Source organism: Achromobacter sp. GD03932 (assembly GCF_029839485.1).
Lineage (GTDB): Bacteria > Pseudomonadota > Gammaproteobacteria > Burkholderiales > Burkholderiaceae_B > Achromobacter > Achromobacter bronchisepticus_A.
Window position 1 is genome coordinate 54187 of record NZ_JAOCAT010000018.1, and the last position, 55249, is coordinate 109435.

The 55249-nt window shown below is 65.7% G+C and carries 54 protein-coding genes and 2 tRNA genes (2 of these 56 running past the window's edge); 25 read left to right on the forward strand and 31 right to left on the reverse strand.

The annotated features are described in order from the left end of the window. On the reverse strand, positions 1-87 hold the 5' portion of the coding sequence (locus N5C88_RS17710; protein WP_059372958.1) for a glycosyltransferase family 2 protein. Its footprint begins 966 nt before the window's first position; 87 of the gene's 1053 nt are visible here — the first part of the coding sequence; it begins with the start codon at positions 85-87; its stop codon lies off the left edge, out of view. A gap of 259 nt (positions 88-346) precedes the next feature. Here N5C88_RS17710 and N5C88_RS17715 point away from each other — a divergent pair, with 259 nt between their 5' ends. The 5 genes from N5C88_RS17715 to N5C88_RS17735 all read left to right on the forward strand — a co-directional run bounded on the left by N5C88_RS17715 (position 347) and on the right by N5C88_RS17735 (position 4532). Next, positions 347-844 (forward strand): N-acetyltransferase, encoded by a 498-nt coding sequence (locus N5C88_RS17715; protein ID WP_059372956.1) that lies wholly within the window; start codon positions 347-349, stop codon positions 842-844. Positions 845-1028: 184 nt separating this feature from the next. Beyond that, on the forward strand, positions 1029-2237 hold the full coding sequence (gltS, locus tag N5C88_RS17720; protein ID WP_118932575.1) for a sodium/glutamate symporter: 1209 nt from the start codon (positions 1029-1031) through the stop codon (positions 2235-2237). After that, complete coding sequence (locus N5C88_RS17725; protein WP_280015898.1) at positions 2234-3739, forward strand: TAXI family TRAP transporter solute-binding subunit; 1506 nt, start codon at positions 2234-2236, stop codon at positions 3737-3739. Before gltS ends, N5C88_RS17725 begins: the two co-directional genes overlap by 4 nt. 42 nt (positions 3740-3781) lie before the next feature. Next, complete coding sequence (locus tag N5C88_RS17730; RefSeq protein ID WP_054458453.1) at positions 3782-4048, forward strand: hypothetical protein; 267 nt, start codon at positions 3782-3784, stop codon at positions 4046-4048. A 4-nt stretch (positions 4049-4052) separates the two neighbouring features. Further along, positions 4053-4532 (forward strand): YaiI/YqxD family protein, encoded by a 480-nt coding sequence (locus N5C88_RS17735; protein WP_059372950.1) that lies wholly within the window; start codon positions 4053-4055, stop codon positions 4530-4532. Here the strand turns inward: N5C88_RS17735 and N5C88_RS17740 are convergent. From N5C88_RS17740 to N5C88_RS17770, 7 genes are all read right to left on the reverse strand, one after another. After that, positions 4526-4693, reverse strand: a complete 168-nt coding sequence (locus N5C88_RS17740; RefSeq protein ID WP_118932573.1) for a hypothetical protein — start codon at positions 4691-4693, stop codon at positions 4526-4528. The genes N5C88_RS17735 and N5C88_RS17740 overlap by 7 nt on opposite strands. Positions 4694-5013: 320 nt before the next feature. Beyond that, positions 5014-5088, reverse strand: a tRNA-Val gene (locus N5C88_RS17745). Between the two features lie 60 nt (positions 5089-5148). Then, on the reverse strand, positions 5149-5871 hold the full coding sequence (gene dnaQ, locus N5C88_RS17750; protein WP_059372948.1) for a DNA polymerase III subunit epsilon: 723 nt from the start codon (positions 5869-5871) through the stop codon (positions 5149-5151). Positions 5872-5874: 3 nt separating this feature from the next. Further along, positions 5875-8991, reverse strand: a complete 3117-nt coding sequence (locus tag N5C88_RS17755) for an efflux RND transporter permease subunit (RefSeq protein ID WP_118932571.1) — start codon at positions 8989-8991, stop codon at positions 5875-5877. A 33-nt stretch (positions 8992-9024) separates the two neighbouring features. Beyond that, positions 9025-10113, reverse strand: a complete 1089-nt coding sequence (locus tag N5C88_RS17760) for an efflux RND transporter periplasmic adaptor subunit (RefSeq protein ID WP_280015899.1) — start codon at positions 10111-10113, stop codon at positions 9025-9027. 180 nt (positions 10114-10293) lie between these two features. Continuing rightward, complete coding sequence (rnhA, locus tag N5C88_RS17765) at positions 10294-10755, reverse strand: ribonuclease HI (RefSeq protein ID WP_059372942.1); 462 nt, start codon at positions 10753-10755, stop codon at positions 10294-10296. A 57-nt stretch (positions 10756-10812) separates the two neighbouring features. Beyond that, positions 10813-11586: a class I SAM-dependent methyltransferase gene (locus N5C88_RS17770; RefSeq protein WP_118932570.1), complete on the reverse strand. Its 774-nt coding sequence runs from the start codon at positions 11584-11586 to the stop codon at positions 10813-10815. 20 nt (positions 11587-11606) lie between these two features. Here N5C88_RS17770 and gloB point away from each other — a divergent pair, with 20 nt between their 5' ends. The 4 genes from gloB (at position 11607) to N5C88_RS31440 (ending at position 15340) form a co-directional block, all read left to right on the forward strand. Continuing rightward, entirely contained in the window at positions 11607-12428 is an 822-nt protein-coding gene (gloB, locus tag N5C88_RS17775; RefSeq protein WP_059372934.1) for a hydroxyacylglutathione hydrolase, read from the forward strand. A 7-nt stretch (positions 12429-12435) separates the two neighbouring features. Beyond that, positions 12436-13854, forward strand: a complete 1419-nt coding sequence (locus N5C88_RS17780) for a transglycosylase SLT domain-containing protein (RefSeq protein WP_059372931.1) — start codon at positions 12436-12438, stop codon at positions 13852-13854. Positions 13855-14146: 292 nt separating this feature from the next. Continuing rightward, positions 14147-14779: an ATP-binding protein gene (locus N5C88_RS31435; protein WP_347881402.1), complete on the forward strand. Its 633-nt coding sequence runs from the start codon at positions 14147-14149 to the stop codon at positions 14777-14779. Between the two features lie 12 nt (positions 14780-14791). Next, complete coding sequence (locus tag N5C88_RS31440) at positions 14792-15340, forward strand: hypothetical protein (protein ID WP_347881403.1); 549 nt, start codon at positions 14792-14794, stop codon at positions 15338-15340. 68 nt (positions 15341-15408) lie between these two features. Here N5C88_RS31440 and N5C88_RS17790 read toward each other — a convergent pair whose 3' ends face one another. Both N5C88_RS17790 and N5C88_RS17795 read right to left on the reverse strand, forming a co-directional pair. Then, positions 15409-16341, reverse strand: coding sequence for a pyridoxal-phosphate dependent enzyme (locus tag N5C88_RS17790; protein ID WP_280015900.1), 933 nt, complete (start codon positions 16339-16341; stop codon positions 15409-15411). A 25-nt stretch (positions 16342-16366) separates the two neighbouring features. Further along, a complete protein-coding gene (locus N5C88_RS17795; RefSeq protein WP_280015901.1) occupies positions 16367-17440 on the reverse strand; it encodes a succinylglutamate desuccinylase/aspartoacylase family protein in 1074 nt (357 codons plus the stop codon). Between the two features lie 107 nt (positions 17441-17547). On the opposite strand from N5C88_RS17795, the gene N5C88_RS17800 reads away from it, so the two are divergent. Further along, positions 17548-18444 carry a LysR family transcriptional regulator gene (locus N5C88_RS17800; protein ID WP_280015902.1) on the forward strand — a complete coding sequence of 299 codons (897 nt, stop codon included), beginning with the start codon at positions 17548-17550 and terminating at the stop codon, positions 18442-18444. Between the two features lie 104 nt (positions 18445-18548). After that, positions 18549-19334, forward strand: coding sequence for an enoyl-ACP reductase FabI (gene fabI, locus N5C88_RS17805; RefSeq protein WP_013391441.1), 786 nt, complete (start codon positions 18549-18551; stop codon positions 19332-19334). A 48-nt stretch (positions 19335-19382) separates the two neighbouring features. Here the strand turns inward: fabI and N5C88_RS17810 are convergent, their stop codons facing one another. Then, positions 19383-19781, reverse strand: coding sequence for an OsmC family protein (locus tag N5C88_RS17810; protein WP_059372921.1), 399 nt, complete (start codon positions 19779-19781; stop codon positions 19383-19385). Positions 19782-19970: 189 nt separating this feature from the next. Here N5C88_RS17810 and N5C88_RS17815 point away from each other — a divergent pair, with 189 nt between their 5' ends. Then, positions 19971-20651 (forward strand): tellurite resistance TerB family protein, encoded by a 681-nt coding sequence (locus tag N5C88_RS17815; RefSeq protein WP_280015903.1) that lies wholly within the window; start codon positions 19971-19973, stop codon positions 20649-20651. 22 nt (positions 20652-20673) lie between these two features. Here the strand turns inward: N5C88_RS17815 and N5C88_RS17820 are convergent, their stop codons facing one another. Together N5C88_RS17820 and nadC are read right to left on the reverse strand one after the other, a co-directional pair. Next, entirely contained in the window at positions 20674-21660 is a 987-nt protein-coding gene (locus N5C88_RS17820; RefSeq protein ID WP_118932566.1) for a tripartite tricarboxylate transporter substrate binding protein, read from the reverse strand. A 78-nt stretch (positions 21661-21738) separates the two neighbouring features. After that, entirely contained in the window at positions 21739-22623 is an 885-nt protein-coding gene (gene nadC, locus N5C88_RS17825; RefSeq protein WP_251877984.1) for a carboxylating nicotinate-nucleotide diphosphorylase, read from the reverse strand. 247 nt (positions 22624-22870) lie between these two features. Between nadC and N5C88_RS17830 the strand changes: the two genes are divergently transcribed. After that, positions 22871-23137 carry a ribbon-helix-helix domain-containing protein gene (locus N5C88_RS17830; RefSeq protein ID WP_118932565.1) on the forward strand — a complete coding sequence of 89 codons (267 nt, stop codon included), beginning with the start codon at positions 22871-22873 and terminating at the stop codon, positions 23135-23137. Continuing rightward, on the forward strand, positions 23137-23412 hold the full coding sequence (locus N5C88_RS17835) for a type II toxin-antitoxin system RelE/ParE family toxin (protein ID WP_118932564.1): 276 nt from the start codon (positions 23137-23139) through the stop codon (positions 23410-23412). Before N5C88_RS17830 ends, N5C88_RS17835 begins: the two co-directional genes overlap by 1 nt. Before the next feature lie 44 nt (positions 23413-23456). On the opposite strand, the gene N5C88_RS17840 is transcribed toward N5C88_RS17835, so the two are convergent. Then, positions 23457-24386: a hypothetical protein gene (locus N5C88_RS17840; RefSeq protein ID WP_280015904.1), complete on the reverse strand. Its 930-nt coding sequence runs from the start codon at positions 24384-24386 to the stop codon at positions 23457-23459. A gap of 199 nt (positions 24387-24585) precedes the next feature. Here N5C88_RS17840 and N5C88_RS17845 point away from each other — a divergent pair, with 199 nt between their 5' ends. Continuing rightward, positions 24586-24813: a hypothetical protein gene (locus N5C88_RS17845; RefSeq protein WP_059372911.1), complete on the forward strand. Its 228-nt coding sequence runs from the start codon at positions 24586-24588 to the stop codon at positions 24811-24813. A 51-nt stretch (positions 24814-24864) separates the two neighbouring features. Here N5C88_RS17845 and N5C88_RS17850 read toward each other — a convergent pair whose 3' ends face one another. Continuing rightward, the gene (locus tag N5C88_RS17850) at positions 24865-25770 is read right to left on the reverse strand and encodes a LysR substrate-binding domain-containing protein (RefSeq protein WP_280015905.1); all 906 of its coding nucleotides are present in this window, start codon (positions 25768-25770) and stop codon (positions 24865-24867) included. 141 nt (positions 25771-25911) lie between these two features. On the opposite strand from N5C88_RS17850, the gene N5C88_RS17855 reads away from it, so the two are divergent. The 3 genes from N5C88_RS17855 to N5C88_RS17865 all read left to right on the forward strand — a co-directional run bounded on the left by N5C88_RS17855 (position 25912) and on the right by N5C88_RS17865 (position 30304). After that, positions 25912-26901 carry a tripartite tricarboxylate transporter substrate binding protein gene (locus N5C88_RS17855; protein ID WP_280015906.1) on the forward strand — a complete coding sequence of 330 codons (990 nt, stop codon included), beginning with the start codon at positions 25912-25914 and terminating at the stop codon, positions 26899-26901. A 63-nt stretch (positions 26902-26964) separates the two neighbouring features. Beyond that, positions 26965-28245, forward strand: a complete 1281-nt coding sequence (locus N5C88_RS17860) for a hypothetical protein (RefSeq protein ID WP_280015907.1) — start codon at positions 26965-26967, stop codon at positions 28243-28245. Positions 28246-28426: 181 nt separating this feature from the next. Then, positions 28427-30304, forward strand: a complete 1878-nt coding sequence (locus N5C88_RS17865) for a PhoX family phosphatase (protein WP_280015908.1) — start codon at positions 28427-28429, stop codon at positions 30302-30304. 133 nt (positions 30305-30437) lie between these two features. On the opposite strand, the gene N5C88_RS17870 is transcribed toward N5C88_RS17865, so the two are convergent. The 4 genes from N5C88_RS17870 to N5C88_RS17885 all read right to left on the reverse strand — a co-directional run bounded on the left by N5C88_RS17870 (position 30438) and on the right by N5C88_RS17885 (position 35412). Then, positions 30438-30528: transfer RNA gene (locus N5C88_RS17870), tRNA-Ser, on the reverse strand. Positions 30529-30661: 133 nt separating this feature from the next. Continuing rightward, positions 30662-32218 (reverse strand): SpoVR family protein, encoded by a 1557-nt coding sequence (locus tag N5C88_RS17875; protein ID WP_118932560.1) that lies wholly within the window; start codon positions 32216-32218, stop codon positions 30662-30664. Further along, positions 32215-33474 carry a YeaH/YhbH family protein gene (locus N5C88_RS17880; protein WP_059372901.1) on the reverse strand — a complete coding sequence of 420 codons (1260 nt, stop codon included), beginning with the start codon at positions 33472-33474 and terminating at the stop codon, positions 32215-32217. The genes N5C88_RS17875 and N5C88_RS17880 overlap by 4 nt, the downstream gene beginning before the upstream one ends. A gap of 12 nt (positions 33475-33486) precedes the next feature. Next, on the reverse strand, positions 33487-35412 hold the full coding sequence (locus N5C88_RS17885; protein WP_059372899.1) for a PrkA family serine protein kinase: 1926 nt from the start codon (positions 35410-35412) through the stop codon (positions 33487-33489). An 861-nt stretch (positions 35413-36273) separates the two neighbouring features. Between N5C88_RS17885 and N5C88_RS17890 the strand changes: the two genes are divergently transcribed. Both N5C88_RS17890 and N5C88_RS17895 read left to right on the forward strand, forming a co-directional pair. Next, complete coding sequence (locus tag N5C88_RS17890; RefSeq protein ID WP_280015909.1) at positions 36274-37479, forward strand: DUF3142 domain-containing protein; 1206 nt, start codon at positions 36274-36276, stop codon at positions 37477-37479. Beyond that, a complete protein-coding gene (locus tag N5C88_RS17895; protein ID WP_280015910.1) occupies positions 37466-39943 on the forward strand; it encodes a hypothetical protein in 2478 nt (825 codons plus the stop codon). The genes N5C88_RS17890 and N5C88_RS17895 overlap by 14 nt, the downstream gene beginning before the upstream one ends. Here the strand turns inward: N5C88_RS17895 and ribD are convergent. Beyond that, positions 39940-41091, reverse strand: a complete 1152-nt coding sequence (gene ribD / locus N5C88_RS17900) for a bifunctional diaminohydroxyphosphoribosylaminopyrimidine deaminase/5-amino-6-(5-phosphoribosylamino)uracil reductase RibD (RefSeq protein ID WP_347881404.1) — start codon at positions 41089-41091, stop codon at positions 39940-39942. The genes N5C88_RS17895 and ribD overlap by 4 nt on opposite strands. Before the next feature lie 178 nt (positions 41092-41269). Here ribD and N5C88_RS17905 point away from each other — a divergent pair, with 178 nt between their 5' ends. Next, a complete protein-coding gene (locus tag N5C88_RS17905) occupies positions 41270-41833 on the forward strand; it encodes an isochorismatase family protein (protein WP_118932557.1) in 564 nt (187 codons plus the stop codon). Between the two features lie 17 nt (positions 41834-41850). After that, complete coding sequence (locus tag N5C88_RS17910; protein ID WP_280015911.1) at positions 41851-42816, forward strand: helix-turn-helix domain-containing protein; 966 nt, start codon at positions 41851-41853, stop codon at positions 42814-42816. Positions 42817-42865: 49 nt separating this feature from the next. Here N5C88_RS17910 and nrdR read toward each other — a convergent pair whose 3' ends face one another. Next, positions 42866-43345: a transcriptional regulator NrdR gene (nrdR, locus tag N5C88_RS17915; protein ID WP_013391422.1), complete on the reverse strand. Its 480-nt coding sequence runs from the start codon at positions 43343-43345 to the stop codon at positions 42866-42868. A 205-nt stretch (positions 43346-43550) separates the two neighbouring features. Continuing rightward, positions 43551-44801 (reverse strand): serine hydroxymethyltransferase, encoded by a 1251-nt coding sequence (glyA, locus tag N5C88_RS17920; RefSeq protein WP_059372890.1) that lies wholly within the window; start codon positions 44799-44801, stop codon positions 43551-43553. A gap of 205 nt (positions 44802-45006) precedes the next feature. Between glyA and N5C88_RS17925 the strand changes: the two genes are divergently transcribed. Continuing rightward, on the forward strand, positions 45007-45642 hold the full coding sequence (locus N5C88_RS17925; protein WP_280015912.1) for a LysE family translocator: 636 nt from the start codon (positions 45007-45009) through the stop codon (positions 45640-45642). Between the two features lie 55 nt (positions 45643-45697). Here the strand turns inward: N5C88_RS17925 and N5C88_RS17930 are convergent, their stop codons facing one another. After that, a complete protein-coding gene (locus N5C88_RS17930) occupies positions 45698-46351 on the reverse strand; it encodes a YbhB/YbcL family Raf kinase inhibitor-like protein (protein ID WP_059372885.1) in 654 nt (217 codons plus the stop codon). A gap of 72 nt (positions 46352-46423) precedes the next feature. After that, positions 46424-47653 carry a tyrosine--tRNA ligase gene (gene tyrS, locus N5C88_RS17935; RefSeq protein ID WP_059372882.1) on the reverse strand — a complete coding sequence of 410 codons (1230 nt, stop codon included), beginning with the start codon at positions 47651-47653 and terminating at the stop codon, positions 46424-46426. A 255-nt stretch (positions 47654-47908) separates the two neighbouring features. Here tyrS and N5C88_RS17940 point away from each other — a divergent pair, with 255 nt between their 5' ends. After that, positions 47909-49318 carry a M23 family metallopeptidase gene (locus tag N5C88_RS17940; RefSeq protein ID WP_059372880.1) on the forward strand — a complete coding sequence of 470 codons (1410 nt, stop codon included), beginning with the start codon at positions 47909-47911 and terminating at the stop codon, positions 49316-49318. 76 nt (positions 49319-49394) lie between these two features. Further along, positions 49395-50516, forward strand: a complete 1122-nt coding sequence (locus N5C88_RS17945; RefSeq protein WP_280015913.1) for an anhydro-N-acetylmuramic acid kinase — start codon at positions 49395-49397, stop codon at positions 50514-50516. A 69-nt stretch (positions 50517-50585) separates the two neighbouring features. Here the strand turns inward: N5C88_RS17945 and erpA are convergent, their stop codons facing one another. The 7 genes from erpA to N5C88_RS17980 form a co-directional block, all read right to left on the reverse strand. Beyond that, the gene (gene erpA, locus N5C88_RS17950) at positions 50586-50957 is read right to left on the reverse strand and encodes an iron-sulfur cluster insertion protein ErpA (RefSeq protein ID WP_013391415.1); all 372 of its coding nucleotides are present in this window, start codon (positions 50955-50957) and stop codon (positions 50586-50588) included. Positions 50958-51043: 86 nt separating this feature from the next. Beyond that, positions 51044-51790, reverse strand: a complete 747-nt coding sequence (locus N5C88_RS17955) for a DUF6776 family protein (RefSeq protein WP_280015915.1) — start codon at positions 51788-51790, stop codon at positions 51044-51046. A 44-nt stretch (positions 51791-51834) separates the two neighbouring features. Next, entirely contained in the window at positions 51835-52899 is a 1065-nt protein-coding gene (gene argC, locus N5C88_RS17960; protein WP_280015916.1) for an N-acetyl-gamma-glutamyl-phosphate reductase, read from the reverse strand. A 215-nt stretch (positions 52900-53114) separates the two neighbouring features. Then, positions 53115-53507 carry a 30S ribosomal protein S9 gene (gene rpsI, locus N5C88_RS17965; protein ID WP_006217310.1) on the reverse strand — a complete coding sequence of 131 codons (393 nt, stop codon included), beginning with the start codon at positions 53505-53507 and terminating at the stop codon, positions 53115-53117. Positions 53508-53516: 9 nt separating this feature from the next. Then, entirely contained in the window at positions 53517-53945 is a 429-nt protein-coding gene (gene rplM / locus N5C88_RS17970) for a 50S ribosomal protein L13 (protein ID WP_013391412.1), read from the reverse strand. A gap of 298 nt (positions 53946-54243) precedes the next feature. Then, positions 54244-54954, reverse strand: a complete 711-nt coding sequence (locus N5C88_RS17975; protein WP_054458384.1) for an ABC transporter ATP-binding protein — start codon at positions 54952-54954, stop codon at positions 54244-54246. 55 nt (positions 54955-55009) lie between these two features. Then, a protein-coding gene (locus N5C88_RS17980; protein ID WP_059372876.1) for an ABC transporter ATP-binding protein crosses the window boundary here: on the reverse strand, positions 55010-55249 show its 3' end. The gene runs 549 nt beyond the window's last position; the window shows 240 of its 789 coding nt (coding positions 550-789); its start codon lies off the right edge, out of view; its stop codon occupies positions 55010-55012.

Consider the following 55249-nt stretch of genomic DNA (forward strand, 5'->3'; position numbering starts at 1 on the left):
CTCGGCCGCCGGCCAAACCGTTTCCAGCGGATACGATTTGGTCAGCACTTGCGGGACAGCGGATTCGGACCGGAACTGAATGTGCATGGCTCTAGACTCGGAATGCAGGACTATGCCGAGCAGTATGCGTAGGGATCTGTCGAATTTTCATGAAATGCGCAATTGCCTGCAGCGCCCGAGAAATCCAGATGAATTCTAGGGAGCGTCCCCCGGAAAACAATAAAGTGGCGTAAACCTGTGTCCCCAATTTGTGAAGCCCTGTAAAGCCGGACTGCGCCCGCGCATCGGTAAAATGCGCCCGAGTTTTTTGTTTTCGCAGGTTGTCATGCAATATCAAGTCCGGCTCATGCAGGCCAGCGACGTGGACGCCATCCTGGCCCTCCAGACCCTGGCCTACCCCGGTTTCCTGCTGGAAAGCGCGGGATTCTTCCAGAACCGCCTGGCGCTCGCCCCCTCGCACTGCTGGGTAGCGCAGGCTGGGGCCAGCCCGGATGCGCTGCTGGGCTACCTGATTTCCTATCCCTGGGACGCGGGACTGCCGCCCGCCCTGGATGTGGCGCTCGCGGCGCTGCCGGCCGCGGCCGACCACTGGTTCCTGCACGACTGCGCCGTGGCGCCCTCGGCGCAGGGGTTGGGCGTGGGCCAGGCGCTGCTGCGCGCCGCCGCCGACAGCGCGCATGAAGGCGGCTTGCGCCGCGCCAGCCTGGTGTCCCTGGAATCCGCCGTGGGTTACTGGCAGCGCCACGGCTACCTGCCGGTCAGCGCAGACAGCGCCGACCTGACCGAAAAACTGGCTGGCTACGGGCCGCGCGCGCAATACATGTCGCGCGCATTTCCACTCTAGCCGCCCCGGCCGCGGCGACCTCCGCCGCGGCTTTCCGCCCGCCCGGCCCCGCGCCGCGCGCCGCCTCCCTGCCCCATGTACATCGCCCGCGCGGCGGACGTAACATAAGCCTCAGTCCGTGTGAGGCGGCAGGGTTCAAACAGCCAGAAAGTTCACCGTGCCCGGACAGGGCGCAAAGGCACCTATGATCTCGCTTACGCCCGTTCAATCACTGCTGGCATGCTGCCTCGTCCTGGTCATCGGACGCGTGCTCACCACCAAGATCGGCGTCCTCGCCCGCTACAGCATTCCGGACCCCATCGTCGGCGGCCTCCTGTTCGCCGTACTGGCCTACCTGCTGGCGACCTGGGGCGGCATCTCCGTCTCGCTGGAAACCAGCATCAAGCCGACCTTGCTGCTGCTGTTCTTCGGCAGCATCGGCCTGACCGCCAACCTCAAGCTGCTGGCCAAGGGCGGCCCCAGGCTGATTGCCTTCCTGCTGGCCCTGATCCCGTTCCTGGTGCTGCAGAACGCCGTCGGGCTGGGCATGGCCTGGCTCCTGGACATGCATCCGCTGATGGGCCTCTTGGGCGGCACCATCACGCTGGTGGGCGGTCACGGCACGGGCGCGGCCTACGCCACGCGCTTCGCCGACTTCAACAACATCCAGGACGTGATGGCGCTGGCGATGACCGCCGCCACCCTGGGGCTGGTGCTGGGCGGCGTGGTGGGCGGGCCGGTGGCCGAATGGCTGATGCGGCGCCACAAGCTGGCCGGCAGCCTCGACCACGCGCCCGGCGACGGCCACGAGCCTGCGGACCTGATGGAAAACGCGCCCGCGTCCTCCGCCGGCTCCTACATCGTGTCCCTGACCGCCGCCCTGGTCTGCCTGGTGGTCGGCGGCTACCTGGCGGCCTTGGTTGAGGACGCCCCGGTCAGCCTGCCGAACTTCCTGTGGTGCCTGGCCACGGGCGTACTGATCCGCAACGGCGGCGAAAAGCTGGGCCTGAAGCTGGACGACCGCGCCACCGAAATCATCGGCACCATCTCCCTGTCGCTGTTCCTGGGCATGACGATGATGACGCTGGACCTGTCCAGCGTGGCGCGCCTGGCCGGCCCGCTGGCCCTGATGCTGGCGGTGCAGACCCTGGTATGCGCGCTGTATGCCGCCTGGGTCGTGTTCCGCATGCTCAAGCGCGACTACGAAGCAGCCATCATGTCGGCCGCGTTCTGCGGCTTCGCGCTGGGCGCGACCGCCACCGCCATCGCCAATATGCAGGCGCTGACGCGGCGCCATGGCCCGGCGCCGGAAGCGTTCATCGTCGTGCCGGTCACCGGCGCCTTCCTGGTCGACATCCTGAACGTGATCGTGCTGACCTCGCTGATCTCCTTGCCGTTCGTGGGAGGCATGTGATCATGTTCAAACGCCTTGTCATTCTGAGCTTCTGCCTGCTGCTGGCGGCCTGCGGCCGCGCGCCCGATACCGACGCCCTGCGCGCCGACGTGGAACGCAGCCTGGCCACCGCCTACGGCGCGGACCTGTTCCGTATCGCCGGGATCAAGCGCATGGGATCGGCCTCGGACAGCAGCGCCCCGGCGGGCGAAACCCGCCGCGTGGTCTATTACGACGTCGAACTGGACCTGGCGCGCAACATCACCCTGGGCGCCTGGGACCAGCCCGGCGCCGCCGCGCTGGTCACGCTGCTGGGCGCCGGCCCGCGCAGCATCAGCGGCGTGAAATCCGGCGGCAACCAGGCGGGCGACCGCATCGTCGCGCACGCCAGCGCCATCTACCGCAAGGAAGGCGACGCCTGGAAGCTGGTCACCCCGGCCGGCTTCAAGGCGGCCGAGGCGCCCAATCTGGACACCGGCGCGCCGCCGCCCGTCACGCGCCAGCTGCTGGACACGCTGGACCAGATCACCCATTCGGTTTCCTACAGCGCCTCCAGCACCGCGCAGCACGTAGTGCAACAGGAACTGGAACGCTCCGTGGCGCGCATCAACGGCCGGCTGGCCCGCATGCAACAGGGCTACCCGCTGGCCGGCGGCCCGGACCGCGGCGAGTATGTGGCGTTTGCGCGCGCCCTGAGCGACGTCGCGCGCAAGCAGCAGATCCGGGTCTCGCCGCTGATCACGGGCGGCGGCGCCGAGAACATCGCGCTGCTGCGCAGCGGCGACGCGGTGGTGGGACTGGCCCAGGCCGACACGGCGCGGCTCGCCTATGACGGCAAGGGGCCATTCGCGGGCCAGGGTCCCTTCACCGGCCTGCGCGCCCTGGGCAGCCTGTATCCGGAACTGGTCCATATCGTGGTCCGCGACGACGCCGCCCTGCGCGGCGTACGCGATCTCAAGGGCAAGACCATCGCCCTGGGGCCGGAAGGCTCGGCGGTGCGCGCCACGCTGGAAACCGTGCTCGCCGCCCATGGCCTGCAGGCCGGCCGCGACTACACCGTGGCCGACACGCCCTTCACCGAGTCCTTGCCGGCGCTGAACTCCGGCAAGGTCGACGCCGCCGCCCAGGTCATCGGCGTGCCCGCCACGCCCTTGCGCGATGCGCTGACCCAGGCGCGACTGAAGCTGCTGCCGCTGGACCCCGCCGCCATCAAGGCGCTGACCGGGGCCGAGGACAACGCGCTGATGCCGCTGGACATCGCCGCCGGCACCTACCCCAACCAGATGGAGCCGATCCCCACGGTGGGCATGGCGGCGCTGCTGCTCACCACCGCGGACCTGACCCGGGACGAGGCCCTGGTGATCGTGCGCGCGGTCTACGTGACCGGGCAGGACCTGCTGGCCGCCGGATCCGCCCAGGGCGCCCAGGTAGGGCTGGCGACCGCCCGCCGCGGACTGACCGTGCCGCTGCACGACGGCGCCCAGGAAGGGCTGGCCAAGCTTGAACAGGCCAAGCCGCAATGAAGCCGGTTGCGCTTATGATTGCGCTCCCTACCAGGAATCCCCATGAATAAATTCGATCTGCAGAAAAACCAGGCCCTAAAGCTGGCCGGCCAGCTCAAGCAAGCCTCCACCCCGGACCGCTTCGGCACCGCCTCGCAAGTGCCCGACCGCCGCGAACAGCGCAAGCTGGACCAGGCCGCCGGCCTGGTGCCGTTCCCCCTGAAGCTGTCGCAGGCCCACGCCGACAAGCTGCGCGCCCTGGCGGCCGAACGCGGCGTGTCGACCAACGACATCGTGGCCGAAGTGCTGCAAAACGCGCTGGACAAGTAAGCGCATGCATATCTGGGTCGATGCGGACGCCTGCCCCGCGGTCATCAAGGACATCCTGTTCCGCGCCGCCCAGCGCTGGCAACTGCCGCTGACGCTGGTGGCCAACCAGATGCTCTACACCCCGCCCTCCCCGCTGATCCGCGCGGTGCAGGTGCCGCGCGGCTTCGACGTCGCCGACGCCCACATCGCCGAACGCGCGTCCGAGGGCGACCTGGTGATCACCGGCGACATCCCGCTGGCCGCGCAAGTCCTGGAAAAAGGCGCGATGGCCCTGAACCCGCGGGGCGAACGCTATACGCCGGAAACGATCCGGGAGCGGCTGGCGTTGCGGGACATGATGGAAGAGCTGCGGGCCAGCGGCGTGGATACCGGCGGCCCGGCGGCATTCAGCCAGGCCGACCGCAAGGCCTTCGCCAACCAGCTGGACACCCTGCTGGCGCGCGCGGCGCGCAAGACGCAGCCGGGCTCGGCAAGCGGTCAATAGAAGGTGATGTAGGCCTTGTAGATGATCGTGCCCAGGGCCGTGATCAGGCCTATGCCCATCAGTCCCATGCCGATATTGCGGTCGCGCAGCCCGAAGCCGACCAACATGAGCGCCACGCCGGCGACGATGATGATCAACATGGTATTGGTGTGCTCGGACATGACCTTCTCCTGTTCGCCTATGCCTGGCCCCACGGGCCAAAGCCTTTGTTATCAATGATAGTCAGGCTCGCATGCGACGCGGCTCAATCGACGTGAGTCCGCTTGCGACAAATCAAGAGAAGGGTAATGAAAGGGACGGTTCAGCGCAATGGCTTGCATGCCATATGCAAAGCGCCCGGATTTAAAGGCGTGCCCGATGCGTCCTGAGCGCAAAACAAAAAAGCCAACCTCGCGGTTGGCTTTCTTTGCTTTGCGTCTTTTTTAACCTTGGTACGCCGACAACGATAAGCCTGAGGCTTACGTCATCTTCCAAGGGTCTTTGGTGGGTAGTACTGGGTTCGAACCAGTGACCCCTGCCGTGTGAAGGCAGTGCTCTACCACTGAGCTAACCACCCCGAAAGAGGCGAAATATTAGCACGTTTTTTTGAACGCGTGCAAGTCGCCTCGAAAAAACTTTATGCGGCCGCCACTGGCGCGTCGATCTTGCGCCAGGTGCACTCCCCGCCCACGGACTTGTCCAAGGCCGCGAGATAGTTTTCGTGCTCGGCCAGTTCCGCCTCGCTGGCCTTGATCACGGGCAGGCCCGAAGCGTCGAAGCGGGCCAGTTCGATACCATTGCCGCCGCCGCTGGCGCCGTCGTCCACGTCGATCAGCAGCGCGTCCTGGCCGCGGGTCATGGCCAGCCAGACTTCCGCCAACAGCTGCGAGTCCAGCAATGCGCCGTGCAGGGTGCGGTGAGCGTTGGAAATGCCGAAGCGGTCGCACAGCGCATCCAGCGAATTGCGCTTGCCTGGGAACAGCGAGCGCGCATGCAGTAGCGAGTCCGTGACCGTTTCGCAGTACTCGGTGACCGGGCCGCGCCCGGTCTTGGCGAGTTCGGCGTTGAAGAACTTGACGTCGAACGCCGCGTTGTGCGCGATCAGCTCGGCGCCCTGGATGAACTTGACGAATTCGTCCGCGACATCGGCGAAGCGCGGCTTGTCGGACAGGAACTCGGTAGTCAGGCCGTGCACCGCCAGCGCCTCGGGGTCGCTGTCGCGGTCCGGGTTCAGGTAGATGTGCAGGTTGTTGCCGGTGGTCATCCGGTTGACCATCTCCACGCAGCCGATCTCGACGATGCGATGGCCCTGGGCAGGGTCCAGTCCGGTGGTTTCAGTGTCAAAGATGATCTGGCGCATAACTTATTCCGACGCTTGGGCAGGCGCGGCGGGCTGCGCGTGCGGCGCCGGAGCGGGGTCCGGATGATGCGCTGCGCTGCCGGCCTGGCCGGGTTTCTTGCGTGCGGTGGCGATCAAGGTGTAGGCCACCGGCACGACGAACAAGGTCAGTAGTGTACCCAGCATCAGCCCGCCCACCAGAACCCAGCCGATCTGCTGGCGCGATTCCGCCCCCGCGCCCGTGGACAAGGCCAGCGGCACGGTGCCCAGCACCATGGCGCCGGTCGTCATCAGGATGGGGCGCAGGCGCAGCACGCTGGCTTCGACCACCGCCTCGAACAATTCCTTGCCTTCGTCGCGCAGCTGGTTGGTGAATTCGACGATCAAAATGCCGTGCTTGGTGATCAGCCCCACCAGCGTGATCAGGCCGATCTGGCTGTAGATGGACAAGGTGCCGCCGGTCAGCCACAGCGCCAGCAGCGCGCCGGTCATGGACAGCGGTACCGACAGCATGATGATGAAGGGATTGCGCCAGCTTTCGAACTGCGCGGCCAGCACCAGGTAGATGAAGGCCAGCGCCATGGCGAAGACCAGGTAGATGCTGCCGGAGGAATCGCGGAACTCGCGCGACTGGCCGTCCAGGTCGGTGACGATGGTGTTGGGCAGCACCTCGCGCGCCACCTGATGCATGTGCGTCAGGACTTCGCCCAGCGCGTAGCCGGGCGCCACCGCGCCGTCGATCTTCACGGCGCGCAGGCGGTTGAAGTGGTTCAGCGATTGCGGCGACACGCCCTCATGCACGCCCAGCAGGTTGTCCAGCTGCACCATGCTGCCGTCGCGCGCCCTCACGTAGATGCCCGAGATGTCGGTGGGGTTGGCGCGGTCGCGTGGCGTCACCTGCACGATCACGTCGTACTGTTCGCCTTCGTCCTTGTAGCGCGTGACCTGGCGGCCGCCCAGCATGGATTCCAGGGTGCGGCCCACGGTGTCCACATTGGCGCCCACGTCGGCCATCTTGTCGCGGTCCACGCGCACCCGCAGCTCGGGCGTATTCAGGCGCAGGTCGGTGTCCAGGTTGATCAGGCCGGGATACTTGCGCAACTCGGTCAGGAACACTTCGGTCAGGCGCGACAGCTCGGCGTAGGACGCCTGGCTCATGATGATGAATTCCACCGGCTTGGAACGCGCCGACTGGCCCAGCGACGGCGGGTTGGTCGGGAATGCGCGCACCCCGGGCAGCGAGGCGAATTGCGGCTGCAGCTGCTGCGTGATGGCCTGCTGCTTGCGGCTGCGCTCTTCCCAGGGTTTCAGGCGCAGGATGGCGGTGCCGTCGGTCACGGTAGGAAAGCCCACGGTCACCTGGCTGCCGCTGGCCTCCGGAATGTCGGAGTAGAACTTTTCGATGCCCAGCATGCTTTCCAGCGTGTAGTTCAGCGTCGCCCCTTCAGGCGAGCTGACGATGCCGAACACCACGCCGCGATCCTCGATGGGCGCCAGCTCGCTCTTGACCACCTTGAACAGCACGCCGCTCGCGGCCGCGACCGCCAGGCCGATGGCCACCACCACCCAGCGGTGGCGCAAGGCCAGCGCCAGCGCGCGCCGGTAGCCGTTGCTCATGCCGTTGAGCCAGCCTTCGATCAGGTTGTACCAGCGGCTGTGGCTGCTCTGGTGGCGCAGCAGCACCGAGCACATCATGGGCGTAAGCGTCAGCGCCACGAAACCGGACACCAGCACGGCGCCGGCCAGCGCCAGCGCGAACTCGATGAACAGCCGTCCGGTGCGGCCCGTGGCGAAGGCCAGCGGCGCGTACACGGTGACCAGCGTCATGGTCATGGCGACCACCGCGAAGCCGATCTCGCGCGAACCGCGTAGCGCGGCCTCCTTGCGCGGCATGCCCTCTTCGATGTGGCGGAAGATGTTCTCCAGCACCACGATCGCGTCGTCCACCACCAGGCCGATGGCCAGCACCATGGCCAGCAGCGTCAGCGTGTTGATGGAAAAGCCGAACAGGTACATCAGCGCGCAGGCGCCCACCAGCGACACCGGAATGGTGACGATGGGGATGATGCTGGCGCGCAGGTTGCGCAGGAAGAAGAAGATCACCAGCACCACCAGCACGATGGCTTCGCCGATGGTGTGGAACACGGAATCGATGGAGCGTTCGATGAACACCGACGAGTCGTACGCGATGTTCAGCTTCATGCCGGCCGGCAGGTTCTCGTTCAGGCGCGCCACTTCCTCGCGCGCCGCCTTGGACAGTTCCAGCGGGTTGGCGGTGGACTGGCGCGTCACGCCGATGTTGATGGCGGGCTTGCCGTTGAAGCGCGACAGCACGCGGTCGCTGGCGGCCGCGATCTCCACGTTGGCCACGTCGCGCATGCGAACCGGATAGCCTTTGACGTTGGCGACGATCACGTTCTCGAACTGCGCGGGCGTCTGCAGGTCGGTAGAGGACACCACCGAGAACTCGCGGGCTCGCGATTCGATGCGGCCTGCCGGAATCTCGACGTTCTGGCTGCGCAGCGCGGCCTCCACGTCCTGCACGGTCAGGCCGTAGGCGGCGAGCTTGTCGCGGTCCACGTAGATGCGCATGGACGGCAGGCGTTCGCCGAAGACGCGCACCTCGGCCGCGCCCGGCAGCACCGACAGGCGGGTCTTGATGTAGCGGTTGATGTAGTCCGAGGTCTGGATCGCGGAATACGATCCGGACTCCACCGCGATATAGATGATGGGTTGGGAGTCCGCTTCGACCTTGCCGATGATGGGCTCGTCGATCTCGTCGGGCAGGAAGCGCCGCGCGCGCGAAACCTTGTCGCGGACTTCCGCGGCCGCGGCGTCCGGGTTGCGGGACAGGTTGAACTTGATGTTGATGAGGCTGCGTTCCGAGCGGCTGCGCGAGGTCATCACGTCCACGCCTTCGATGCCGGCCAGCTGGTCTTCCAGCGGCTTGGTCACCTGCGACTCGATCACCTCGGGCGAAGCGCCCTTGTAGGTGGTGTCCACCGACACGATGGGCTCGTCGATCTTCGGATACTCGCGCACGGTCAGGCGCGAATATGAAATCAGGCCGATCAGCACGATGATCAGCGACAGGACCGATGCGAACACCGGCCGCTTGATGCAGGTTTCCGAGATACGCATTGCGCTACCGCCAAAAATGGAAAAAGGCCGGCGTCACGCGCCGTTGCCCAGAACGGTCACCGCGGCGCCGTCCGTCACCCGCTGCAAGCCCGACACCACCAGTTGGTCGCCCGCCGCCACCCCGGTCAGGATTTCGACGCGGCCCTCGCGGCGCTCGCCGATGGTGACCTCGCGCCGCTCGGCCACGCCGTTCTTGACCCGGTAGACGTACTGCGTCGCGCCCGAGGGCGACAGCGCGGCTTCCGGCGCGACCAGCGCCTTGTCCTGGCTGAACTGCAATTGCACTCGGGCGAACATGCCCGGGCGCAGCACCGCATCCTTGTTGGCGACCGTGGCGCGCAGCAGGATGGAGCGCCCGCCCGCGTCCACCAGCGGGCTCACCGCATAGACCACGCCCTGGCGCTCCTGGCCGGGCAGCGCGTCCATGCGCAGCGTCAGCGGCTGGCCCACGCCCACCTTGCTCAAATACATTTCAGGGACGCGGAAGTCGACCTTGAGCGGATCGATCGCCTCCAGCGGGGCCAGGTCCTGGCCCTGGTTGACGTAGTCGCCCACCGACACGCTGCGCAAGCCCGCAATGCCGCCAAATGGCGCCGAGATCGTCATCTTGTCCAGCCGCGCCTGCGCCAGCGCCACGGCAGCTTCCTGCACCTTGAGCGTGCTGCCGGATTCGTCGCGCGCCTGCTGGCTGACGAAGCCCTTGCCCTGCAGCTCGACCGAGCGCCGGTAGTGGCTTTGCGCCAGCGTCAGGTTGGCGCGGGCCTGGGCCAGCTCGGCGCGCGGCACGGAATCGTCCAGGCGGATCAGCACGTCGCCGCGCTTGACCGGCTGGCCTTCCTTGAAGTCGATCGACTGGATGCGGCCCGCGACCTCCGGCCGCAGCACCACGGACTCGTCGGAACGCAGGCTGCCCACGGCCGAGATGCCGCGCGCGAAAGGAATTTCCTGGGCGGCGGCCACCTCGACCCGGACCGGCACGGCGCGCGTGACCAGGGGCGCTTGAACGGCGCCGGGTTGCGGACTGGCGGTTCCGTGGTCGAGCCAGCGCGGCACAAAAATGCCGAGCGCGGCCCCCGCGGCCAACCCTGCCGCTACGGCGGCGAGCAGTACTGCTTTTTTCATGCGCGAATGTGGCGGTATTGCGGCGCGGGCCTGGCATGCCCCCACGCGGACTGCGCCGCAGGAACTGGAATGAGGGTTGGCACTTTAGCACCCGGATTTACATACTGGAACAATCCTGAAGCCGGATGAAAGAACTAAATCCGCCCCAGAGGGCGGATTCGAGGGTATATCCCGATGCCCTCAGCCCCGGCGGGCCGATTCCACGCCCATATTGGCCAGTTGGTCGGCCCGTTCGTTGCCGGGATCGCCGGCATGGCCGCGAACCCAGCGCCAGGACACGGTATGGCGCTGTACCTGTTCGTCCAGCAGTTGCCACAGCTCGGCGTTCTTGACCGGCTTCTTGTCGGCCGTCATCCAGCCGCGCCGCTTCCAGTTGGCGAGCCATTCGGTCATGCCCTTCATCACATACTGGGAGTCCGTATGGATGGTGACCGTGCACGGACGCTTGAGCGCGCGCAGGCCCTGGATGACCGCCAACAGTTCCATCCGGTTGTTGGTGGTCTGGAGTTCGCCGCCATGCAGGGTCTTTTCGTGGCTGCCGGCGCGCATCAGCACGCCCCAGCCGCCCGGACCGGGATTGCCCTTGCAGGCGCCGTCGGTCCACATTTCCACTTTCTGCTCGTTCGCTTTGTCGTCCTGCATGGTGCTGCTTGGTATTCCTTGCAAAAAAATTGGCCCCGCGGCGCGGGGCTGGGCCCATCAGGAGCCGTCGTCCGCGTGGCGGTTGACCACCACGGACGCGGCGCGGGCGCGTTTGGGCTTGGCCTTCTTCCAGGCCGGGCCAATGATACGCATGCCGGCCACCCGCTTGACGGCCGACACCAGATAGACCGCGCCGCCCACGCTCCACCAGCGGGCGCCCGCCGACTCCAGGAAGGACCAGCGCTGCAGCCACTTTTCGCTGCGGCAGGCCGGCGCGTAGCAGCCGAAGTGGCTGCTCTCGACCTCGAGCGACAGCAGCTTGAACCAGTCCTTCAGGCGCGGCAGGGACACCTGGGATGACGGCGGCTGCGGCAGCCAGGGTTCCATGCCGGGCATGCGCGTGCGCGCGCCCCACATGCTCCAGGGATTGAAGCCCGAGATCACCACCCGCCCTTCGGGCACCAGCACGCGCTCGACCTCGCGCAGCACGTTGTGGGGATCCTCCGCGCACTCGAAGGCATGCGGCAGGATCAGGAGGTCCACGCTCTGGGACTCGAACGGCAAGGCCTCGGGTTCGGCCAGCACCACCCGCGACTGCCAGGCGGCCGTGCTTTCCGCGGACGGGGTCTCGCCGCCCACGTAGCCCTTGAAGGGCATGCGGTTGGCGCGCAGCAGATTCATGTCCGCCAGGCCCACCTGCCAGGCGTAATATCCGAACACGTCCGCGACAGCCGCGTCGAACTGCGCCCGCTCCCAGGCCAGCACGTACTGTCCCGGCGGCGTCTGGAACCATTCGGCCAGTTCTACAATCGGCGGAGTATCTTCTGCCACGTTCTATTCCTTCGAATCCCATGCAAGCCTTGACCGCCCCCACAGGCGGCCGCGATCGCAACGCCGCGGTCTTGCCGCTACCCGCCTTCAATGACAACTACATCTGGGCCATCGTCCGCGGCAATGAAGCCGCCGTGGTGGATCCCGGCGACGCCGGCCCGGTGCTGCACTGGCTGGCCCAGAACGGCTTGAGACTGCGCGCCATTCTACTCACGCACCATCACGGCGACCACGTGGGCGGCGTACCGGAATTGTCCCGCATCGAGGGCATCACCGTATACGGCCCCGCGCATGAGCAGCTGCCGCGCTGCGACGTGCGCCTGGCGGAGGGCGACCGCGTGGCGATCCCGGAACTGGACCTGGACCTGGCCGTGCTGGACGTTCCCGGACACACCGCCGGCCACATCGCCTACTACGGCCGCGCGGCCGGTCTGGAGCCGGTTCTGTTCTGCGGCGACACCCTGTTTGCGGCGGGCTGCGGCCGTCTTTTCGAAGGCACTCCGGCGCAAATGCATGATTCTTTAGGGAAATTTGCTGTTTTACCGCCAGATACACAGGTTTTTTGCGCACACGAGTACACTTTAGCGAACTTGCGCTGGGCCTTGGCAGTCGATCCGGCCAACCGCAGCCTGCAACAGTGGCACCAGCAGGCCCAGCAATTACGAGCAGAAGGTCTTCCCACGCTTCCGTCCACCATCGGGCAGGAACGCGCGGCCAATCCGTTTTTGCGCACGCAAGAAGTTGAGGTCGTCCACGCCGCAGAGCGCTGGGCCGGCCGCAGCCACGCTACGCCGGTAGAGGTTTTTGCCTCCCTTCGTGAATGGAAGAACGATTTCAAGTGACAACCTGATGAATCTATCCCGACTCCTTCTGCCGCTCATGCTGGCAGTCCTCGCCGGTTGCGCAGGAACCAAAGCCCCCGATAGCAAGAACCTCACCACCAATTCGCAAGGGCGATACATCGCCCGCGACACGTCCCGGACGGTTGACCTGACCAACCCGCCCGCCGACGCCTGGGACCGCATCCGCCGCGGTTTCGCCATTCCCAACCTGAACACCGACCTCTCGCAGCAGTGGACCGACTACTACGCGTCCCACCCCGAGTCGGTGCAGCGCATGGCGGAACGGGCCGGCAAGTACCTGTATTTCATCGTCGACGAGATCAACCGCCGCGGCCTGCCGACCGAGCTGGCGCTGCTGCCCTTCGTCGAAAGCGCCTACAACCCGACCGCGCTGTCCCGCGCCCAGGCATCCGGCCTGTGGCAGTTCGTGCCGGCCACGGGCCAGCACTTCAACCTGAAGCAGGACTGGTGGCGCGACGAGCGCCGCGACCCCATCGCCTCGACCAACGCGGCGCTGGACTACCTGGAAAAGCTGTTTGAAATGCAGGGCGACTGGTACCTGGCGCTGGCCTCGTACAACTGGGGCGAAGGCTCGGTGCAACGCGCCATGGCCAAGAACGAAGCGGCCGGCCAGGGCACGGACTACCTGTCCCTGAACATGCCCGACGAAACCCGCAACTACGTGCCCAAGCTGCAGGCCATCAAGAACATCATCGCCGATCCGCAGCGCTATGCGGTGGCCCTGCCCCCGGTGGGCAATACGCCCTACTTCGTGACGGTCCAGAAGAACAGCGACATCGACCTGGAAATCGCCGCCAAGCTGGCGGAAATGCCGCTGGACGAATTCAAGGCCCTGAACCCCTCGTTCAACCGCCCCGTGATCCGCGGCGACCACGGCCCCACCCTGCTGCTACCGGCCGACCGTGTCGAAATCTTCAACGCCAACCTGACCAACTACAAGGGCGATCTCAGCGCCTGGAAGATCTACCACTCGCGCCGCGGCGAATCCTACGCCTCGATCGCCAAGCGTTTCGGCGTGAGCGAAGCCACGCTGCGCCAGACCAACGACATCGGTTCGCGCCAGAAATCCGCCTCCGGCCAATCCCTGCTGGTGCCGGGCGAGCCCGGCACGGGCGGCGTCCAACTGGCCTCGCTGGCCACGCCGGTGGGCGCACTGGACTCGGCGCCGTCGGACAACAAGGCTGCCGCCCCGCGCGGCCGCGCCGCCCAGGCGCCGGCTGCCCGCGTGGCCAGCGCCCGCCCCAATGTCCGCACCCACAAGGTGCGCCAGGGCGACACGCTGTTCTCGCTGGCCAAGCAGTACGGCACCTCGGTCGACGCGCTGCGCGCGCTCAACAACATCAAGGGCAGCGCCCTGAAGGTGGGCTCGCAGCTGCGCGTGCCGGGTACCAACGCCCGCGGCTGATTGGCGCAGAAACAATAAAGACGCACCATGAAACGACCCCAGAAGTTGGACTAGTGTCCGACTTCTGGGGTCGGTCCATTTTCGGCCGGTGATTTCTATGGAAAATTGCTCCCAATCGGCCGAGAAACCATGCGTCGTCAAGCGCAAGCGCAACAAGCTGCATAGGGAACGGCCCGCAGTAGATTGATTGGCAGGTTCGCTTGCCGCATACCTAGCTCTCTTCTCTTAGACTTGTTGATAGCGAAATTAGTGAAATTATCGATTTAGGATAATTTCGCTAATTTCCGTACACATGAACCCTGTCCTGAACCCATACGCGCCAGGCGCAGGCAGTCCCCCTCCCGAACTCGCGGGACGTGACCACATCCGCGAGGACGTGCGCGTGTGCTTGGAACGCCTCAAGCTGGGCAAGCAAGCCAAGAGCGTCTTGTTGCTCGGCCTTCGCGGCGTCGGAAAGACAGTGCTCTTGGACAAGATGCGATCCGATGCGGAAGATAGAGGCGCGCACACCGTTCGCGTCGAGGCCCCTGAGAACAAGTCATTGCCAGCACTACTGGCGCCCCAACTGCGTTTGGCCCTCCTGCGCCTAAGCAGAGTGGAGGCCGCCAAAGATATCGCGATCAGGGGGCTAAGAGGTTTGGCCGGCTTCGCAAGAAGGCTCAAGGTCTCGTTTACGGACATCGAAGTCGGCTTCGATTACGAACCAGAACCCGGTCTTGCCGACAACGGAGACTTGGAAGAGGACCTTGCAGCGCTGCTTGAGCAAGTTGGCCGTGCAGCCCGAGCAGCGGATACCGTGGTCGCCCTCTTCATTGATGAACTCCAATACGTTGAAGAAGCGCAACTGGCGGCACTGATCTCCGCGCTGCACCGGTGTGCTCAACAGCAGTTGCCCGTTACCTTGGTCGGCGCAGGACTACCTTAGCTGCGCGGTCGCATGGGCCAGGCGAAGTCCTATGCGGAACGACTGTTCAAATTTGCCGAGATTGGGGCGTTGAACACGGCTGACGCAACGTTGGCCATCAACGTGCCGGCAAACAACGAGAACGTCGAAGTTGAGCTAGCCGCGATCGATTCGATCATTGCCGTAACGCAGGGGTATCCATACTTCCTGCAAGAGTGGGGAAAATGCGCATGGGATGTCGCAACGGCGAGCCCGATCACTGCCGAAGACGTCGAGAACGCGTCTCGCGAAGCCGTCGCAGCATTGGATGAGGGTTTTTTTCGCGTCCGATTCGATCGGCTTACTCCAGCCGAAAAAAAGTACTTGCGCGCCATGGCGGAATTGGGACCCGGCCCTCACAGATCCGGTGATATTGCGCAACAGCTAGGCCGGCCCGTTGCCTCCTTTGGACCCGTTCGTGGCTCCCTGATTGTCAAAGGCATGCTCTGGAGTCCCACTCATGGCGACACGGCATTTACCGTGCCTATTTTCGACGAATTCATGAAACGCATCATGCCCGGAGACAGCTGGCAGACGAACTGAGGTCGATACATGGAGGCACTAGGGAGCGGTCCTCGAAGACGCCCCCTGAAAGCGCCAAAACCAACTCCTTAACCTCTAACACCCGCGAACTGCGCGCTCCATTGCGCCAGTTGGCCCGCCGTGACGCCCACGCCGCCGCACAGGATCACCGCCACCGAGCGGGCGTTCTTCAGAAACTCCGAACCGCTGTCCAGCGCCGCCACCGAGGCGCCGCAGGCGGGTTCGACCAGGATGCGGTGCTCCAGCAACACGTCTTCGCAAGCCGCCACCGCGGCGGCATCCGACACCACCACGCTCTCGATGGAATGTTCCTTGGCCAGGTCCAGCGCGCGGTCGCAGACCTGCCGCGCGCCCAATGAGGTCGCAATGGACCGGATCTCGGGCAACAGCACCGGCGCCCCCGCGCCCAGGGCCTGGGCATAGGAGTCGGCGCCGGCCGTCTCGGCCGCGATCACCGGCACGTCCGCCCAGCCGTTGCGCCGCAGGCCCTCGACCACGCCGCACAGCAGGCCGCCGCCGCCGACCGAGCAGATGACCGCATCCGGTCGGCCGCCTTGCCGGGCCAGCTCGTCGATCATGGTTGCGTGTCCCTCCCACAGCAAGGGGTCATCGAAGGGATGCAGGAACGCGTCCGCCTCCGTCATGAGTTCCAGCGCGCGGGCGTTGGCTTCCATCCAGGAAGCGCCATGCACGATGACTTCCGCCCCTTCGGAACGGATCAGGCTCTTGGCGCGTTCCGAGGTCGTGGCAGGCACCACCACGGTCACCGGCGTGGCCAGCATGCGGCCGGCGTAGGCCACCGCGTACCCGGCGTTGCCGCCGGACGAAGAGATGAAGCGCCGGGCGCCGCGGGATTTGTAGATCTGGCACGCATGGCCTATGCCGCGGGCCTTGAACGAGCCGCTGGGCTGCAGCGCCTCCATCTTCAGGCGCACGTCCTTGCCGCTGCGCAGGGAGAAGGCGCGGGATGCGAGCGCCGGGGTTTCGATATGGATTGCCATGTTCCGTTCTTCAAGAATGAGTAAATCAGACCGCGCTGGCCACGACGCAACAAACGTTGCCGGGCACGACGATGCCGGGATGGCGCTTGGCGAAGATGACGCCGCTGGTCCCGTAAACCAGTTCAACCGGCGCACGCCGCGGATCGAAGGTCTGGTGGATTCGGCCTGCGGGCTGGCCGGCCTCGACGGCCTCGCCATGCCGATGATAGGCCTCGAACACGCCGCGATCCGAGGCGATGACATAGGACTTCGCGCCGCTGACCTTGCACAGGGGCGCGGGCTGCGCCGCCAGCGGCTGGGCGCAAGCCTGGTCCAGCACACCCCAATGCGCCAGCACTCGCAGCGCGCCGGCGCGGCACAGCGCGAGCGCGCTGTCGGTCACGGTGCCGCGTCCCGCCATCTCGGTGCTGACGCAGGTAAGCCCCGCCGCCACCGCCGAAGCAACGCTGGTGCGCGTGTCGCCCAGCGTGTCCAGCATCACGTTGAAGGGCGCGCCGAAGGCCATCACGGCATCGATGTTGCGCTGGGTTTGCGCGGCATCCTGCGAGGGCTGCACCAGGGCGCTGGGAATGATGTCCAGCGACGAACCGCCGGAATGCAGGCTGAGAAACGCGTCGCCGCGCGAGAACAGTTCGTCGCTGACGTAGGCGGCGATCTGTTCCGTGATGCTGCCCGCATGGTCGCCGGGAAACGTGCGGTTCAGGTTCTTGCCGTCCAGCGGCGAGGTGCGCAGGCCGGCTTCAGCCGCCGGCGCGTTGAGCGCGGGCATGATGATCAGGCGGCCCCGGACGCGGTCCAGCGGCAGGTCGCGGATGAGTTCGCCCAGCACGATCTGGCCTTCGTACTCGTCTCCATGATTGCCGCCTTCCAGAATGACGGTGGGGCCGTCGCCATTGGCCAGCACCGCCATGGGTATGCGCACCGTGCCCCAGGCGTCTTCGTGCGGCGACTGCGGGATGTGCAGGAAGCCCGCCTGGCGTCCAGGCGCGTCGAGATCGATGTCGGTGAACGCCGTCGCGCAGTGCGGGTTGCGCGCCGGCAGATGCGCGACCCGCCGGTCACGCAATAGAGGCGACTCGCGGAATGTCGGTTTCGTCATAGACCTTTTGGGTATACGTTATGGGTTTCGATCGGGAAAATATAGGTATTTGACCGATCAGCAACAAATACTTTTGATGTTTTGTACATATGCCCAGGAGGCATGGCATGGAGTTGAGGCAGTTGCGCTATTTCGCGGCGGTGTGCGCAGCCGGCAGCGTGGCGGGCGCGGCGAAAGCGTTGCATATCGCCCAGCCCGCGCTGTCGCGCCAGATGATGGCGCTGGAAGAGGAGTTCGGCGCGCAACTGCTGGTGCGCTTGCCGCGCGGCGTGGCGCTCACGCGCGCCGGCGAGGCGCTGCTCGCCCAGGCGAAACTGATGCTGGCGGGTTCTGTAACCCTGCGGGCGCAGGTGGCGCTGGCGGCCCACGGCAAGGCGGGCTCGCTGAAGATCGGCATCATGCCCGGCTACAGCTGGCTGCCCGGCCTGGGACAGGCGATCGCCGCCCTGTCGCGCGCCTCGCCCGACACCGACGTGCAGCTGGAATCCGGCCTGTCGGCCTGGCAGCTCGACGCGATCAAGCGCCACGAGCTGGACGCGGGCGTCGTCGCCTGGCGCTCTCCGCTCGACGGCGAAGTGGAAGGAATGAAAATCTATGAAGACCGCATGCTGCTGGCCATGCCCGCGGCGGTGGCGCGCAGCGTCGGCAAGATCCGCACGCTCAAGGACCTGGCGGGCCAGAGATTCATCCTGTTCCCGCGAGCCGGATCGCCCTCGCACTATGACGCGCTGGTCCGCATCCTGAAGGCCGCCGGCATTCCGGTGACACGCCCGGCCGCCGTGGCGACCGATCTTCCCACCATCCTCGGCCTGGTGTCGGCCGGACTGGGCTGCGCCGTCATTCCCGCCTCGTTCCGGCAACACGGCCCGGCCGGCGTCGTCTTCAAGGAAGTCGGCGGCATAGACCTGACGTTCGACCTGGAGCTGGTCTGGCGCGCCGACCAGCGCGATCCCTTGCTCGCCAGTTTCGTACGCCTGTTCCCGCCGCCCGGAAAACCGTCCTGAGGCCCATGCCAGTCGGACGCGTCCCAGGGATTTTCATATCGCGAAACCGCGCAAACTCCTTAAAATAGGCGGATTCCAGAGGGAAAAAATCAAAGGATAGAAATATGGGCTTTCTCGCCGGCAAGCGCATCCTGGTCACCGGGGTGCTTTCCAACCGATCCATCGCCTACGGCATCGCGCGCGCCTGTCACCAACAAGGCGCCGAACTGGCGTTCACCTACGTGGGCGACCGCTTCAAGGACCGCGTAGGCGAATTTGCCGCCGAATTCGGCAGCAAGATCGTGCTGCCCTGCGATGTGGCCGAAGACAGCCAGATCGAAGGCGCCTTCGCCGAACTCGGCCAGCACTGGGACGGCCTGGACGGCCTGGTGCACTCCATCGGCTTCGCCCCGCGCGAAGCCATCGCCGGCAACTTCCTCGACGGCCTGTCGCGCGAAGGCTTCCGCATCGCGCACGACATCTCGGCCTACAGCTTCGCCGCCATGGCCAAGGCCGCCCTGCCGCTGATGGAAGGCCGCAACGGCTCGGTGCTGACGCTGACCTACCTGGGCGCCGAACGCGTGGTTCCGAACTACAACACCATGGGCCTGGCCAAGGCCTCGCTGGAAGCCAGCGTGCGCTACCTGGCGACGGCGCTGGGCCCGCGCGGCATCCGCGCCAACGGCATTTCCGCCGGCCCCATCAAGACGCTAGCCGCCAGCGGCATCAAGGACTTCTCGGCCATCCTGAAGTTCGTGGAAGCCCAGGCTCCCCTGCGCCGCAACGTCACCATCGAAGACGTGGGCAACGTCGCCGCCTTCATGCTGTCGGACCTGGCCGCCGGCGTGACGGGCGAGATCACCCACGTGGACGCCGGTTTCTCGACCATCGTCCCGGGCATGGAAGACTGAGTCCGCGCGCGGCGGGGCCGCCGGCCCCAGCCGCCGCAGCCGGCCTGGTCAGGCCGGCTGCACCACCACGGTCGACACCTGCACGTCCACCGCCGTCATCAGCTTGTGCACCGGGCACTTCTCGGCCACCGCCAGCAATTCGTCTACCTGCGCGTCGGACAACTCGCCGTTCAGCGTCAGCTTGGCCGTCAAGCGGTAGATCCCCTTGCGCTCCTCGCTGGCGTCGCGCACCACCTCCACTCCCACCGACTCCAACGGCAGGCCCTTGCGCTGCGCGTAGACCATCAAAGTCATGGCCTTGCAGCCGCCCAACGCGGTATCGAAGTAGTCGTGAGGATCGGGGCCGGCGCCGGCAGGCTGGGGCATGTCCAGCGGCAGATCGTGGCCTTCGGCCGTGGCGGTGAATTGCAGCGTGTTGGGCGCATTCTGGCGCACGCGGATGCTCATGGGTCCTGTCTCCTGGTAACGGGTCCTGACGGGCGGCCGCCGCGGCCGCCCCCAGACCACGTTGTATCACCTGGCGGGCGCGCAAGGACGACCCAGGCAGAAGCAACTGACTGTAAGCTGAACTTCTGCCGCCCACTCCGGTCGGATATCTCTATCCGCAATACCTGAGCAAACTTTAAAGGGGGCCGCATGAGCGCCAGACAACTCCTCGATCAACTGCTGCAGTCCGGGCAAGGGCTGCTGTCGGACACCACCAGCCGGGTGCAGAACGCCACGGGTGGCAAGGGCTCGTCCTTCCTGACAGGCCTCGGCGGCGGCGCGCTGGGCGCGGGCGCCCTGGGACTGCTGCTGGGCAGCAAGAAGGCCCGCAAGATCGGCGGCAAGGTCGCCATGTACGGCGGCATGGCGGCGCTGGGCGCCCTGGCCTACCGCGCCTATGGCGACTGGCAACGCAGCCAGGCCGGCGCGCCTGCCGCTCCCCCGCAGACGCTGGACCGCCTGCCCGCGCCCCAGGCCGAGCAGCACAGCACGGCGGTGCTGACGGCCATGATCGGCGCGGCCAAGGCCGACGGCCACATCGGCCCGGAAGAACGCGCGCTGCTCGAAACCGAGTTGTCCAAGCTGTCTTCGGACGCGCAAGACCGTCGCTGGCTTGAAGCCGAACTGTCGCGCCCGCTGGATCCGTCCGTGATCGCGCAAGCCGCGCAGACGCCGGAAATGGCGGCCGAGATGTACCTGGCCAGCCTGCTGGTAGTGGACGAGGAAAGCTATATGGAACGCGCCTATCTGGACGAATTGGCGCGCCAGCTCAAGCTGCAGCCGGGCCTGAAGGAACAGCTCGAGCAGCACGCCCGGGCCGCCGTGGCCTGAGGCTGGCCGGCCTGCGCCCGGCTCAGTCGGCGCGTAGGCCGATCGCCTGCGTCAAGGCGGTATAACGGTCGATATCCGCATCGATCATGGCTTGGAATTCCCGCGGCGTGCTGCTGGCCGGCGTGAAGCCCTGTTCACGCAACGCCGCCTGCACATCGGGGCGCTGGACGATCTTCGCCACCGCCGCATTCAGCTTGGCCACCACCGCGGGCGGCGTGGCTGCCGGCGCCAGCAGGCCGTGCCACTGGTCCAGCGCGTAGCCGGGCACGCCCTGCTCGGCCACCGTCGGCACCGACGGCAACAACGGCGAACGCGCCGGCGAGGTCACGGCCAGCGCCCGCAACTTGCCGGCCGCAATCAAAGGCGCGGCGCTGGACGCGGTGACCACGCCGACCCCGACCTGGCCCGCGGTCACGTCGGTAAGCGCCGGTCCGCAACCCTTGTAAGGCACGTGCTGCAGAGGCGCGCCGGTGGCGCGCGCCAGCATCTCGCCGGCCAGGTGCTGCGGCGTGCCGTTGCCGCAGGACGCGAACGCCAGCGGCCGGTCCGGCGTGGCGGCGGCCAGCGCATCGTCCAGGCTGCGCCAGGGCGAAACCGCCGGCACCACATACACGGACGGCACGAAGGCCACGTTGATGACCGCCGCAAAGTCCCGCTTGGGCGCGAAGCCTAGATTGCTGTAAACCCCGGGATTGATCGCGAAGGAACTGTTGACCATCAGCAGCGTATGGCCGTCGGCAGGGGCTTCCGCCACGGCGCGCGCGCCGATGTTGCCGCTGGCGCCAGGACGGTTTTCCACCACGACCGCCATGCCAAACTGCTCCTGCAGGCTCGCGCCAATGCGGCGCGCCAGCAAGTCGGTGCCGCCGCCCGGCGGAAACGTCACCACGATGGTGATGGGGTGCGAGGGATACGCGGCGTCCTTGGGCGCTTCGCCCGAAGGCGAATTGCCGCAGGCGGCCAGGGGCAAAACCAGGAACGCAAGAACAGAGCTAAGCAGGCGATTCATGATGCGGGCTTGCAAGCGTCCCTGCGCGGCAAGCGCGCGGGGACATGGGCAATGCCGGCCGGCGGCCGGCGGAAAGGCTCAGGCGTCCAGACCGATGTCGAGCACCTTGGCGCTATGGGTGATCCAACCCACCGCGATCTGGTCCACTCCGGTGGCCGCCACCGCGGCGGCGGTTTCGGGCGTGATGCGGCCCGAGGCTTCAGTAATGGCGCGGCCGCGCGCCATGGCCACTGCGCGGCGCAGATCGTCCAGGCTCATGTTGTCCAGCAGCACCACATCCACGCCCAGAGACAGCGCCGTTTCCAGCTGTTCCAGCGTGTCCACTTCCAGTTCGATCTTGACCATGTGGCCGATGCCGGCGCGCGCGCGCTCGACCGCCGTCGCGACCCCGCCCGCCAGCGCGATGTGGTTGTCCTTGATCAGCACCGCGTCGTCCAGGCCGTGGCGGTGATTGCTGCCGCCGCCCACGCGCACCGCGTACTTCTGCACGGCGCGCAGGCCCGGCATGGTCTTGCGGGTGCAGGTGACGCGGGCGCCGTAGCCTTCAATGGCGCGGGCGATGGACGCGGTGGCGCTGGCCACGCCGCTCAGGTGGCACAGGAAGTTCAGCGCCACGCGCTCGGCCGTCAACATGGCGCGCGCGTTGCCGCTGATGCGGGCGATTTCCGTTCCCGGCTGCAGTTCGCTGCCATCGCGCAGCGCGACCTCGAACTTGATGGCGGGGTCCATGGCGCGAAACGCCAGGCGCGCCAGGTCCAGCCCGGCCAGCACGCCTTCCTGGCGCGCGACCAAACGGGTCTGCGCCGTGGCGTCGGCGGGCACGATGGCATCGGTGGTCAGGTCCCCGGCGCGTCCCAGATCCTCGAGCAAGGCCGCGCGCACCAGCGGCTCCAGCATGACTTCCGGCAGAGGGGGAACGGGCAGTCGGGCGGTGGTCTGAGGCGCTTCGGCTTTAATGCTCATTTTGAGTATTTACCAGTTAAAAAAAGGCGCGCGGGGATTGCGCACCACTTATGCTAGAGACGAGCATAAGGCTTGTCAAGCGTCAGCCATTTTCCGTCCAGTTTGAAATGGCTTGAGTGATCGATTAAATTTTAATCACTGTGATTATTTCGAGATCATTAGCGTGTCATCGAGTCCGACATCTGCCTCGCGCTAATCACGGCGTCGCCAGGAGCAGGCAAGATCAAGTTCTTATTAAAGGTGCAACATGACAGCAGCAACCAAAGTTCTAACCACACACGTGCCGCTTCCGCTTGCCGACAAGGTCGATCAGATGGCCACACGGCTTGAACGCTCGCGCGGCTGGATCATGAAACAGGCGCTTTCGGCCTGGATCGCCCAGGAAGAGGAACGCGATCGGCTAACCCAGGAAGCATTGGCCGACGTAGACGCGGGCCGCGTCGTCGACCATCTGGCTGTGCAGGCGTGGGCGGAAAGCCTGGGCACTGACGAGCCGCTGCCGGTGCCACGTTGATGACGCTCAAATGGACCAGCAAAGCGCTGTCCGACTTAGTGCGCTTGTATGAATTCCTGGCCCCAGTAAACAAATCCGCTGCCACCAGGGCTGTGCAGGCGTTGGCCAAAGCGCCAACCATCCTGCAGACCAACCCGCGTATTGGCGAACAACTGTTCCAATTCGAACCACGAGAGGTGAGAAGAATCCTGGTTGGAGAGTACGAGATTCGCTACGAAATCCAGGATGCGGTTGTCCACGTGCTACGGCTGTGGCACACCCGCGAGAGCCGCTAAAACTCTTGGGTGACTTGGACTCTCAAGCGTGACGCATCTCAACGTCACATTGCCCGAGACAGCGGCAACTTGCTCCCCGCAATAGCGCGCTCCAGCAGCACGTCACGGCGAAAACGGAACAGCTTGGCCGGCCTGCCGGCCGTGCCCGTGGCCATTTCGCCGGTCTCTTCGACCAGCGCCTGCTGCTCGATGAGGCGGCGGAAATTCTGCTTGTGCAGGCCGCGCCCGGCCAGCGCTTCCACGGCCAGCTGCAATTGCAGCAAGGTGAACTGCGCGGGCATCAATTCGAACACCACGGGCCGGTACTTGATCTTGGCGCGCAGCCGGGCGATGCCGGTGGCCAGGATGCGGCGGTGGTCGTGGCGCATGGGTTCGCCGGGCACCACGGCGCCCTTGCCTCCGCGCCGCGCCGCTTCGGGCACCAGCCCCGCTTCGAACAGCAGCTCGTAGCGCTGCAGCACCATGTCCTCGTTCCAGGGCGAGCCGTCCAGCCCGAAGGTGATGGCGGCGCGTTGGCGGCGGCGCATGCGCACGGCCGCATCGCTACTGTCTTCGCACCAGGCGGCCAGGCGCGGCACGATCATGTCTTCCACCAGCGCGGGCGTGCCTGCGCGCCGGTCCTCCCAGGGGAAGTAGCGGTACCAATCCTGCCAGCCCACTTGCGCCACGCCGGTCTCGCCAGCCTCGCGCGTCAGGCCCAGGTAGCTGACCGACATCACGCGCGCACCCGATTCATCGGAGCGGTCGCCGTCGGCGAAGGTGTAGAGCTGCTCCACGTAACCCAAGGGGTGATGGGTCTGCTCCTCCACCCAGGCGCGCAGGCCGGCCTGCAGCGAACGGTGCGACAGTTCGAAGGGGCCAGCCGGCAAGGCGCGCGCATCGTCGGTCGTCAGCACCCGCGGCTCGCCGTTGGTGACGGCGACCAGCACGGCAACGAGTTCAGCATGGACGGAGCGTTCGACGGATTCAGTCAAGGTAGGCGTATGGAAAGTGAGAAACCGGGCGGCTTGCGGCAAGCCGCGAGGCGTCGGAAATTATAAGGTTCGAGCTCCTGCAACAGCCCCTTGCAAACGTGACAGGCATTCCTGCTCCGGGCAGGCCGCGCGGCCCTAAGATGGAAGTGGCAACCAGGCGCGTCGCCATCCCGGGACGCCCGCAAGCGGAGCAGACATCATGTTGAAAACCGCCCCCGATCCGCAGGCGGCCAAGGCCGCCGAAACGGAACACCCCGTCGCCGTCGACCCGCGCAAAGGCACCGAAATCCTGCCGATGGCGGACCACAGCAAGGAGGTCGCCGGCATGCCGCGGCGCGGACGCGCCGTTGCGGAACCCGGCGAACCCGGCATCATCACCCCGGAAGATGACGTGCTGGATACTTCTTACGAAAACCGCAAGAGCTGAGCCGGCGCGATAGCAAGATGATACGCGAGCCGGGCGCGGCCTCCGCAGCGCTCAGGCCGCGCCCGGCTGCGCCTGAAAGCCGCGCGCCAGGATCTCCACGAAAGCTTCGGTCACCGACGACGGCGCGGTCTGTGCGGGGTAAGCCATGCTGACGCGCACCGGCAGGCGCGGCGTGAACGGCCGTATCGCCAAACGGTCTGCGAACACCGCGGCAATGTAGGGATTGACCACGCCCAAGCCGCTGCCGGCGGCAGCCAGCGCGCAGATGGTGGATGAATAGGTGGTCTCGATTTCCGAGGCGGGCTGCGCCCGGTGTTCCTGCATCGCGCCGCGCAGTTGCAGATAGACGTCGTCATCCGCATTGAGCACCAGCAGGCGGCGCCCGTCCAGGTCCATGATGTCGACGGACGGCTGCGCGGCCAGCGGATGGTCCGGCCTCATGACGCAAACCGCCGCGCTTTCATGCAAGACCCGCATTTCCAGCTGCGCGCCGTCCATGGGCGCGGTCGTCACCACCAGGTCGTAGGTGCCGTGCAGCAGCCCTTCCCGCAGATACTGGCTGCCCACGGTCTGCATGTTGATGTGGACCTCTGGATAGCGCTGCGCAAAGGTCTCGATCGCGCCGGGCAGCACGCCCAGCCCCAGCGCGGGGGTGCAGGCCAGCCGCAACACGCCGCTGCCGCTGCGCCGCATCGCGGCGACGCGGTCCTCGATGCGCTCCAGCCCCACGAAATGGCGCTGCACGGTATCGAACAAGTCCTTGGCCTCGCGCGTGGGCCGCAAGCGTCCGCGCTCCATGTCGAACAGCTTCAGGCCGCTGGCCTGCTGCACCTGCGCCAGCAGCCGGCTGACCGAGGGCTGGGTGGTGCGCAGCATCTGCGCCGCGCCGGTAGTGGTGCCGGCCAGCATGACCGCGTGGAAGGCTTCGATCTGGCGGAAATTCAGGGGTCGGCTCATGGCGGGGCAATGTATAGCAAACTTGCATAGCCTATGTTGAAAAAAGAATTTTTTCAAATACCCGCCGACTCCTACACTGGTTTTCCCAAGGGCGCCGCCAGATGCGCCCCCCGCGCTACCCAACCTTCCACGGGAAACCACATGAACCTCCGCCGCTCCTGGCGCCAACTCCTGCAAACGCTGTGCCTGGGCCTGACGGCAGCCGCCCTGCCGCTGGCCGCGCATGCGCAAGCCAACTATCCCGACCGCCCGGTGCGCATCATCGTGCCCTTCACCGCGGGCGGCAGCTCCGACATCCAGGGGCGCCTGCTGGCCGAACACCTGGGCAAGCTCTACGGCCAATCGGTGGTGGTGGAAAACCGCCCCGGCGCCGGCGGCCACATCGGCGGCAAGTTCGTCGCCGACTCGGGGCCGGACGGCTACACCCTGCTGCTCGGCTCCATCGGCCTGCATGCCACCTACGGGGTCTACAAGAACCTCAACTACCAGCCGGCCCGCGATCTGAAGCTGATCACCATCGTGGCCGAAATGCCGCACGTGGTGGTGGCCAACCCCGCGCTGGAAGCCAACACCCTGGCCGAACTCACCGCGCTGGCAAAGGCCAAGCCGGAAACGCTGCACTTCGGCTCGGCCGGCGTGGGTTCGTCCGTGCACATGGTGGGCGAGCTCTACAAGATGGCCGCACAGGCTCCCATCGTGCACATCCCGTACCGCGGCAGTTCCGCCGCCACCAACGACCTGCTGGGCGGCCAGATCCAGCTGCTGTTCGAGAACGTGCCCACCACCATCGGCTACATCCAGGCCAAGAAGCTGAAAGCGCTGGCCATCACCGGCGCCACGCGCTCGCCGGCCCTGCCCGACGTGCCCACCGCCGCCGAAGCCGGCCTGCCCGGCCTGACGGTGACGTCCTGGACCACGCTGGCCGCCAGCAAGGACGTGCCCGATGCGCTGATCGAAAAGATCAGCGACGACCTGCGCCGCATCTACGCCGACCCGGCATTCCGTGAAGGCCTGGAGCGCCTGGGCATGACCCCGGTGGGCAACAGCCCCGCCGACGCGCGCGCCTTCGTCGAACGCGAACGCGCCCGCTGGAACAAGGTCATCGAGACCGAACACATCACCGCGGGCTGAACGCCCGGGGCGGCGCCTGCGCCGCCCTTTTTTCTTTCCGATTTCATCCTTGCTCCGCCATCCATGAACCGCATGCTCGCCACGCCCATCGCCTGCCGCCGCCTGGGCACCACGCCGCACCATCATTTCTTCGGCTACTACAACAAGACCGTCTGGCATCGCGACGGCCGCTATCTGCTGGCCAACCGCACGCCGTTCAAGGACGCGCGGCTCACGCCAGAGCTGAGCGCCGAGGTGGGTTACTTCGACCTGCAGGACGGCGACCGCTACCACGCCGTCGGCAGCACCACGGCCTGGAACTGGCAGATGGGCTGCCAGCTGCAATGGCTGGACGGCGAGTCCGAGCCGCAGATGATCTACAACTGCCGCCGCGACGACGACAGCGGCTTCTATCCGGGCTTGCGCTCCGCGGTCCACAACGTCGCCACCGGCCAGACGCGCCACCTGCCGCTGCCCATCTACGTGGCCGCGCCCAACAGCCGCTATGCGCTCTGCGTGGATTACCGCCGCCTCTACATCACGCACGAGACCATCGGCTACAGCGAACACGCGCCCGGCCCGGTATCCAATGCCCCGGCCGACGACGGCATCCATAGCATGGACCTGCAAAGCGGTGCGCATCGCCTGCTGGTCAGCTACGCCGACCTGCGCAACTTCCATCCGCGCGACTCGATGGAACGCGCCATCCACTGGGTCAGCCACATCGAGATCAATCCGTCGTCCTCGCGCATCCTGTTCCTGCACCGCTGGACCGAACGCGTCAAGGACGAGACCTGCTTCCTGCACCGGCTGATCACCATGAATGCCGACGGCAGCGACATGCGCCTGCTGGAATGCTCCGACCATCCGCTGCCGCAACTGGCCAACGACTTCGATCCCAGCGCGGTCGGCACCTTCGACTACGAGAAATCCGAATACCAGATCTCGCATCCGCTGTGGCGCGACGACCAGACCATCATCGTGTGGGGCCCGCATGACGGCAGCATCCACTACCACCTCTACCGCGACGCGCCCGGCGGCGCGGTCCAGGTCGTGGGCGATGGCGTGCTGACCGAGAACGGCCACATGACCTATTCGCCCGTGAGCACGCGCTGGCTGCTCAGCGACACCTATCCGGACTCAACCACGCACGAGCGCATCCTGTTCCTCTACGACATGCGGACCGGCCTGCGCCACTCGCTGGGCAGTTTCTACGCCGATCCCGATCTGTCCAAGGAAAACCGCTGCGACCTGCATCCGCGCTGGAGCCGCGATGGCACCCAGGTCTGCATCGACTCCGTGCATGAAGGCGAGCGGCAGATGTATGTGTTGGACGTCACACCCATCGTCGGCACGCGCGGTTAAGCCGTCCTCGACCGCCGCCTCGGCCTTGCGTCGAACCGCAACTCGGCCAGGCGGCGGACTACTCATCCCACCACAAGGACTTCACACTATCGTCACCCCCTTGTAACGACCGACCTTTAACCTCGCTTTCGTTTTGCTTACAGATAACTGAGCGACTCGTTCGCGACTCTATGAGGTTGGAATGTCCCACTTGACTGATAAATTGCGCGCCCCCTATCGCGAAGCCCAAGGTGAAGTCACCGTCCCCGGGCAGATGTTCGACGAGATCGTCGCCGCGAATCCCCAGCGCCGCACTTTGCTGAAGAACAGCTTCGGCCTGTCAATGTTGTCCGTGTTCGGCGCATCGACCCTGCTGACCGCCTGTGGCGGCAGCGACGATGACGATAACGATGACGCCCCCTCCGGCAACGAACCGGGCGAAGGCGGCTCCAAGCCGACCCCCGGCCCCGACTACTCCGTCACGTTCACCCCGCTGGCCGACAAGATCGTCGCCGACACCGTCACCGTACCCGCGGGCTACGTGGCTGAAGTGCTGTATTCCGCCGGCGACAAGTGCATGATCGGCTCGGTCGGCTACGCCGGCGTGCCGCAGTCCTATCCCGCCACGGAAACCCAATCCGGCGGCCAACATGACGGCATGCACTTCTATGCCCTGCCCGGCGTCGACCCCAACCAGGGCGGCCTGCTGGTGTTGAACCACGAATCACTGGACGACGAGACCCTGGACCAGAGCGTCGAGGGCGTGAAGACCCGCCTGTCCAACGTCGGCGTATCCGTCATCGAAATCGCCCGCGGCGCCAACGGCGTTTGGGCCGTCAAGACCGATTCGCGCTACAACAAGCGCTACACCGGCAACACCGTCTACAACGTCAGCGGCCCGGCCAAGTCGCTGGTCGGCGACACCGTCGTCGGCACGCTGAACAACTGCGCCAGCGGCGACACGCCCTGGGGCACGTACCTGACCTGCGAAGAGACGCTCAACAACTACCACTACAAGACCGGCGACGCCGGCAAGCCGGCCGACCAGGGCTATGGCTGGGTGGTGGAGATCGATCCGCAGAACCCGGACTCGACCGCCGTCAAGCGCACCGCGATGGGCCGCTTCAGCCATGAGAACACGGCCTTCATGCTGGACGAGAACAACCGCGTCGCCTTCTACATGGGCGACGACACCACGCCCGGCTGCATCTACAAGTTCGTGCCCAGCAAACCCTATGACCCGGCCAACCGCGCCGCCAACATGGGCCTGCTGGACGAAGGCACGCTGTACGCCGCGCGCTTCAACGACGACGGCAGCGGCAACTGGGTCGAACTGACGGTAGGCAAGAACAACCTGACCGCCGGCGCCACCGATCCGGGCAACTTCACGCAAGTCGCCAGCGGCACCGTGATCACCGGCAAGCTCGTCAACTTCAACACGCAGGCCGACGTGCTGGTCAACACCGGGGCCGCCGCCCGCGTCGCCGGCGCCACGCTGATGGACCGCCCCGAGTGGATCACGGTGGGCGTGGACAAGACCGTGTACTGCACGCTGACCAACAACGGCAGCCGCAAGCGCACCAGCGCCGCCAACCCGCGCGTCAGCAACTCGCACGGCCACATCATCCGCTGGCACGAGCGCGGCGACTCGCCCCTGGCCACCACCTTCGAGTGGGACCTGCTGCTGCTGGCCGGCCGCGACAAGGCCGACGGCGTGGCCGCCAACCTGACCGGCAACGTCAACGGCGACACCTTCTCCAGTCCCGACGGCATCCGCGTCGACCCCAAGGGCCGCCTGTGGGTCCAGACCGACGCCGGCACCAGCGCCTCGACCACGGACTTCTTCGGCAATAACTCGATGTACTACATCGACCAGAAGACCGGCGAATCCAAGCGCTTCCTGGTCGGCCCGCTGGGCTGCGAGATTACCGGCATCGCCTACACGCCGGACCTGACCACGTTCTTCATCAACATCCAGCACCCGAACCAGGCGTGGAACACCCTGCGCGCCGGCGGCGGCGATGCGCGTTCCGCGACGGTGGTGGTGCGGCGTACTGATGGGAAGCCGGTGGGCGCGTAAGCGTTCCGGTTAAAAACGCCGCCCGGCACGTTGACGCCGGGCGGCGTTTTTTTTTATGCCGCGCAAATACAAAAAACCCGCAAGGCTTGGGCGCTTGCGGGTTTTTCGGTGCACGGCATTGCTGTGCGAATCCTGGCGGACAGAGGGGGATTCGAACCCCCGATACGCTTTTGACGTATACACGCTTTCCAGGCGTGCGCCTTCAACCACTCGGCCACCTGTCCTATCTGCGATTTTCGCTGCGGGCAAGCCGCTGCAGAAAATGCGAATCCGCGATTCTAGCAGATTTCGCATAACGCCGACAAGCGCACAAAGAAAAGGGGACGCTGTAAGCATCCCCTGCCCCCCGCTCAGCCGTCAGGAGGCCGACGCGGGCGGGTCCTGTTCCCGATAGGAGCTGACGGTGCCGTCCGGCTCGGTTTCCTCCAGCCGCACCCTGAAGCCCCACAACCGGGCCAGGTGCTTCATCACCTGTTCGGCGTCCTCGCCCGCCAGCGGACGGCCGCGGCTCTTCAGATGACGCAGCACCAGCGATCGATCCGAGTCGCGGTTGAACCTCACCACCTGGATGTCCGGCACCATGTTGTCGCGGTTGTGTTGCGCGGCCAGCAGGCGGCGGATGTCGCGGTAGCCTTCGTCGTCGTGGATGGCGGCGACTTCGAGCTTGGGGTTGGCCTGGTGGTCGGAGATCGCGAAGAAACGGAACTCGCGGATCAGGCGCGGCGACAGGTATTGCGAGATGAAGGACTCGTCCTTGAAGTTGCGCATGGCGAAGTCCAGCGTCTTCAGCCAGTCGCCGCCGGCGATGTCGGGGAACCAGCGCCGGTCCTCGGGCGTGGGCGCCTCACAGATGCGGCGGATGTCGGACATCATCGCGAAGCCCAGCGCGTACGGGTTGATGCCACCGTAGCCGCGCTCATCGAAGCCGCGCTGGCTGACCACGTTGGTGTGGCTTTGCAGGAACTCCATCATGAAGCCGTCGTTGACCAGGCCTTTTTCATGCAGCCGGTTCAGGATGGTGTAGTGCCAGAACGTGGCCCAGCCTTCGTTCATGACCTTGGTCTGGGTCTGCGGATAGAAGTACTGCGCGATCTTGCGGACGATGCGCACCAGCTCCTTCTGCCACGGCGCGAGCTTGGGCGAGTACTTCTCGATGAAATACAGCAGGTTCTCTTCGGGCTCCGGCGGGAACACCGAGGCCTCGACGTGCGTGTCCTTGTCGGCCTCCAGGCGCGGCAGGGTGCGCCAGAGGTCGTTGTACTGCAGCCGGGCGTGCTCCTGGCGTTCGGCCTGGCGCGCGGCCTCTTCCTTGTAGGAAATGGGCGTCGGGCGCTTGTAGCGGTCCACGCCGTGGTGCGAGAGCGCGTGGCAGGAGTCGAGCAAGGCTTCGACCGCATCGATGCCGTAGCGGTCCTCGCAGGACATGACGTACTTGCGCGCGAAGACCAGATAGTCCAGCACGCCGTCGGCGTCGGTCCATTGGCGGAACAGGTAATTGCCCTTGAAGAACGAGTTGTGGCCGTAACAGGCGTGGGCGATCACCAGCGCCTGCATCGTCATGGAGTTCTCTTCCATGAGATAGGAGATGCAAGGGTTGGAGTTGATGACGATCTCGTACGCCAGCCCCTGCATGCCGCGGCGGTAGAACTGCTCGTTGCGGATGAATTCCTTGCCGTACGACCAGTGCGGATAGCCGATGGGCAGACCGGCCGACGCGTAGGCGTCCAGCATCTGTTCCGAGGTGATTACCTCGATCTGGTTCGGGTAGGTGTCCAGTCCGTATTCGGCGGCGACCTTGGAGATCGCGTCGTCATAGGACTGGATCAGTTCGAAGGTCCATTCGGAACCCTGGGAGATGGGCCGGGCGCTGCCGGCGGCCTCCGGTTCCACGAGCGCTCCCACGATGGCATTCATGCGGTTTCCTTTTTGAACAGGTCATGGAACACGGGGAAGATCTCGCCGCGTTCGCAGATGCGCCGCATGACGAAATGCGGCTCCAGTTTCTGTTCATATTCCGCCCACAGGCTGCTCTTGCGCGCCTCCTGCGAGTCGGGTACTTCGATGTAGGCAAAGTAGCGCGTGGCCGGCAGCAGGTGCTCGGCCAGGAAGCGCGCGCTCTTGCCCGCGTCGGCACCGAACGAGTCGCCGTCGCTGGCCTGCGCCGCATACACGTTCCAGGCGGTCGGCGGATAGCGCTTCTCCAGGATCTCGCGCATCAGTTCCAGCGCCGACAGCACGATGGTGCCGCCGCTCTTGGGATCGTAGAAGAAGGTATGTTCGTCGACTTCCTCGGCGTTGTCGGTGTGGCGGATGAAGACCAGGTCCACGTGTTCGTACTTGCGCGACAGGAACAGGTAAAGCAGCGAAAAGAAGCGCTTGGCCAGATCCTTCTTGTTTTCGTCCATGGAGCCCGACACGTCCATCAGGCAGAACATGACGGCGCGCGCCATGGGGATGGCCACCGACACCCGGTTGCGGTAGCGCAGGTCCAGGTCATCCAGGAACGGTACGCGGGCCAGGCGTTCGCGGCAGCCTTCGACATCCTGCTCCAGCGCCTTGATCTCGTCGGCGGGAGCGCCTGCTTCGAGCGCCTTGGCCAGGCGCTCCTCGGCATCCTCGAGATCGGCGCGCGCCTTTACACCCAGCGACACGCGCCGCGCCAGCGAGGACTTGAGCGTGCGGCTGATGCTCAGCATGCTGGGCGAACCCGTGGTCGTGTAGCCGGCGCGTTGCCATTTCTTCTGGCTGACCTCGCCCAGCTGCGTGCGCGCCATGTGCGGCAGCTCCAGGTCCTCGAAGAACAGGTTCAGGAATTCGGCCCGCGACAGGCTGAAGGTGAACTGGTCGACCGATTCGCCTTCGCCCGGCTCGGAGCCGCCTTCCCCCTGCCCGCCCTGCGGCCGGTCGAAGGTGTCGCCCTTGGCAAACTCGCGGTTGCCAGGGTGCACGATCTCGCGGTCGCCGCCCTGGCCGTGGTGGAAGGACGGCTCGGAGATGTCGCGGGCGGGCAGGTTGATCTCCCCGCCCTGGTCCATGTCCTGGATGGAGCGGTCACGGATCATCCCGTGTACCGCCTTGCGGATCTGGTTCTTGTAACGCCGGAGAAAACGCTCCCGGTTGACGGCGCTTTTATTGCGCCCGTTAAGACGGCGATCGATGAGTGAATTCATGATTCACCTCGCTCAGGAAGACTTCCTCACACGGAGATACCACTCGCACAGCAGCCTGACCTGCTTTTCCGTGTAGCCCTTTTCGACCATGCGATCGACGAAGCTCTGATGCTTGGATTTGTCCTCGGCCGACGCCTTGGCGTTGAACGAGATCACCGGCAACAGGTCTTCGGTGTTCGAGAACATCTTCTTCTCGATCACTTCGCGCAGCTTTTCATAGCTGGTCCAGGTCGGGTTGCGGCCGTTGTTGTTGGCCCGCGCCCGCAGCACGAAGTTGACGATCTCGTTGCGGAAATCCTTCGGGTTGGCAATGCCAGCCGGCTTCTCGATCTTTTCCAGTTCGTCGTTGAGCGCGCTGCGGTCGAAGCTTTCGCCGGTTTCCGGGTCGCGGAATTCCTCGTCCTGGATCCAGCAGTCGGCAAAGGTCACGTAGCGGTCGAAGATGTTCTGGCCGTATTCCGAGTACGACTCGAGGTAGGCGGTCTGGATTTCCTTGCCGATGAATTCCGCGTAGCGCGGCGCCAGGTAGCCCTTGATGAATTCAAGATAGCGCCGGCGGATTTCCTCGGGATAGTCCTCGCGGCCGATCCGCTGCTCGAGCACGTACATCAGGTGCACCGGGTTGGCGGCGACTTCGGTCTGGTCGTAGTTGAAGACGCTGGACAGGATCTTGTACGCGAAACGCGTCGACACCCCGGTCATGCCTTCGTCCGTGCCGGCATAGTCCTTGTATTCCTGCAAGGCCTTGGCCTTGGGATCAACGTCCTTCAGGCTTTCGCCGTCGTAGACGCGCAGCTTCGAATAGATGCTGGAATTCTCGGGTTCCTTCAGGCGCGTCAGGACCGAGAACTGCGCCATCATGTCCAGCGTTCCCGGCGCGCACGGCGCCGTCGACAGCGAACTGTGGTGCAGCAGCTTTTCGTAGATGCGGACCTCTTCCGAGACCTGCAGGCAGTAAGGCACCTTGACGATGTAGATACGGTCGAGGAACGCCTCGTTGTGCTTGTTGTTGCGGAAGGTCTGCCATTCCGATTCGTTCGAGTGGGCCAGGATGGCGCCGTTGAACGGGATCGCGGAAAAGCCCTCGGTGCCCTTGAAGTTGCCTTCCTGGGTCGCCGTCAGCAAGGGGTGCAGCATCTTGATCGGGGCCTTGAACATCTCGACGAATTCCAGCAGCCCCTGATTGGCCAGGCACAGCCCGCCGGAGTAGCTGTAGGCGTCCGGATCATCCTGCGAGTGGCGATCGAGCATGCGGATGTCGACCTTGCCCACCAGCGACGAAATGTCCTGGTTGTTCTCGTCGCCGGGTTCGGTCTTGGCGATGGCGATCTGGCGCAGCACCGACGGGTTCAGGCGCACGACGCGGAACTTCGAAATGTCGCCGTCGAACTCCTTCAGGCGCTTCACGGCCCAGGGCGACATGATGCCGCTCAGGTAGCGCCGGGGAATGCCGTATTCCTTTTCAAGCGTGTCGCCGAAACGTTCCGGATGGAACAGTCCGAGCGGCGATTCGTTGACCGGCGAGCCCTTCAAGGCGTAGATGGGATAGGCCTCCATCAGCGACTTGAGCCGCTCCGCGATGGACGACTTGCCGCCGCCCACCGGGCCCAGCAGATAAAGGATTTGCTTGCGCTCTTCCAGTCCCTGCGCGGCATGCTTGAAGAACGCGACGATCTGTCCGATCACGTCCTCCATGCCGTAGAACTCCTGGAACGCCGGGTAGCGTCGGATGGTCCGGTTGGAAAACAAACGGGAAAGACGTGGGTCGTTGCGCGTATCCACGATTTCGGGTTCGCCTATGGCCGCCAGCATGCGTTCTGCGGGGCTGGCGTACGCCATGGGATCGCTTTTGGCGAGGTTGAGGTACTCCTCGAGAGAGAGTTCCGATTCCTGCTCTCTTGCATACTGCGACTTGAAGCCTTCGACGATGTTTTGCACGGAAACCTCCTACAACACGCGAAAAATCCAATACGTCCCTACCTGCCCCCATTGTGCCTCAGCGCTCGCGCATTACTAGACAATCTCGCGATAAGCACTGTCGGCCGGATGGTATGTTGCTTTCGCCACACATCAACCAAAGGCATGATCAGGCCCTTTCCAATTAGGCTGCACTCTTCGGATGCAAGTTCCGTCAGGGAATGCAACTTAAGTGAATAAGTTCACTCGTTCGACTTCAGCATATCGCTGTATGCGTGCGTGCATGATGCGTCCGCACATGAAATGCTCAGCAATGATTTGAAGGGAAGAGCGATGTCCCAGGGATTTTTATGATGCGGGTATAAACCCGATGCGCCCGCTGTGCGATGGCAGCGGACGGTCTGAACGGCGCATGGCGTCTTCGTTCAGCAGCGTGCAGGTTCGGTTGTGAAAAGCACCGATGACACCGCACGAGGATCCGTGGTGACGAGGGCGCGTGGCATTGCACGGTGTAGTCCATCAGTGCGTGGCGCCAAGTCATGTGCCTATGCTAAAGCCAATTGACGTTTTTGTGGCAATTCATTTAGCGCAACGCCAAAAATAGTCATGTCACGCGCTTTCAGATTTATGCAATAGACACGCGCTGCAACTGCGCTGACGTGCGCAAACTTGATGACATATCAATGGCGCCAGCGCATCGCGATTGCCTGCCGGCCGCGGATTACCGACGCCTGCGCGATTGGCAGCCGCAAGCGCAGAGTGCTAATACCCCTTGCGGCGGCGATAGAATCACGCATTCGCAACGCGCCGCGCATCTGGCGCGCATGCTTCCACCACCCGTCGTCGTCGCCGCGTCATGCCTTTCCAATCCTGGCCAGCCGCATGAAAGCCCTCGCCAAACGCTGTTGCGCAGCGCTTTGCAGCGTCTCGCTGCTGCTTCTGGCCGCTTGCGGCAAGCAGACGGATCTGCCGGGTGACGCCTATGTCTGGCAACGCGTCTGGACGCCGCCCGTCAGCCAGGCGCTGGCCGAGAGCGCCGACGTGGTGCGGGCATGGCGCGTGCTGGTGGCGGAAATGAACCCGGATGGCAGATGGTTCACTGCTGCGCCCGATCTGGCCGCACTGGCTGCGGCCAGGCGTCCTGTCGTCATGGTTTTCCGCCTGGACGGCCGCGCCGATGCGCTGCCGGCGGCGGACGTGCTTGCGCGGATCAGGGCCGCGCGTCCCGCATGGGAAAGCGCGGGCATCGTCTTGGCCGGCATCGAAATCGATTACGACTGCGCCACCTCCAAATTGCCTGCCTACGCGGCTTTTCTGGAGACCTTGAAGCATGGCCTGGGACCGGACCTGCCTTTGTCGATAACCGCGCTGCCGACCTGGCTTGGCGGGTCCGGGCTCGACGCGCTGCTGCGGATTCCCGATGAAGCCGTGTTGCAGGTCCACGCGGTGCTGAGTCCCGAACAGGGGCTGTTCAATGCCAAGCGCGCAAGCGCCTGGCTTGCGGCTTTCGCGGATCGCACCCGGCGGCCGTGGCGCGTGGCGTTGGCCACCTATGGCAGCCGCGTAAGCTGGAACGACGACGGCAGCATTGCGGCGGTCGAAAGCGAGCGCCCCGCCCTGCTGCCAGGCGGCCGCGCCAGCGAACTGGTGGCCACGCCGGCGGCCATGGCGGCCTTCATCGATGAGATCCACCGCTCCCGTCCGCGCGGATTGGCGGGGATCGTCTGGTTCCGCCTGCCCACCGCGCGCGACGAACGCGCCTGGAGTCTGGCCACCTGGCGCGCCGTGATGACGCGCCAGCCCCTGGCGCCGGCGCTGTCCGTCACGGCGCGCGCGGCGGGCGGCAGCGGCGCGCAGGACCTGATACTTGCCAACAGCGGCAACGCCGACGCGGCCCTACCCTTCGTGATCCGCTGGGAAGGCGCTTGCCGCGCGGCCGACGGCATCAATGGCTACTCCCTCGAACATGATTCCGGCGGCGCCTTCCTGCGCCGCTCCCAGAATGGCCTGCTGCATGCAGGCGGCCAACGCAACATAGGCTGGATACGCTGTGAAAACGGGCCCACGAGCTTCCATGTACAACCGTAAATCGCTTGCGGCGCTGCTGCTCCTGATGGGCGGCGGCATCGTCATCGCCTGCGGGCCGGAGTTTCCCGCCCAACTGCTCGACGACCGCGCGGCCACGCTGCGCGCGACGCCGGCCAACGCTTTCGGCTATGAAACCGCGCGCCTGGTGGACGCCAGCGATGCGCTGCGGGCCCGCGAAGCCTATGAATTGCCGGACGGCAGCTACCAGCAGAACGCCCTGCCGGAAGACCGCGATCCCGCGCTCACGCCGGCGCAGCGGGCCAGCGCCCGCGCCATGCGCGCGCAGGCCGACGGCGACCGGGCCTATGCGCTGGGCGCCGATTTGCCGGCAGCGGTACGTCTTTACACTGCAGCCGCGGTTGACACGCATGCCGCCCGCGAAGCGCCGGATGCCCACCGCCTGCTGGAGCAGGCGCGCGCCCGCTACCGCGCCATCCTCCAACTGCCGCCGCAGCAAGCGGCGGCGCGCAGCGTCTGGGCCGCCTATATGCTGGCGGAAATCGGGGACGAGGCAGAATCGGCCTCTGAAGACGCCGAGGCGCAGCGGCAGGCCGCGGCGCAAGCCTATGGCCGCGTGCGACAGCTGGCGCGCGACGGCGCGCCGGACCCGCTGGGCTTGGCCGTGGCCAGTTACGGCCAGGAGGCGCGCCTATTCCTCGCCGGGCCGCAAGGACAATGCAGCTATATGGAGCTGGTCAACGCCGAGCCTTGCATGGACGCCATTCCCGCGGCCTCGCTGAAGCATGCGCTGCGCCTCTATGCCGAACAGGCCGCGCGCGACTCCGCGAGCGGCAATGCGTCGCTGCGCATGCTGGCTGAATGGGCCTTGGAAGATCCGGCGCGCACGCGCCGCCTGATCGACGATCCTGTCGCGCAGCGCCTGTTGGTGGCGTACGCGCTGGCCAGGGTCGGCGACATCGTGGATGGCAGGCCGGACAGCGCCAGCGATCCCTACGCCGCCTACGACACGACGGGCCAGGTGGGGTTGGCCGACGCGGCGCAAGGGCACGACGTTACGCCGAATCCGGCGCTGCAATCGCTGGTTGCGGCATTGGAAAGCCAGGATCTGAAGCAGGTGCCGGATGCCGACCGCGTGGCCGCGCTGGCCTACCGCATTGGCCGCTACGAGCTGGCGCAAACGCTGGCAACGCGGCTGGACACGGCCTTGGCCTGGTGGGTGCGCGCCAAGCTGGCGCTGCGGCAAGGCGACACGTTGGCGGCAGCCCGGGCCTATGCGCAGGCGGCACGCGCGTTTCCGCGCGCCGACGGCAGCCTGGAAGCTGTCGGCGCGGCGCGCCTGCTGGGCGAGCAAGGCGTGTTGACGCTGTCGCGCGGCCAATACGTCGAGGCGCTGGATCAACTGCTGCACGCCACCGTGAAGGACGATCCGGCCAACCCGGCCGAGGGCTTCTGGCTGTCCACCCCGTACTGGAATGATGCGGCCTACGTCGCCGAGCGCGTGCTGACGACCGCCGAACTCAAAGCCTATGTAGACCGGCACGCGCCCGCCACATCGACGCCGGCGGGGTCCGCGCCGCGCGACCCGCAGAATTTCTACGACTGGACAAGACAACACCCCGTCACCGCCTCCGATCGCCTGCGCCTGCTGCTGGCGCGCCGGATGGTGCGCGAAGGTTCGATCGAGCAGGCGCTGCCCTACTTCCCGGCCGATTCGGACGCCCGCTACGCCACACTGGAAAACACCGACGGCAAGTGGGAAGTGCGGCTGCAGGAAACCCGCCGGCTCGCCGCGGAGTATGGCGCGGCCTTGCGTCGTGCCGGCAGCGCCTGGGGCCGCACCGCACGGGCACAAGCCTGGTACGAGGCTTCGCGGCTGGCGCGGCGCGACGGGATGGAAATCATGGGTTTCGAGCAGGAGCCGGATTTCGCAGTCTATGGCGGCAGCACGAGCTATGGCGCGGGGCGCAGCGCGGTCCCAGGCTGGAAGGCGTATGACGGCGATCCCGGCACGCCCGAGACGCCGGCGCTGCGGGCCGCGGCCGCGCTGCCGGGTCCGTTCGTCACCGAAGAGGAACGCCGCCGCTATGCCGCCAGCGAAGCGCAGCCCTACGCCCGCTTCCACTACCGCGAGATCGCGGCCAATCATGCGCTGCGCGCGTCCGACGAGCTGCCGCGCCGCTCGCAGGCCTACGCCGCCGTGCTGTGCCAGGGCGCCCGCTACATCATCGACGATTCCCCGGAACTGGCCGCCACGATCTACCGCCGCTATATAGAACACGGCGCACGGGTCCCGTTCAGCGGCTCTTTCGGCCGCGAATGCGCCGCGCCCGATTTCCAGGCGGCTGCCTGGTTCCATTACACGCAGGCTGGAAAATCGTGGGAACGCCTGCGCCGCGACCATCCCGGCCTGCTGCTGGCGGCCGCGTTGCTGGCCCTGGCCGGCGGCGCCGCTGCGATCCTGGCCTGGCGCTACACCGCGGCGCGTACAGGGCGCCGCCTCTAAGACAACTCAGGGAGCTCCACGCGCCGCGTCAGCTGATTCCAGGTGTCGGCCACCCGGGCGCGCACGCGCAGATCCGCGCCCACCGGGGCGGTCTCGATGAATTCATAGCGCCTGGCGCCGTCCAGGTGCTCCAGCATGGGCAGGCGGACCATGCCGGCCGCGTCGCCCAGCAGCACCGGCGCCAGGTACAGCAGCAACTCATCCACGCAACCCGCGGCGACCAGCGCGCCGCTCAGGCCTGCGCCGGCTTCCACGTGGACCTCGTTGAACTGTTCCTGGGCCAGCCAGCGCATCATCGCCGGCAGGTCGACCCGGCCGGGCGCCTCGCCCGGCAGCAGCACCACGCGGGCGTTCCTGGCCTGCAGGCGCGCGGCCTTGGCCGCATCTACACGAGCCGTGAAGATGATGACCTCGGCGTCATCGAACAACCGTGCGTCCTCGGGGATTTCAAAACGGCCGTCCACCACGGCCTTGCGCGGCTGGCGGGGTGTGTCCACGCCTCTGACATTGAGCTGCGGATCGTCTTTCAGCACGGTACCCATGCCGGTCAGCACCACGCAGGCGCGGGCGCGCCAGCGGTGTCCGTCGGCGCGGGCCTCGGGCCCGGTGATCCATTGCGAGACGCCGTTATGCAGCGCGCTGCGTCCGTCCAGCGAGGCGGCCATCTTCATCCACACCCACGGCAGGCCGCGGCTCATGCGCGAGATGAAACCCGCATTGATCGCCAGCGCCTCGCCACGGCAGACGCCAGTGGTCACCGCGATGCCGGCATCGCGCAGACGCGCCAGCCCCTGGCCGTTGACCAGCGGATTGGGATCGCCCAGGGCCACCACCACCCGCGCCGGCCTGGCCGCGAGCACGGCGTCCACGCAGGGCGGCGTACGGCCGAAATGGCTGCAGGGTTCCAGGGTGACGTAAAGCGTGGCGCCTTCCACCGATTCGCCGCGCGCCTGGACGTCGCGCAAGGCGCAGACTTCCGCGTGCGGACCGCCCGGCGGCTGCGTGGCGCCTTCACCCAGCACGCGGCCGTCGCGCACGATCACGCAGCCAACCCGGGGGTTGGGCGCGGTGGTGTACATGACGGTCTGCGCCAGCGCCAGGGCGCGCCGCATCCAGAAAATGTCGTCGTTGTCGCTGGGAATCATCATGACCAGGATTGTATGTCCGCCGCCGGGCGGGCAGGCGGTTTGGCAGCGGCTCCACGGGGCATCGGCAACCAATGTCCGTTTTAGGCCGATGGCGGTCTTTCGCCGCGCTCGCCGCCGCACCGGATTGCAGTAAAAATAGCTGCACACCCCTACAATTTGCCCTCCAGGAGCGCGGCTCATGAAACAAGCACTGATCGTCATCGACGTACAAGACTCTTTCCGGCAACGTCCGTTTTGGGATGAAGCCGAGTATCCGGCGTTCGTGGAGCAGATCCAGTCCCTGATCGACGCGGCCCAGGCCCGCGACATTCCGGTGCTGCAGGTATTCCACACCAGCGTATCGAACGACCCTGCCAACCCCTTCTCGATGGCCTCCGGCCACGTCAAGACGCTCAAGGAACTGCGCATCGCCCCCACCGCCGTGTTCCACAAGACCGTGCATTCCTCGCTCTATGCCAAGGACGCGGACGGCGCCAGCCTGCAGGACTGGCTGGTGAAGCACGGCATCGAAGGCATCATCGTCAGCGGCATCCGTACTGAACAGTGCTGCGAAACCACTTCGCGCCATGCCAGCGACGCCGGCTACAAGGTGGTGTTCCCCACCGACGCCACCCTGACCTTCGCCATGCAGAGCCCGTCCGGCCAGCACTACACGCCGGCCGAGATCCGCGACCGGACCGAACTGGTGCTGCAAGGGCGTTTTGCCCGCATCGCGCGCGCGGCCGACGCGCTGGCGGCCTGACACTGGCGGGGGGCCGCATGGTTCCGGTGTATTTCGTGCTGACGCGGGGCGTGGTGCTGCTGGACGTGGCAGGCCCCGCGGAGGCCTTCCGCGTGGCCAACAAGCTGGTTCCGGGCGCCTTTGAACAGCATTTCTGCGGCCCGTCCCGGGAGGTCGAAAGCGGCCTGCCCGGCCTGCACCTGGCGCATATCCAGGCCCTGCCGGCCAGTCTGCCGCCCGAGGCCCTGGTCATCATTTCAGGCGTGGTGGGCAAACCCACCCGCCTGGACGACCCCGACTCGCGCGCCATCATCGACTGGCTGACCGTCCGCCATCCCGCGGACGGCTTCACGCTGATGACGGTATGCGCCGGCGCCCTGTTCGCCGCCGCCGCCGGCCTGACGCGGCAGCGCGACTGCACCACCCACCACACCTGCCTGGAACAGCTGGCCAGCATCGACCCGAGCGCGCGGCTGCATGACAACCGCATCTTCGTCGAGGACGGCAAGCTGGTCAGCAGCGCCGGCATCACGGCCGGCATCGACCTGGCGCTGCACATGGTGTCGCGCCATTGCGGGCCGCGCGTGGCCAGCGAAACGGCGCGCGACATGGTGGTCTACCAGCGGCGCGCCGGCACGGATTCCACGCTGTCGCCCTGGCTGGACCATCGCAGCCACATGCATCCGGGCGTGCACCGGGTGCAGGACGCGGTCATCCGCGATCCGGCGGCGCCCTGGTCGGCCCAATCGCTGGCGGACCAGGCACACACCAGCGCGCGCCATCTGACGCGGCTGTTCCGCGAACACGCGGGCTGCACGCCGATGGACTATCTCTATCAGATACGCGTGGCGCTGGCGCGCGACCTGCTGCGCGATACCCGGCTGGACCTGGAGCGCGTGGCGGAAAAGTCGGGATTCGGCTCGGCGCAGCACATGCGCCGCGTGTGGCGCAAGTTCCAGCCGCTGACGCCCAGCCTGGCGCGTGCGGCTCCCACCATGCAATGACGGCGCCGCAGCGCCGTCATTTTCCAGCATCGGCTGAACCGCAGCCCTGCTAGTCCTTGCGCAGCTTGCCCGGCAACAGCGGCCCCTGCATCTCGCGGATGGCTTCGACGAATTCGCCGATGTCCTCGAAACTCTTGTAGACCGAAGCGAAGCGCACGTACGCGACCTTGTCGAGCTTGCGCAGTTCGTTCATGACGAGCTCGCCGATGTGTTCGCTGGGCACTTCACGCAGTCCGCTGGCCAGCAACTGTTCTTCGATGCGAGCGACCGCGGCGTCGACATCTTCCGTGCTGACGGGGCGCTTGCGCAGCGCCAGGCTCAGGCTGGCGCGCAGCTTGCCGGGATCGTAGTCGCTGCGGCTGCCGTTGCGCTTGACGATGGAGGGCATGGCCAGCTCCACCCGCTCATAAGTGGTGAAGCGCTTGTCACAGGACAGGCAGCGACGGCGACGGCGTATGGCGTCGCCTTCTTCGGAGACCCGGCTGTCTACGACCTGCGTTTCGGCATTGCCGCAAAATGGACACCGCATGTGTGATCCCTAAAGGCACTGAGGGGGCAATATTTGAGCATATTGTAACGAGGCGTCCAGCCGCCAGCGCCAATACGGGCTAATCCGCCCCCGTATTTTTTACCAGGACGGCGCCGGCCGCCTGAAAACAAAGGGACGGCGCCTTGCGGGGCCGTCCCTGGTAGACCGCTGCGGCCGGGCCACAGCCCGCCGCAGGGATGCTCGCTTACTTCTTGCCGTAGACCGGCAGGCGCGAGGTCAGTTCGTTGACACGGGCACGCACGGCGGCGATGTTGGCTTCGTCGCGCGGGTTGTCCAGCACGTCGGCGATCAGGTTGGCGGTCAGCTCGGCTTCCGCTTCGGTGAAGCCGCGCGTGGTCATGGCCGGCGTGCCCAGGCGGATGCCGCTGGTCACGAAGGGCTTTTCCGGATCGTTCGGGATGGCGTTCTTGTTGACCGTGATGTGGGCTTGGCCCAGCACGGCTTCCGCTTCCTTGCCCGTGATGCCCTTGGAACGCAGGTCCACCAGCATGACGTGGCTTTCGGTGCGGCCGGAAACGATGCGCAGGCCGCGCTTGACCAGCGTGTCGGCCAGCACCTTGGCGTTCTTGACCACTTGCTGCGCGTAGTCCTTGAAGGCGGGCTCCAGCGCTTCCTTGAAGGCCACCGCCTTGCCGGCGATGACGTGCATCAGCGGACCGCCCTGGATGCCGGGGAAGATCGCCGAGTTGATGATCTTCTCGTGCTCGGCCTTCATCATGATGACGCCGCCGCGCGGGCCGCGCAGCGACTTGTGCGTGGTCGAGGTGACGAAGTCGGCGTGCGGCACCGGGTTGGGGTAGGCGCCGCCGGCGACCAGGCCGGCGTAGTGGGCGATGTCGACCATGAACAGCGCGCCGTTTTCACGGGCGATGCGGGCCATGCGCTCGAAGTCGATGTGCAGGGCATAGGCGGAGGCGCCAGCCACGATCAGCTTGGGCTTGTGCTCCTTGGCCAGTTGCTCGACCTGGTCATAGTTCAGGACTTCGTTTTCGTCCAGGCCGTAGGAGATGAAGTTGTACAGCTTGCCCGAAGCGTTGACCGACGCGCCGTGCGTCAGGTGGCCGCCTTCGGCCAGGCTCATGCCCAGCACGGTGTCGCCCGGCTTCAGGACGGCCATGTACACGCCCTGGTTGGCTTGCGAACCCGAGTTGGGCTGCACGTTGGCGGCTTCGGCGCCGAAGATCTGCTTCAGGCGGTCGATGGCCAGCTGCTCGACCACGTCCACGTATTCGCAACCGCCGTAGTAGCGCTTGCCCGGGTAGCCTTCGGCGTACTTGTTGGTGAGCTGCGTACCCTGGGCTTCCATGACGGCCGGGCTGGCGTAGTTCTCCGAGGCGATCAGCTCGATGTGCTGTTCCTGGCGGACGTCTTCCTTCTGGATGGCGGCCCAAACGTCCGGGTCAGCCTTGGACAAGGTGAGGTTGCGGTCAAACATGACGGGGGGTTCCTGAGGCGGTAAGAGAGGAGAAAACTGCGCCCGGGTGGGTAAACCCGGAGAATGACGGATAGTTTACCCCGTCGGGCAGGATCAAATGCGCCCAAAATGCAGGGAACCCGGGCAAAATTCCCGGCATGGGCGCGAAAACCACGCCATCCTCCGCGGCCGGAAAAGCCGCCTCAATCCGACTTGAGAAACTTTCATGCAAAGCGCCACGCTCATAACCTACTCATTAGTAGCTGCGGTCAGCGTCGTCAGCCCCGGCCCGGCTACCATGCTGGCCATCCGCAACGGCGCGGCGGGCGGGCTGCGGGCCGTCCTTCCATCCACCCTGGGCAACGTCACCGGACTGTTCCTGCTGTCGGCCGCCGCCATGCTGGGACTGGGCGTGGTGCTGCAATCGTCCGCCATGCTGTTCACACTGCTCAAGCTGGCTGGCGCGGCGTACCTGCTCTACCTCGGCCTGCGCCACCTGCTGGGCCGCTCGACCATCGCACCGCCCGCTGACGCCTCCGCGCCGGCGCCGCGCAGCGCCGGCCGGCTCTATTCGGAAGCCGCGCTCGTTGCCACGCTGAACCCCAAGCCCATCCTGTTCTTCACGGCGCTGTTCCCCCAGTTTCTTAACGCCGCCGAGCCGTTGCTGCCGCAGTTCTTCATCCTGACGGGCATCTTCACGGGCCTGTCGCTGGTGTCGCTGCTGGCCTACGGCACCTTGGCCCACCGCGCCCGGCGCCTGCTGCGCCAGCCCCGCATCGTCACCTGGATCAACCGCCTGGTCGGCGCCATCTTCATCACTTTTGGATTGGCGCTGCTGCGGCTCAAGCGCGCAATGGGCTGAGGAAATAGAAAAAGGCCGCAGTCGCAAGACTGCGGCCTTTCGGCGGCGCGGCGGATCAGGCCGAGGTGGCGCCGATCTGCTTGGGAGCCAGTTTCGGATTGAGCGTATAGGTGCCGGTCAGCGACGCCTGCGCCAGCACATGCTTCTGGATCGCGCGCAGCGCGTCCTCGCCGGTGAAGGAGCCCTGCAGGTTCAGCGTGGGCACGTCCAGCGCATACAGGGTGAAGACGTAGCGGTGCGGGATGGCGTCGTTCCAGGGCGGGCACGGACCGTCATAGCCGAAGTAGTCGCCGCTCATGTCGTGGTCGTTGGCGAACCAGGACGAGTACGAGTTGATGCCCTGGCGCGCATCCATCGGCGCCAACGGGCCGCCCTTGCCGCGCGGCGTGATGCCGCTGGAGAAGGTGCCTTCCTCGATGTCGCGCAGATCGGCCGGCAGATCGACCAGCACCCAGTGGAAGAAGTCCACGCGGGGCAGGCTGGCCGGCACCTCGCGGCCTTCCTGGTTGACGTCGTCGGGCTCGGAGGGCACATCGGGGTCATGGCAGATCAAGGCAAACGACTGCGTGCCCGCCGGAACTTCGTCCCAGGAAAACTGCGGGTTGAAGTTGTCTGCCAGCGCGACGTGCGATTGCGCATCGATCCTGCCGAAGGCATAGCGTTCGGGAATCGACTCGTTATCGGAAAAGGACAAACTCGAAAGTTTCATGTCGTGCTCCTTGATGTGCCGCAAAGGCCCCACTGCCCCTGTCTGTACCCTCAGCGTATCAAAACTTCGCAATCATGGGTTCAAGTTAACACGCGCAAATTTGCGCTTGCCCACCTGAACGACGTAAGTCCCCGCCGGCAATTGCAACGATTTGTCTTCCACGCGATCGCCGTTGACGCGCACGCCGCCCTGCTCCACGTTGCGCTGCGCTTCCGAGCCGGAAGCCACCAGGCCGGCCTCGCGCAGCAGCTTGAGAATGCCCACCGGCGCGCCGCCAATGTTCACTTCGGGAATGTCGTCGGGGATGGCTCCGTCGCGGAACCGGGCTTCGAACGAAGCCAGCGCTTCGTCCGCGGCCTTGGCGGAATGGAAGCGCGCGATGATTTCCTGGGCCAGCATGACCTTGGCGTCGCGCGGATTGCGGCCGCCATCGATCTCCTGCTTGAGCGCGGCGATGTCTTCCAGCGAGCGGAACGACAGCAACTCGAAGTAGCGCCACATCAGCGTGTCGGAAATCGACATGAGCTTGCCGAACATAGAATCGGGCGACTCCGAAATGCCGATGTAGTTGCCCTTGGACTTGGACATCTTCTCTACGCCATCCGTCCCGACCAGCAGCGGCATCGTCAAGATGCACTGCGGCTCCTGGCCATACTCCTTCTGCAGCTCGCGTCCAACCAGCAGGTTGAACTTCTGATCGGTGCCCCCCAGCTCCAGATCGGACTTCAGCGCCACCGAGTCGTAGCCCTGCATCAGCGGATACAGGAATTCATGCACCGAGATCGGGATGCCGCCCTTGAAGCGCTTGGTGAAATCCTCGCGCTCCATCATGCGCGCGACCGTGTAGCGCGACGCGAGCTGGATCATGCCGCGCGCGCCCAGCGGATCGCACCATTCGGAGTTGTAGCGGATCTCGGTGCGGGCCGGATCCAGCACCAGGCTGGCTTGCGCGTAGTAGGTCTTGGCGTTGGCCTCGATCTGCTCGCGCGTGAGCGGCGGGCGGGTGTTGTTGCGGCCGCTGGGATCGCCGATGGTGGAGGTGAAGTCGCCGATCAGGAAGATGACGTTGTGGCCCATGTCCTGCAGCTGGCGCATCTTGTTCAGCACCACCGTGTGGCCCAGGTGGATATCCGGCGCGGTCGGATCCAGCCCCAATTTGATGCGCAGGGGCACGCCCGTGGCGCGGCTCCTGGCAAGCTTGCGGGCGAATTCGGACTCGACCAGCAACTCATCGCAGCCGCGCTTCGCTATACGCAGATCTGCTTCGACTTCGGGGGTAATCGGGGCTTCTGAGGGTGACATGGCAGGGGGACCAACTCGGCTTCAGCCGATAAAAAGGTGTAAAAAGTGACGAAAACTATCGAAAATTCTAGCCGAATCAGCTAGGATACCGCCCTAATCATACGCAATTGCCATATATACGCAGTTGTGGTCCGGTTTACACCCCGCTGTTCACAAGATGCGCCCCGCGCCAGCCCTTGCCCCGAAATGTGCGCGCGAGGGCCGTTCGTGTCACGCACCCTGCGAGCTCAAGCCACCTGAGAGGGTATCTTCACGATGAATCGTGGCCTCCACGAACTGGCGAGTAGCATCAAACGCAAAGTTGCTGCCGTGTTTGCGCCCGTCAAGCCCAAGCCCCAGCGCTCGGGACTTTTCCGCCGCACGCTTCTCGTCACCGCAATTGGTCTGTTCGCTGGCGCCGCCGCCCTGGGCATGGTGCAGCAACCCGACCGTACCGAACTCCCCCCTTCGCGCATCATCAGCAGCGTCCTGCCGCTAAGCGCCGAGCAAGTCGAAGTCAGCACCCCCAGCGCCGCCCCCTACATCAGCGAAACCCGGATCCGTGCCGGCGACACGCTGGCCGCGGTGCTGCAACGCCTGGAACTCGACGCGCCCAGCCTGCAGACCTTCCTGACGCACGAAGCCAGCGCCCGCAGCATCTACAAGCTGTACCCCGGCCGCTCCGTGCAGGCCGCGACGGACGAAGCCGGCAACCTGATCTGGCTGCGTTACATCCACACCCCTGGCAACGAGACGGACGGCCAGGTCGTGACGCGCATGCTGCACGTCGCGCCCGCGGGCGACAGCTACAAGGCCGAGGAAATCACCGAAAGCACCGAACGCCAGACCCGCGTCGCCGTGGGCACGATCCGTTCGTCGCTGTTCGGCGCCACCGACGCTGCCGGCATCCCGGACTCGGTCACCATGCAGATGGCCGACATCCTCAGCGCCAAGATCGACTTCCTGCGCGACCTGCGCCAGGGCGATAAATTCCGCGTGGTCTACGAAGTGCGTTCGCACGACGGCCGCTACGCGGGCGCCGGCCGCGTGCTGGCGCTGGAATTCATCAACGGCGACAAGACCTACAACGCCGTCTGGTTCAGCCCCGACGAAAAGAGCGGTTCGTACTACGACTTCGACGGCACCAGCCTGCGCGGCGCGTTCCTGCGCACCGCCCTGAAGTTCAGCCGCATCAGCTCCACCTTCGGCATGCGCATGCACCCCATCCACAAGACCTGGACGGGACACAAGGGCGTGGACTACGCGGCGCCTTCGGGCACGCCGATCCATTCCACCGCCGACGGCACCGTGGAATTCTCCGGCTGGCAGAACGGCTACGGCAACGTCGTCATCGTCAAGCACCACGGCAAGTATTCGACGCTGTACGCCCACCAGAGCCGCATCGCCGAAGGCATCACCAAGGGTTCGAAGATCTCGCAGGGCCAGTTGCTGGGCTATGTCGGCGCCACCGGCTGGGCCACCGGCCCGCACCTGCACTACGAATTCCGCGTGGACAACCAGCCGATCGATCCGCTGTCGGTGGACCTGCCGGTCGCCCGCAGCCTGGAACCCGCCGAAGTCCGCGCCTTCAACCAGGCCGTGGGACCGTACAAGGCGCAGATCCAGCTGCTGACCGAGTTCCAACAGACTCTGCCCGACGCGCTGACCAACGTGGCCAGCCGCTAAAGCCGGTCCAACGTCCCGTCAAAAGCGGCCCCGCACTTTCAGCTGCGCGGCCGCTTTTTCTTTTTCGAGGCTCCTCGTGAATCCATCCACCACTAACGCACAGCTCTATATCGGACTGATGTCGGGTACCAGCGTGGACGGCGTGGACGGCGTGCTGGTGCGCCTGGCCGACGGCCAGGCGCCGGCCGTGCTCGCCAGCGCCAGCCTGCCCATGCCGGCGGACCTGCGGCGCGAACTGCTGGCCCTGAACCAATCCGGCGACGACGAGCTGGCCCGCGCAGCGCCGGCCGCCAACGCCCTCGCCCGCCTGTATGCCCAGACCGTGGCGGCCCTGTTGCAGCAAGCCGGCGTCGCGGCCGGCGACGTGACCGCCATCGGCGCCCACGGCCAGACGGTCCGGCACCGGCCCGACCTGGGCTACACCGTGCAGCTCAACGCCCCCGCCTTGCTGGCGGAACTGACCGGCATCGACGTGGTGGCGGATTTCCGCAGCCGCGACGTGGCCGCGGGCGGCCAGGGTGCGCCGCTGGTGCCGCCCTTCCATGCCGCCATTTTCGGCTCGCCGCAAGGCCGCGCCGTCCTCAACCTGGGCGGCATCGCCAACGTGACCCTGCTGGAGCCGGGGCATGCGCCCCGCGGCTTCGATACAGGGCCCGCCAATGTTCTGCTGGACGGCTGGTGTCAGCGCCACCTGGGCCGGCCTTATGACGCCGACGGCCGCTGGGCGGCGACCGGCCAGGTGCTGGCGCCGCTGCTGGAACAACTGCTGGCCAGTGAACCCTGGTTCGCCCTGCCCCCACCCAAATCCACCGGGCGCGACCTGTTCAACATGCAATGGCTGGACGATCGCCTGGCCGCATTCGACGGCCCCAAGCCTGCGCCGCAAGACGTGCAGGCCACGCTGCAGCGCCTGACGGCGCGCACGGTCGCCAATGCCGTCGATGCGGCCGCGGCGGGCACGCAGGAAGTCTTCGTCTGTGGCGGCGGCGCGCGCAATCCCGGCTTGATGCGCGAACTGGCGTACTGTCTGCAACGGCCGGTGCACGCCACCGATGTGCTGGGCGTGCCGGCGCAAGAAGTCGAAGCCCTGGCGTTCGCCTGGCTGGCGCAGGCCTTCGTGCAGCGCAGGCCGGCGGGCTTGCCGGCCGTCACCGGCGCGCGCGGCGCGCGCATCCTGGGCGCGCTCTATCCGGCCTGAAAGCCGCGCGCCCATGCAAAAAGCCCTTCGGCGCGCCGAAGGGCTTTTTCCTTTTTCCTGCCCGGCTGATTACACCGAGAACGAGGAACCGCAGCCGCAGGTAGTGCTGGCGTTGGGATTGCGGATGACGAACTGCGCGCCTTCCAGGTCTTCCTTGTAGTCGATCTCTGCGCCGACCAGGTACTGGAAGCTCATCGGGTCGACCAGCAGTTGCACGCCGGCCTTGTCCAGCACGGTGTCGTCATCGTTCACGACTTCGTCGAAGGTGAAGCCGTACTGGAAACCCGAACAGCCTCCGCCCTGCACGAAAACGCGCAGCTTCAGCTCAGGATTGCCTTCTTCGGCCAACAGATCCTTCACCTTGGCCGCAGCCGAGTCGGTAAAAACCAGGGGAGCAGGCGGGGCGGCCTGCAGGTCGACGGTTTCGGTCACTGCATTCATGGTTCACTCCTGGCCGGTTCGGCCATATTTCGGTGAGCGGCAACGGCGCTCGCATGGTGTCACTATAGCGCAGGGCTTGCGCAGACTCAAAGTTCGAGCTTGACGCTTCTTGACGCGCGGACGGTATCGCCCTCCAGGACGCTGACCGTCACGCTTTCGGGGACAAATCCCTCGGGCAGCGCCAGGATGCCCTGGCTGCGCTGGTATTGATCGAACTGCAGGGCCAGCGGCGAGGTCGGCGCGCTGTCGCCAGGAATGGCAACAGAGCCGGATTCGGCCTTGACCTGCATGGGCGCCAGATCCACCTTCACGGTTTCGCCCTTCAGGACGCCAGTGGCCTGGAAACGCAAAGCGCCCGAGAATGGAGAGCCGCCATTGCGGCCGCTGCGCATCAACAGGACCTTGTAGCGCAAGCCGCCGCCACTGCGGTCGATCTCGACGCCACGGATGTCCACCGCCCCCTCGGGACCCGGCGGCAATAGCTGCTCATAGAACGCCAATTGATCGCGCACCCTGCCGACCTCGGCCTGGACCGTGCGCAGCTGCGCTTCCAGTTCCTGGCGCGCGGCGCGTTCGATGACCAGTTCGCCGTCGGCGGTGTCCAGCTGCCCTTGCGTGTAGCGTAGCTGCGTCGACTGTTGACGCATGGCCTCTTCCTGGACCTCGGCCTGCCGGGCGCTGATCACCACGGCATCCTGCGGCCGGTAGAGCTTGCGGGCGTAGAAGAAGCTGGCGGAACCGCCCAGCAGCACGCCGATCAGCAGGCCCACGAATACGCGCGTCAACCCGCCGGCGGAGCGAGACTGGGGCGTGGTGGAGGAATCGGCGGGCATAAAGAGCGGCGGCTTGCGGCCCTGCGGCCGCAAGCCTGCGTACATCAAGGCAGGATCGCGACCTGATCCAGGCCGGTCGATTCGGAGATGCCGAACATCAGGTTCATGTTCTGCACGGCCTGGCCGGCAGCGCCCTTGACCAGGTTGTCCTGAATCACCAGGACGATCAGTTGGTCGCCATTGCCGGGACGGCTGAGCGCAATCCGCAGGTTGTTGGAGGCGCGCACCGAACGGGTTTCAGGCAGGCTGCCGGCGGGCATGACGTCGACGAAGGGCTCGTCGGCGTAGCGCTGTTCAAACAGGGCCTGGAAGTCGGTATCGCGGGCTTCCGGCAGGATGCGCGCATAAATGGTGGAGAACATGCCGCGGATCATCGGCACCAGATGCGGCACGAAGGTCAGGCCGACCTTGCCGCCGGCGATCTTTTCCAGCTGCGCGACGATTTCCGGGTGGTGGCGGTGGCCAGCCACGCCGTAGGCCTTGAAGTTGTCCGAAGCTTCGGAGAAGAGCGAGCCCACTTCCGCCTTGCGGCCGGCGCCCGACACGCCTGACTTGCAGTCGGCGATCAGGGTTTGCGCATCGATCAGCTTCTTGCCGCCTTCGAGCAGCGGAGCCAGGCCCAGCAGCACGGTGGTGGGATAGCAGCCGGGGTTGCCGATGACGCGGGCCTTGGAGATGGCCTCGCGGTTCAGTTCCACCAGGCCATACTGGGACTCGGCCAGGATGTCCGGGCAGGTATGGGGAATCTTGTACCAGCGTTCGAAGGTGGGGATGTCCTGCAGGCGGAAGTCGGCGGCCAGGTCGATGACCTTGGTGCCGGCATTGATGAGCTCCTGGGCCTGGGCCATGGCCACGCCGTGGGGCGTCGCGAAGAACACGACGTCGCAATCCGTCAGCGTGGCCTTTTCCGGCGCGGAGAAAGCGATATTCACGCGGCCGCGCAGGTTCGGATACATGTCAGCCACCGGCAGCCCGTCTTCCTTGCGGGACGTGATGGCGGTCAATTCCACATTGGGATGCTGCGACAGCAAGCGCAGCAGCTCGACGCCGGTGTAACCGGTGCCGCCGACGATACCAACCTTGATGCGGGTGTTCGATGCTTGGGCCATGATGTGTGCTCTTCGTAGAACGAGGATCGATTGTATCGCTCGGGAAAGCGGGTGTTGCGGCTAAGAGCCCGAAATGGCACCGCAGTCCTTCTTTCCGACCGGAGGGAATGCGCGGAGTTCCGCGCGGGGCGCACAGCGGCCGGACGGGGTCCGGCGCTGGTACAAATAGTGCGAAAAAAAGCCCGCCGAAGCGGGCTTTTTCGTGCAGCAGCGTATTAACGCTTGCTGAACTGCTTGCGCCGACGTGCCTTGCGGAAGCCGACCTTCTTGCGTTCGACTTCGCGGGCATCGCGGGTGACAAAGCCAGCTTGCGACAGTGCGGGCTTCAGGGTCGCGTCGTAGTCGATCAGGGCACGCGTGATGCCGTGACGGACTGCGCCGGCCTGGCCGGTTTCACCGCCGCCGTGCACGTTGACCTTGATGTCGAACGATTCCAGGTGGCCGGTCAGTTCCAGCGGCTGGCGCACGATCATGCGGCCGGTTTCGCGGGCGAAAAAGTCGTCGACGGGCTTGCCGTTGACAACGATCTTACCCGTGCCCTTCTTGATGAAAACGCGAGCCACCGAGGTTTTGCGACGGCCGGTTCCGTAATTCCAGTTACCGATCATGGCGTTTCCTTAGATATCCAGCGTCTTGGGCTGCTGGGCGGTGTGCGGGTGCTCGGCACCGGCGTACACCTTCAGTTTCTTGATCATGGCGTAGCCCAGAGGACCCTTGGGCAGCATGCCCTTGACAGCCTTCTGGATGGCGCGGCCGGGAAAACGCTCTTGCATCTTCTCGAAGTTCGTTTCACGGATACCGCCCGGGTACGTCGTGTGGCGGAAGTACTTCTTGTCCTTCGCCTTGGCGCCCGTAACAACGATATCGGCAGCGTTGACGATGACGATGTAGTCACCGGTATCAACGTGCGGCGTGAATTCAGGTTTGTGCTTGCCACGCAGACGACGTGCGACTTCGCTGGCCACACGACCGAGGACTTTGCCCTTGGCGTCGATCACAAACCAGTCACGTTGGACTTCATGCGGCTTGGCCACAAAGGTCTTCATGATGGTTCCTAAGAATAAAAATTTTCCTGGCTGGACCATCCAGCCAGTTTTTTTCCCCGAACTAGACCAAAATCGCGGAAAGAACCCAGCGGGTTTTCCAAAAATTCAGTCGATATCAGCGTCTTGCCTAAGCGTTATTACCCGCCCGTGCATTGGCCAAAATGAGGGAAAGCCTGCGATTCTAACACAGCTGCTCAAAAAGTGGGCAACTTAATCCTCGTCGGAAATACGCCAACGGCGCCCTGAGGCGCCGCCGGCACATCCAGACAATCAGGGACGCACGCCCTGGAACGCCCGCTCAGGCGCCCAGGTAGGCTTCCAGAACGCGGGGATGGCCCAGCAGTTCGCGGCCGGTGCCGGTGAGCGCCATGGCGCCGTTCTCCAGCACGTAACCGTGCTGGGCAATCTTCAGCGCCTGGCGCACGTTCTGCTCGACCAGGAACAGGGTCAGGCCATCGGCGTTGATCGCGCGCAGGGAGCGGAAGATCTCCTGCACCACGATGGGCGCCAGGCCCATGGAGGGTTCGTCCAGCAGCAGCAGGCGCGGCTTGGCCATCAGTGCCCGGCCGATGGCCAGCATCTGCTGCTCGCCGCCGGACAGGTTGCCGGCGATGCCGGTGATCCGTTCCTTCAGGCGCGGGAACAGGTTGAACACGTATTCCAGGTCCGAGTCGACGTTCTTGAGGCCGCGGCGGTAGGCGCCCAGCTCCAGGTTTTCGAGCACGGTCATGGTGGTGAGGATGGCCCGCCCTTCCGGCACCTGGACGATGCCTCGCGCCACGAGTTGATGCGGCGGCAGGTTGGTGATGTCCTCGCCTTCGAAGGTGATCTTGCCGCGCGCCTTGGGCAGCAGGCCCGACAGCGCCAGCAGCGTGGTCGACTTGCCGGCGCCGTTGGCGCCGACCAGGGCGGTGATTTCCTTGGCGTTCAGGTCCAGGTCGATGCCGCGGACGGCTTCGATGTGGCCGTAATTGACCTCGAGTCCGCGGACTTCCAGCATGGCGCTCATTGTGCAGCCTCCGCGCAATGCGCTACGGTATTCGTCTTGGGAGCGGCCCGGCGACTCATTTGGCGGCCCCCGCTTGTTCGGTGTCTTCGTCGTCTTCGCGGCCCAGATAGGCTTCGATGACCTGTTCGTTGTTGCGGATCTCGTCAGGCCCGCCGCAAGCGATGATCTTGCCGAAGTTCAGCACCGCGATGCGCTCGCACAAGCCCATGACGAAGCGCATGTCGTGCTCGATCATGAGGATGGTGTAGCCGCGGTCGCGGATGGCCAGGATCTCGCGCATGAGCTCGGCGCGCTC

Excerpts from the sequence above, each read along its gene's own strand:
- N5C88_RS17865 (WP_280015908.1), top strand. The coding sequence starts at position 28,427 with ATGTCCCACTTGACTGATAAATTGCGCGCCCCCTATCGCGAAGCCCAA.
- N5C88_RS31435 (WP_347881402.1), top strand. The coding sequence starts at position 14,147 with ATGAACCCTGTCCTGAACCCATACGCGCCAGGCGCAGGCAGTCCCCCT.
- N5C88_RS17795 (WP_280015901.1), bottom strand. The coding sequence starts at position 17,440 with ATGACGAAACCGACATTCCGCGAGTCGCCTCTATTGCGTGACCGGCGG.
- N5C88_RS17790 (WP_280015900.1), bottom strand. The coding sequence starts at position 16,341 with ATGGCAATCCATATCGAAACCCCGGCGCTCGCATCCCGCGCCTTCTCC.
- gltS (WP_118932575.1), top strand. The coding sequence starts at position 1,029 with ATGATCTCGCTTACGCCCGTTCAATCACTGCTGGCATGCTGCCTCGTC.
- N5C88_RS17955 (WP_280015915.1), bottom strand. The coding sequence starts at position 51,790 with ATGCCCGCCGATTCCTCCACCACGCCCCAGTCTCGCTCCGCCGGCGGG.
- N5C88_RS17760 (WP_280015899.1), bottom strand. The coding sequence starts at position 10,113 with ATGAAAAAAGCAGTACTGCTCGCCGCCGTAGCGGCAGGGTTGGCCGCG.
- N5C88_RS17940 (WP_059372880.1), top strand. The coding sequence starts at position 47,909 with ATGAATCGTGGCCTCCACGAACTGGCGAGTAGCATCAAACGCAAAGTT.
- N5C88_RS31440 (WP_347881403.1), top strand. The coding sequence starts at position 14,792 with ATGGGCCAGGCGAAGTCCTATGCGGAACGACTGTTCAAATTTGCCGAG.
- N5C88_RS17860 (WP_280015907.1), top strand. The coding sequence starts at position 26,965 with ATGAACCGCATGCTCGCCACGCCCATCGCCTGCCGCCGCCTGGGCACC.
- N5C88_RS17715 (WP_059372956.1), top strand. The coding sequence starts at position 347 with ATGCAGGCCAGCGACGTGGACGCCATCCTGGCCCTCCAGACCCTGGCC.
- N5C88_RS17735 (WP_059372950.1), top strand. The coding sequence starts at position 4,053 with ATGCATATCTGGGTCGATGCGGACGCCTGCCCCGCGGTCATCAAGGAC.
- N5C88_RS17835 (WP_118932564.1), top strand. The coding sequence starts at position 23,137 with ATGACGCTCAAATGGACCAGCAAAGCGCTGTCCGACTTAGTGCGCTTG.
- glyA (WP_059372890.1), bottom strand. The coding sequence starts at position 44,801 with ATGTTTGACCGCAACCTCACCTTGTCCAAGGCTGACCCGGACGTTTGG.
- N5C88_RS17895 (WP_280015910.1), top strand. The coding sequence starts at position 37,466 with ATGTACAACCGTAAATCGCTTGCGGCGCTGCTGCTCCTGATGGGCGGC.
- gloB (WP_059372934.1), top strand. The coding sequence starts at position 11,607 with ATGCAAGCCTTGACCGCCCCCACAGGCGGCCGCGATCGCAACGCCGCG.
- N5C88_RS17905 (WP_118932557.1), top strand. The coding sequence starts at position 41,270 with ATGAAACAAGCACTGATCGTCATCGACGTACAAGACTCTTTCCGGCAA.
- N5C88_RS17910 (WP_280015911.1), top strand. The coding sequence starts at position 41,851 with ATGGTTCCGGTGTATTTCGTGCTGACGCGGGGCGTGGTGCTGCTGGAC.
- tyrS (WP_059372882.1), bottom strand. The coding sequence starts at position 47,653 with ATGTCACCCTCAGAAGCCCCGATTACCCCCGAAGTCGAAGCAGATCTG.
- nadC (WP_251877984.1), bottom strand. The coding sequence starts at position 22,623 with ATGAGCATTAAAGCCGAAGCGCCTCAGACCACCGCCCGACTGCCCGTT.
- N5C88_RS17820 (WP_118932566.1), bottom strand. The coding sequence starts at position 21,660 with ATGAATCGCCTGCTTAGCTCTGTTCTTGCGTTCCTGGTTTTGCCCCTG.
- argC (WP_280015916.1), bottom strand. The coding sequence starts at position 52,899 with ATGGCCCAAGCATCGAACACCCGCATCAAGGTTGGTATCGTCGGCGGC.
- ribD (WP_347881404.1), bottom strand. The coding sequence starts at position 41,091 with ATGATGATTCCCAGCGACAACGACGACATTTTCTGGATGCGGCGCGCC.
- N5C88_RS17890 (WP_280015909.1), top strand. The coding sequence starts at position 36,274 with ATGAAAGCCCTCGCCAAACGCTGTTGCGCAGCGCTTTGCAGCGTCTCG.
- N5C88_RS17850 (WP_280015905.1), bottom strand. The coding sequence starts at position 25,770 with ATGAGCCGACCCCTGAATTTCCGCCAGATCGAAGCCTTCCACGCGGTC.
- N5C88_RS17780 (WP_059372931.1), top strand. The coding sequence starts at position 12,436 with ATGAATCTATCCCGACTCCTTCTGCCGCTCATGCTGGCAGTCCTCGCC.
- N5C88_RS17855 (WP_280015906.1), top strand. The coding sequence starts at position 25,912 with ATGAACCTCCGCCGCTCCTGGCGCCAACTCCTGCAAACGCTGTGCCTG.
- N5C88_RS17975 (WP_054458384.1), bottom strand. The coding sequence starts at position 54,954 with ATGAGCGCCATGCTGGAAGTCCGCGGACTCGAGGTCAATTACGGCCAC.
- N5C88_RS17845 (WP_059372911.1), top strand. The coding sequence starts at position 24,586 with ATGTTGAAAACCGCCCCCGATCCGCAGGCGGCCAAGGCCGCCGAAACG.
- N5C88_RS17800 (WP_280015902.1), top strand. The coding sequence starts at position 17,548 with ATGGAGTTGAGGCAGTTGCGCTATTTCGCGGCGGTGTGCGCAGCCGGC.
- rpsI (WP_006217310.1), bottom strand. The coding sequence starts at position 53,507 with ATGATCGGTAACTGGAATTACGGAACCGGCCGTCGCAAAACCTCGGTG.
- N5C88_RS17730 (WP_054458453.1), top strand. The coding sequence starts at position 3,782 with ATGAATAAATTCGATCTGCAGAAAAACCAGGCCCTAAAGCTGGCCGGC.
- N5C88_RS17880 (WP_059372901.1), bottom strand. The coding sequence starts at position 33,474 with ATGAATTCACTCATCGATCGCCGTCTTAACGGGCGCAATAAAAGCGCC.
- dnaQ (WP_059372948.1), bottom strand. The coding sequence starts at position 5,871 with ATGCGCCAGATCATCTTTGACACTGAAACCACCGGACTGGACCCTGCC.
- nrdR (WP_013391422.1), bottom strand. The coding sequence starts at position 43,345 with ATGCGGTGTCCATTTTGCGGCAATGCCGAAACGCAGGTCGTAGACAGC.
- erpA (WP_013391415.1), bottom strand. The coding sequence starts at position 50,957 with ATGAATGCAGTGACCGAAACCGTCGACCTGCAGGCCGCCCCGCCTGCT.
- N5C88_RS17755 (WP_118932571.1), bottom strand. The coding sequence starts at position 8,991 with ATGCGTATCTCGGAAACCTGCATCAAGCGGCCGGTGTTCGCATCGGTC.
- N5C88_RS17925 (WP_280015912.1), top strand. The coding sequence starts at position 45,007 with ATGCAAAGCGCCACGCTCATAACCTACTCATTAGTAGCTGCGGTCAGC.
- N5C88_RS17875 (WP_118932560.1), bottom strand. The coding sequence starts at position 32,218 with ATGAATGCCATCGTGGGAGCGCTCGTGGAACCGGAGGCCGCCGGCAGC.
- rplM (WP_013391412.1), bottom strand. The coding sequence starts at position 53,945 with ATGAAGACCTTTGTGGCCAAGCCGCATGAAGTCCAACGTGACTGGTTT.
- N5C88_RS17930 (WP_059372885.1), bottom strand. The coding sequence starts at position 46,351 with ATGAAACTTTCGAGTTTGTCCTTTTCCGATAACGAGTCGATTCCCGAA.
- fabI (WP_013391441.1), top strand. The coding sequence starts at position 18,549 with ATGGGCTTTCTCGCCGGCAAGCGCATCCTGGTCACCGGGGTGCTTTCC.
- N5C88_RS17810 (WP_059372921.1), bottom strand. The coding sequence starts at position 19,781 with ATGAGCATCCGCGTGCGCCAGAATGCGCCCAACACGCTGCAATTCACC.
- N5C88_RS17830 (WP_118932565.1), top strand. The coding sequence starts at position 22,871 with ATGACAGCAGCAACCAAAGTTCTAACCACACACGTGCCGCTTCCGCTT.
- N5C88_RS17815 (WP_280015903.1), top strand. The coding sequence starts at position 19,971 with ATGAGCGCCAGACAACTCCTCGATCAACTGCTGCAGTCCGGGCAAGGG.
- rnhA (WP_059372942.1), bottom strand. The coding sequence starts at position 10,755 with ATGCAGGACGACAAAGCGAACGAGCAGAAAGTGGAAATGTGGACCGAC.
- N5C88_RS17740 (WP_118932573.1), bottom strand. The coding sequence starts at position 4,693 with ATGTCCGAGCACACCAATACCATGTTGATCATCATCGTCGCCGGCGTG.